The sequence below is a fragment of the Kitasatospora sp. NBC_00240 genome (assembly GCF_026342405.1).
In the GTDB taxonomy this organism is placed as follows: Bacteria; Actinomycetota; Actinomycetes; order Streptomycetales; family Streptomycetaceae; genus Kitasatospora.
This window is the reverse complement of sequence record NZ_JAPEMU010000001.1, coordinates 1,203,233-1,260,146: the sequence shown is the minus strand read 5'-3', so window position 1 is coordinate 1,260,146 and position 56,914 is coordinate 1,203,233. Positions and strand designations below refer to the sequence as shown.

General features: G+C 74.2%; 50 protein-coding genes and 1 pseudogene (1 of these 51 only partly in view). 25 read left to right on the top strand and 26 right to left on the bottom strand.

The features are described 5' to 3' along the window. Positions 1–363 carry the 3' portion of a VanZ family protein gene (locus OG689_RS05275; RefSeq protein ID WP_266318174.1) on the top strand. 360 nt of this gene lie to the left of the window's left edge, so 363 of the gene's 723 nt are visible here — the last part of the coding sequence; its start codon lies off the left edge, out of view; it ends in the stop codon at positions 361–363. A gap of 59 nt (positions 364–422) precedes the next feature. On the opposite strand, the pseudogene OG689_RS05270 reads toward OG689_RS05275, so the two are convergent. The 3 genes and pseudogenes from OG689_RS05270 to OG689_RS05260 form a co-directional block, all read right to left on the bottom strand. Further along, positions 423–635: pseudogene (locus OG689_RS05270) on the bottom strand (EstA family serine hydrolase); the annotation flags it as partial. A gap of 117 nt (positions 636–752) precedes the next feature. Beyond that, positions 753–1,445: an SDR family oxidoreductase gene (locus OG689_RS05265; RefSeq protein ID WP_266318173.1), complete on the bottom strand. Its 693-nt coding sequence runs from the start codon at positions 1,443–1,445 to the stop codon at positions 753–755. A 458-nt stretch (positions 1,446–1,903) separates the two neighbouring features. Further along, positions 1,904–2,488, bottom strand: coding sequence for an XRE family transcriptional regulator (locus OG689_RS05260; protein WP_266318171.1), 585 nt, complete (start codon positions 2,486–2,488; stop codon positions 1,904–1,906). A gap of 77 nt (positions 2,489–2,565) precedes the next feature. Between OG689_RS05260 and OG689_RS05255 the strand changes: the two genes are divergently transcribed. Together OG689_RS05255 and OG689_RS05250 are read left to right on the top strand one after the other, a co-directional pair. Beyond that, positions 2,566–3,573 (top strand): class I SAM-dependent methyltransferase, encoded by a 1,008-nt coding sequence (locus OG689_RS05255; protein WP_266318170.1) that lies wholly within the window; start codon positions 2,566–2,568, stop codon positions 3,571–3,573. 160 nt (positions 3,574–3,733) lie between these two features. Continuing rightward, on the top strand, positions 3,734–5,221 hold the full coding sequence (locus OG689_RS05250) for an MFS transporter (RefSeq protein WP_266318168.1): 1,488 nt from the start codon (positions 3,734–3,736) through the stop codon (positions 5,219–5,221). A gap of 21 nt (positions 5,222–5,242) precedes the next feature. Here OG689_RS05250 and OG689_RS05245 read toward each other — a convergent pair whose 3' ends face one another. Then, a complete protein-coding gene (locus tag OG689_RS05245; RefSeq protein WP_266318166.1) occupies positions 5,243–5,518 on the bottom strand; it encodes a helix-turn-helix transcriptional regulator in 276 nt (91 codons plus the stop codon). 60 nt (positions 5,519–5,578) lie between these two features. On the opposite strand from OG689_RS05245, the gene map reads away from it, so the two are divergent. Further along, positions 5,579–6,346 carry a type I methionyl aminopeptidase gene (gene map / locus OG689_RS05240; RefSeq protein WP_266318164.1) on the top strand — a complete coding sequence of 256 codons (768 nt, stop codon included), beginning with the start codon at positions 5,579–5,581 and terminating at the stop codon, positions 6,344–6,346. 49 nt (positions 6,347–6,395) lie between these two features. Here the strand turns inward: map and OG689_RS05235 are convergent, their stop codons facing one another. From OG689_RS05235 to OG689_RS05195, 9 genes are all read right to left on the bottom strand, one after another. Continuing rightward, positions 6,396–7,793, bottom strand: a complete 1,398-nt coding sequence (locus OG689_RS05235; RefSeq protein ID WP_266318163.1) for an MFS transporter — start codon at positions 7,791–7,793, stop codon at positions 6,396–6,398. Continuing rightward, entirely contained in the window at positions 7,777–8,754 is a 978-nt protein-coding gene (locus tag OG689_RS05230; RefSeq protein WP_266318162.1) for a glycosyltransferase, read from the bottom strand. Before OG689_RS05230 ends, OG689_RS05235 begins: the two co-directional genes overlap by 17 nt. Before the next feature lie 9 nt (positions 8,755–8,763). Further along, entirely contained in the window at positions 8,764–9,738 is a 975-nt protein-coding gene (locus OG689_RS05225) for an arginine deiminase family protein (RefSeq protein ID WP_266318161.1), read from the bottom strand. Further along, positions 9,729–11,054, bottom strand: coding sequence for a sulfotransferase (locus OG689_RS05220; protein ID WP_266318160.1), 1,326 nt, complete (start codon positions 11,052–11,054; stop codon positions 9,729–9,731). The genes OG689_RS05225 and OG689_RS05220 overlap by 10 nt, the downstream gene beginning before the upstream one ends. After that, complete coding sequence (locus tag OG689_RS05215) at positions 11,051–12,946, bottom strand: alpha-galactosidase (protein WP_266318159.1); 1,896 nt, start codon at positions 12,944–12,946, stop codon at positions 11,051–11,053. The genes OG689_RS05220 and OG689_RS05215 overlap by 4 nt, the downstream gene beginning before the upstream one ends. 144 nt (positions 12,947–13,090) lie before the next feature. Continuing rightward, positions 13,091–14,323: a galactokinase gene (gene galK / locus OG689_RS05210; protein WP_266318158.1), complete on the bottom strand. Its 1,233-nt coding sequence runs from the start codon at positions 14,321–14,323 to the stop codon at positions 13,091–13,093. A gap of 1,010 nt (positions 14,324–15,333) precedes the next feature. Continuing rightward, on the bottom strand, positions 15,334–15,894 hold the full coding sequence (locus OG689_RS05205) for a DinB family protein (protein WP_266318157.1): 561 nt from the start codon (positions 15,892–15,894) through the stop codon (positions 15,334–15,336). 130 nt (positions 15,895–16,024) lie between these two features. Then, positions 16,025–16,498, bottom strand: a complete 474-nt coding sequence (locus OG689_RS05200; protein ID WP_266318156.1) for a hypothetical protein — start codon at positions 16,496–16,498, stop codon at positions 16,025–16,027. After that, the gene (locus OG689_RS05195; RefSeq protein WP_266326877.1) at positions 16,447–16,716 is read right to left on the bottom strand and encodes a YciI family protein; all 270 of its coding nucleotides are present in this window, start codon (positions 16,714–16,716) and stop codon (positions 16,447–16,449) included. The genes OG689_RS05200 and OG689_RS05195 overlap by 52 nt, the downstream gene beginning before the upstream one ends. A gap of 326 nt (positions 16,717–17,042) precedes the next feature. On the opposite strand from OG689_RS05195, the gene OG689_RS05190 reads away from it, so the two are divergent. From OG689_RS05190 to OG689_RS05170, 5 genes are all read left to right on the top strand, one after another. Continuing rightward, complete coding sequence (locus OG689_RS05190; RefSeq protein WP_266318154.1) at positions 17,043–17,573, top strand: YrhB domain-containing protein; 531 nt, start codon at positions 17,043–17,045, stop codon at positions 17,571–17,573. A gap of 361 nt (positions 17,574–17,934) precedes the next feature. Then, positions 17,935–19,623 (top strand): acyclic terpene utilization AtuA family protein, encoded by a 1,689-nt coding sequence (locus OG689_RS05185; protein ID WP_266326875.1) that lies wholly within the window; start codon positions 17,935–17,937, stop codon positions 19,621–19,623. After that, positions 19,620–21,218 (top strand): carboxyl transferase domain-containing protein, encoded by a 1,599-nt coding sequence (locus OG689_RS05180; RefSeq protein ID WP_266318152.1) that lies wholly within the window; start codon positions 19,620–19,622, stop codon positions 21,216–21,218. The genes OG689_RS05185 and OG689_RS05180 overlap by 4 nt, the downstream gene beginning before the upstream one ends. A gap of 14 nt (positions 21,219–21,232) precedes the next feature. After that, on the top strand, positions 21,233–23,179 hold the full coding sequence (locus OG689_RS05175; protein WP_266318150.1) for a biotin carboxylase N-terminal domain-containing protein: 1,947 nt from the start codon (positions 21,233–21,235) through the stop codon (positions 23,177–23,179). A gap of 83 nt (positions 23,180–23,262) precedes the next feature. Continuing rightward, positions 23,263–24,447: an acyl-CoA dehydrogenase family protein gene (locus OG689_RS05170; RefSeq protein WP_266318148.1), complete on the top strand. Its 1,185-nt coding sequence runs from the start codon at positions 23,263–23,265 to the stop codon at positions 24,445–24,447. A 101-nt stretch (positions 24,448–24,548) separates the two neighbouring features. Here the strand turns inward: OG689_RS05170 and OG689_RS05165 are convergent, their stop codons facing one another. Further along, entirely contained in the window at positions 24,549–25,247 is a 699-nt protein-coding gene (locus OG689_RS05165) for a class F sortase (protein ID WP_266318146.1), read from the bottom strand. Then, positions 25,234–25,998: a hypothetical protein gene (locus tag OG689_RS05160; protein WP_266318145.1), complete on the bottom strand. Its 765-nt coding sequence runs from the start codon at positions 25,996–25,998 to the stop codon at positions 25,234–25,236. Before OG689_RS05160 ends, OG689_RS05165 begins: the two co-directional genes overlap by 14 nt. Before the next feature lie 193 nt (positions 25,999–26,191). Here OG689_RS05160 and OG689_RS05155 point away from each other — a divergent pair, with 193 nt between their 5' ends. The 5 genes from OG689_RS05155 to galK (OG689_RS05135) all read left to right on the top strand — a co-directional run bounded on the left by OG689_RS05155 (position 26,192) and on the right by galK (OG689_RS05135) (position 31,511). Next, entirely contained in the window at positions 26,192–27,793 is a 1,602-nt protein-coding gene (locus OG689_RS05155) for an AMP-binding protein (RefSeq protein WP_266318143.1), read from the top strand. 73 nt (positions 27,794–27,866) lie between these two features. Beyond that, positions 27,867–28,514, top strand: coding sequence for a TetR/AcrR family transcriptional regulator (locus OG689_RS05150; RefSeq protein WP_266318142.1), 648 nt, complete (start codon positions 27,867–27,869; stop codon positions 28,512–28,514). Between the two features lie 148 nt (positions 28,515–28,662). Then, positions 28,663–29,061: a hypothetical protein gene (locus tag OG689_RS05145; RefSeq protein ID WP_266318141.1), complete on the top strand. Its 399-nt coding sequence runs from the start codon at positions 28,663–28,665 to the stop codon at positions 29,059–29,061. Positions 29,062–29,220: 159 nt separating this feature from the next. Continuing rightward, positions 29,221–30,363 (top strand): galactose-1-phosphate uridylyltransferase, encoded by a 1,143-nt coding sequence (gene galT, locus OG689_RS05140; protein WP_266318139.1) that lies wholly within the window; start codon positions 29,221–29,223, stop codon positions 30,361–30,363. Then, complete coding sequence (gene galK, locus OG689_RS05135) at positions 30,360–31,511, top strand: galactokinase (RefSeq protein ID WP_266318137.1); 1,152 nt, start codon at positions 30,360–30,362, stop codon at positions 31,509–31,511. The genes galT and galK (OG689_RS05135) overlap by 4 nt, the downstream gene beginning before the upstream one ends. A gap of 70 nt (positions 31,512–31,581) precedes the next feature. Here the strand turns inward: galK (OG689_RS05135) and pgm are convergent, their stop codons facing one another. Then, positions 31,582–33,222, bottom strand: a complete 1,641-nt coding sequence (gene pgm / locus OG689_RS05130; protein ID WP_266318135.1) for a phosphoglucomutase (alpha-D-glucose-1,6-bisphosphate-dependent) — start codon at positions 33,220–33,222, stop codon at positions 31,582–31,584. Between the two features lie 199 nt (positions 33,223–33,421). Here pgm and OG689_RS05125 point away from each other — a divergent pair, with 199 nt between their 5' ends. After that, positions 33,422–33,622, top strand: a complete 201-nt coding sequence (locus OG689_RS05125; RefSeq protein ID WP_073928652.1) for a DUF6011 domain-containing protein — start codon at positions 33,422–33,424, stop codon at positions 33,620–33,622. A gap of 128 nt (positions 33,623–33,750) precedes the next feature. Beyond that, complete coding sequence (locus OG689_RS05120; protein WP_266318133.1) at positions 33,751–36,222, top strand: SpoIIE family protein phosphatase; 2,472 nt, start codon at positions 33,751–33,753, stop codon at positions 36,220–36,222. Between the two features lie 147 nt (positions 36,223–36,369). Here the strand turns inward: OG689_RS05120 and OG689_RS05115 are convergent, their stop codons facing one another. The 6 genes from OG689_RS05115 to OG689_RS05090 form a co-directional block, all read right to left on the bottom strand. Continuing rightward, positions 36,370–37,998: an MFS transporter gene (locus OG689_RS05115; protein ID WP_266318131.1), complete on the bottom strand. Its 1,629-nt coding sequence runs from the start codon at positions 37,996–37,998 to the stop codon at positions 36,370–36,372. Then, positions 37,995–38,549, bottom strand: a complete 555-nt coding sequence (locus OG689_RS05110; RefSeq protein ID WP_266318130.1) for a TetR/AcrR family transcriptional regulator — start codon at positions 38,547–38,549, stop codon at positions 37,995–37,997. The genes OG689_RS05115 and OG689_RS05110 overlap by 4 nt, the downstream gene beginning before the upstream one ends. A gap of 359 nt (positions 38,550–38,908) precedes the next feature. Next, positions 38,909–39,301 (bottom strand): cell division protein SepF, encoded by a 393-nt coding sequence (locus OG689_RS05105; protein WP_266318128.1) that lies wholly within the window; start codon positions 39,299–39,301, stop codon positions 38,909–38,911. Positions 39,302–39,571: 270 nt separating this feature from the next. Further along, positions 39,572–40,096 carry a DinB family protein gene (locus OG689_RS05100; protein WP_266318126.1) on the bottom strand — a complete coding sequence of 175 codons (525 nt, stop codon included), beginning with the start codon at positions 40,094–40,096 and terminating at the stop codon, positions 39,572–39,574. Positions 40,097–40,271: 175 nt separating this feature from the next. Beyond that, entirely contained in the window at positions 40,272–40,979 is a 708-nt protein-coding gene (locus OG689_RS05095; RefSeq protein ID WP_266318124.1) for a VTT domain-containing protein, read from the bottom strand. 79 nt (positions 40,980–41,058) lie between these two features. Beyond that, positions 41,059–42,285, bottom strand: a complete 1,227-nt coding sequence (locus OG689_RS05090; protein WP_266318122.1) for an MFS transporter — start codon at positions 42,283–42,285, stop codon at positions 41,059–41,061. Positions 42,286–42,430: 145 nt separating this feature from the next. Here OG689_RS05090 and OG689_RS05085 point away from each other — a divergent pair, with 145 nt between their 5' ends. Further along, positions 42,431–43,624, top strand: coding sequence for an ROK family transcriptional regulator (locus OG689_RS05085; protein WP_266318120.1), 1,194 nt, complete (start codon positions 42,431–42,433; stop codon positions 43,622–43,624). A 102-nt stretch (positions 43,625–43,726) separates the two neighbouring features. On the opposite strand, the gene OG689_RS05080 is transcribed toward OG689_RS05085, so the two are convergent. Next, on the bottom strand, positions 43,727–43,912 hold the full coding sequence (locus tag OG689_RS05080) for a hypothetical protein (protein WP_266318118.1): 186 nt from the start codon (positions 43,910–43,912) through the stop codon (positions 43,727–43,729). 430 nt (positions 43,913–44,342) lie between these two features. Between OG689_RS05080 and OG689_RS05075 the strand changes: the two genes are divergently transcribed. The 6 genes from OG689_RS05075 to pip all read left to right on the top strand — a co-directional run bounded on the left by OG689_RS05075 (position 44,343) and on the right by pip (position 49,829). Next, positions 44,343–44,756, top strand: coding sequence for a molybdopterin-binding protein (locus tag OG689_RS05075; protein ID WP_191292143.1), 414 nt, complete (start codon positions 44,343–44,345; stop codon positions 44,754–44,756). 187 nt (positions 44,757–44,943) lie between these two features. Next, complete coding sequence (locus OG689_RS05070; RefSeq protein ID WP_266318116.1) at positions 44,944–45,237, top strand: hypothetical protein; 294 nt, start codon at positions 44,944–44,946, stop codon at positions 45,235–45,237. Then, positions 45,234–45,956, top strand: a complete 723-nt coding sequence (locus OG689_RS05065) for a glycerophosphodiester phosphodiesterase (protein WP_266318114.1) — start codon at positions 45,234–45,236, stop codon at positions 45,954–45,956. The genes OG689_RS05070 and OG689_RS05065 overlap by 4 nt, the downstream gene beginning before the upstream one ends. Further along, positions 45,953–47,152, top strand: a complete 1,200-nt coding sequence (locus OG689_RS05060) for a winged helix DNA-binding domain-containing protein (protein WP_266318113.1) — start codon at positions 45,953–45,955, stop codon at positions 47,150–47,152. Before OG689_RS05065 ends, OG689_RS05060 begins: the two co-directional genes overlap by 4 nt. Before the next feature lie 175 nt (positions 47,153–47,327). Continuing rightward, entirely contained in the window at positions 47,328–48,680 is a 1,353-nt protein-coding gene (locus tag OG689_RS05055) for an AI-2E family transporter (protein ID WP_266318112.1), read from the top strand. A 183-nt stretch (positions 48,681–48,863) separates the two neighbouring features. Next, positions 48,864–49,829, top strand: coding sequence for a prolyl aminopeptidase (gene pip / locus OG689_RS05050; protein ID WP_266326872.1), 966 nt, complete (start codon positions 48,864–48,866; stop codon positions 49,827–49,829). 148 nt (positions 49,830–49,977) lie between these two features. On the opposite strand, the gene OG689_RS05045 is transcribed toward pip, so the two are convergent. From OG689_RS05045 to OG689_RS05035, 3 genes are all read right to left on the bottom strand, one after another. After that, positions 49,978–50,277 carry a hypothetical protein gene (locus OG689_RS05045; protein WP_266318110.1) on the bottom strand — a complete coding sequence of 100 codons (300 nt, stop codon included), beginning with the start codon at positions 50,275–50,277 and terminating at the stop codon, positions 49,978–49,980. A 430-nt stretch (positions 50,278–50,707) separates the two neighbouring features. Further along, on the bottom strand, positions 50,708–51,982 hold the full coding sequence (locus OG689_RS05040) for a M23 family metallopeptidase (RefSeq protein WP_266318108.1): 1,275 nt from the start codon (positions 51,980–51,982) through the stop codon (positions 50,708–50,710). Between the two features lie 1,055 nt (positions 51,983–53,037). Then, positions 53,038–53,949: a DUF2199 domain-containing protein gene (locus OG689_RS05035; RefSeq protein ID WP_266318106.1), complete on the bottom strand. Its 912-nt coding sequence runs from the start codon at positions 53,947–53,949 to the stop codon at positions 53,038–53,040. A 568-nt stretch (positions 53,950–54,517) separates the two neighbouring features. Here OG689_RS05035 and OG689_RS05030 point away from each other — a divergent pair. Beyond that, entirely contained in the window at positions 54,518–55,234 is a 717-nt protein-coding gene (locus OG689_RS05030; protein WP_266318105.1) for a flavodoxin family protein, read from the top strand. A 1,098-nt stretch (positions 55,235–56,332) separates the two neighbouring features. Then, positions 56,333–56,803 (top strand): hypothetical protein, encoded by a 471-nt coding sequence (locus OG689_RS05025; RefSeq protein WP_266318104.1) that lies wholly within the window; start codon positions 56,333–56,335, stop codon positions 56,801–56,803. The last annotated feature ends 111 nt before the right edge of the window (positions 56,804–56,914 follow it).

The window sequence follows — 56,914 nt, the reverse complement described above, 5'->3', positions numbered from 1 at the left end:
GTCCGGCCCGGCGACTCGCTGCGCCACTACCTGCTGCACGCCACCACCGTGGACGCGGCCCGGCAGGTCGGTGGCAACATCCTGCTCGGCCTGCCGTTCGGGCTGCTGCTGCCGGTGCTGGTGCCCAAGGCGCGCGGGCTGCTCGGGGTGCTGCTCCGGACGGCCGCGGTGATGCTGCTGGTCGAACTGGTCCAGGGCGCGCTGATCACCGGCCGGGCTTTCGACATCGACGACGTCATCCTGAACACCACCGGCGCGCTGATCGGCTACCTGCTGCTCGGCCGGCGGGCGGGCCGCGCGGTGCACCGGCGACCGGCGCCGGCCGCCACCCCGCCGGAGGGGGCGGTGGCCGGTCCGGTCTGAGGGCAGGCCCGCGGTCGGGCCACGCCGCCGGGGCCCGGCTCGGGCCCGGGGCCCGGCCGCTACCGGCCGGCGGTGGCCCGCAACACCGCCGCCGGCCGGACGTTCTCGACGGCCACCCCGCCGGGCAAGGCGAAGCGCCGCCGGGTGCAGCCGTAGGAGCCGCCGCCGCGCGGGTCGGCGAAGGCCTCGGAGCCGGCCGCGCCGCAGTGCCCGAAGCCGTCCGGCCCCAGGAAGGGGTAGCGCGTGCTCTCCGCCTCGAAGCCGAGCCCGAAGTGGTGGGCCTCGCCGGTCAGCAGGTCGGGGCCCGGGGGGTGCGGACCCGGCCCCCGGGCGTGAAGTGATCCGGTTCGGCCGGCGTCGGCGACCGAGGGCCGACAGGCGGGATCGCGTCAGCCGAGCTGCCCGGTCGGCCGCATGGTGATCTGATTGATGTCCACGCCCGCAGGCTGGTTGAGCGCGAAGGCGATCGTGGCCGCGATCTGCTCGGGGGTCATCGCCTCCTCAGGGGTGCCGCCGCGCTCGGCCCAGAACGCGGTGTCCACCACTCCGGGGGCGACGACGGTCACGCCGACCCGGTCCTTGCCGACCAGCAGCCGGGTGTTCTCGGCCAGCGCGTGCGCAGCCCACTTGGTGACCGAGTACAGGTTGCCGGGCGTGTTGCGCACCCCGGCGACGGAACCGATGAACACGATCCGGCCCCTGGACGCCCTCAACTGCGGCAGGGTCTCGCGCACCAGCAGGGCCGGGCCCAGGACGTTGGTGAGGACCATGGCGCGCATGTCCTCGGGGGCGTGGCTCTCCAGGTTGCCGGGAAGCGAGAAACCGGCGTTGGCAATGACGTTGTCCAGTCGGCCCCACGTCTGAACCACGCGGCGCACGGCGGCGGCGACGTCCTCCGCCTCGGCGGCGTCGCCGGTGATCGTCAGCAGCTGCTCACCCGCTCCGGCCGAAGCGGCGAAGGCGGCCAGCTTGCCCGCGTCACGTCCGGTGACCGCCACACGGTGGCCCTGCTCGAGGAGGGTGCGGGCGGTGGCGGCACCGATTCCGGTCGATCCACCGGTGATCAGCGTGACGGGCTCCATGCAGCGGCCTCCTCGGCGACGTGGTCATCAGTTCCCCAAAACGCCTGCACTATACGTGGGGTGAGCTGCTGCCAGGGGTGTCACGCCGTGGCGCAGCCCAGGCCCGCTCGACCGCCGCCGGTGGGAGCTCCCACGGGTACTGGGTCCGGCCGCTCTCCTGCCCGCCGCCGGGACGACATGATCTCCGCCTACGAAGATCTTGCCAGAGCCCACCTGCCGTCCGTCCAGGTACGCCAGGAGCTGCGCCCCCGCTCGTTCGGTTTCTCCGCCACGGTGGCGGCGAACTCCTCGCGCACCGCTTCGAAACCCGGTGCGACCGTCCCCCGGATGCTGGTCCCGCCCCCGTCGCGTCCCCCTCCTGATCAATGCTTCGCAGGCGCCGACCACCGGCCCGTCGCGGGAAACTCCCGCCGTCCGGCTTCGGTGGGAGGAACCGGCGCCGCCGAGCCGCCGCACCGTCAGGAGCGGGGCTTCGCCCGGACGTGCATCCGCTCGCCCTGCCGCCCGAACAGGCTCAGCACCTCGACCGGCCGGCCCTCCGCGCCGCTGAACCAGTGCGGCACCCGGGTGTCGAACTCGGCGACCTCGCCCGGGCCGAGGACGATGTCGTGCTCGCCGAGGACGAGCCTCAGCCGCCCCTCCAGCACGTACAGCCACTCGTACCCCTCGTGGCTGCGGAGGTTGGGCTCGGTCCCCCGGTCGGCGATGACCATCTTGTACGCCTGGAGCGGCCCCGGCCCCCGGGACAGCGGGACGAAGGAACCGCCGTGCGCCAGCGGACGGGGCGTCAGCCGCACCCGGGGATCCCCCACCTCGGGGGCGCCGACCAGGTCGTCCAGCGGCACGTTGTAGGCGCCGGCGAGCGGCAGCAGCAGCTCCAGGCTGGGCCGGCGCTGCCCGGACTCCAAACGGGACAGGGTGCTCTTGGAGATGCCGGTCGTCTCGGCGAGCGCGGCCAGGGTGAGACCGCGTTTCGCCCGCAGCCGCCTCAGCCGCGGGCCGACCTCGTCGAGGACCGCCTGGTACGTCGGTGCGTCTTCCATGCGGCCCATTTCAACCCGCTGTCCCGGTATTGGCAACAATAATTGCCGCCCCCACAACCCGGCGGCACGCTTCCCCCATGAGCGCACACCAGAACCCCGCACACCAGAACCCCGCACCTGGTCACGGCACCAGCCACGGTCACGGAAACGGCCACGGTCACGCCCACGGCACCAGCCACGGTCACGGAAACGGCCACGGTCACGCCCACGGCAGCACCGACATCGACTGGGAGGTGATGGCCACCCACCTGGAGAACAACGGCGAGATCCAATTCCCGGCGCTGCGCCGGGCAGCCGCCCACCTGAAGGACCTGCTCGGCCCGGAGCGCGAGGTTCGCCGCATCCTCGACGTCGGCAGCGGACCGGGCGTGATGGCCTGCCTGCTGGCCGAGACCTTCCCGGCGGCCGAGGCCGTCGCCGTGGACGGCGCGCCCGGGCTGCTGGACCGGGCCCTGGCCCGCGCCGAGCGGCTCGGCCTGGCCGGCCGGGTGGCCGTCCGGCACGCCGAGCTGCCCGAGGGTCTGACCGGCCGGGCCGAGGAGGGCGGTCCCGGCACCGCCGACCTGGTCTGGAGCAGCCGGGCCGTGCACGACCTCGGCGACCAGCAGGGCGCGCTGGACGCGCTCGCCGCCGTCCTCAGGCCCGGCGGTCTGCTCGCCGTCGCGGAGGGCGGGCTGCCGATGCGCTTCCTCCCGCGTGACATCGGCGTCGGCCGGCCGGGTCTGCAGGCCCGGCTCGACGCCGTCCAGGAGGACTGGTTCGAGGCCATGCGGGCCGAACTGCCCGGCAGTACCGCCGTCGTGGAGGACTGGCGCGGCATGTTCGGCCGCGCGGGCCTCGCCGGGGCCGGCAGCTTCACCGTCCTCCTCGACCTGCCGGCCCCGCTGGACGGGACGGCCCGGGACTTCCTGCACGCCCATCTCACCCGGCTGCGGGAGGTGATGGGCGAGTTCCTGGACGAGGAGGACCGCGGGACCGTCGACCTGCTGCTCGACCCGTCCTCCCCGGCGGGCATCCTCCGCCGGCCGGACGCCTTCGTGCTCGCCGCCACCACGGTCTTCACCGGCGTACGCCCGGCCGCCTGACCGGTCGCGGGAGCGCTGACGGCGGGGGCGTGTCCGTCCAGCCCCTGGCCCCGCTCCGTCCAGCGGCGCACCTGCCGGGACCACCCCGTGCAGCGCCCGCCCGCCCCGCCGCCGACCGGCGGCCGGGCTCCAGGAGCCGCCACAAAAATCGGAGTTCACCGTGACCCAGGTTCACCCGGGGCGGCACGAGGCAACGGCCCCAGGGGCCGGACGGACACCGTCCGTCCGGTGGGTGCTCGCCGGCCTCTCGCTGTCCGTGCTGCTCCCCTCGCTCGGCACCAGCATCGCCAACGTCGGCCTGCCGACCATGGCGCACGCGTTCGGCGCCCCGTTCCAGGCGGTCCAGTGGATCGTCCTCGCCTACCTGCTCGCCATCACCACCCTGATCGTCAGCGTCGGACGGCTCGGTGACCTCACCGGCCGCCGCCGGCTGCTGCTGGCCGGCATCGCCCTCTTCACCGCCGCTTCGGTGCTCTGCGGCCTCGCCCCCGCGCTCTGGCTGCTGATCGCGGCCCGCGCCGCGCAGGGCGTCGGGGCGGCCGTCATGATGGCCCTCACCATGGCCTTCGTCGGGGAGACCGTCCCCAAGGAGCGGACCGGCAGCGCGATGGGGCTGCTCGGGACGATGTCGGCGATCGGCACCGCCCTCGGCCCCTCGCTCGGCGGCGTGCTGATCTCCGGCCTCGGCTGGCGGGCGATCTTCCTGGTCAACGCGCCGCTGGGCATCCTGGCCCTGCTGCTCACCCGGCGCCACCTGCCTGCCGACCGGCCGCGGCCGACGACCGGCCGGGCGCGCTTCGACCACCTGGGTACGGTGCTGCTCGCCCTGACCCTCGGCGCGTACGCACTCGCCATGACGCTGGGGCGCGGCAGTCTCGGCGCGCTCACCGTCGCTCTGCTGCTGGCCGCCGCCCTCGGCGCCGGTCTCTTCCTGCGGGTCGAGGCGAGAGCGGCATCGCCGCTGATCCGGCCCGCCATGTTCCGTGACCCGGGCCTGAGTTCCAGCCTCGCCATGAGCGCGCTGGTCTCCACGGTGATGATGGCGACGCTGGTGGTCGGGCCGTTCTACCTGTCCCGCGGGCTCGGCCTCGGCGAGGCGCCGGTCGGCCTGGTGCTGTCCGTCGGACCGCTGGTCGCCGCCCTGACCGGCGTGCCGGCCGGGCGGGTCGCGGACCGCTTCGGTCCGGCCCGGATGACCGCCCTCGGGCTGGCCGCCGTCGCGGCCGGGTGCCTGGCGCTCGCCCTGCTGCCGGCACGGCTCGGCGTCGCCGGCTACCTCGCGCCCATCGTCGTCGTCACGGTCGGCTACGCGGTGTTCCAGACGGCCAACAACACCGCCGTGATGGCGGACGTCGGCCCCGACCGGCGGGGTGTCGTCTCCGGCATGCTCAACCTGTCGCGCAACCTCGGGCTGGTCACCGGTGCGTCCGTGCTGGGCGCGGTGTTCTCCCTCGCCTCGGCGACGGCCGACGTCACGACGGCGCGTCCGGACGCCGTGGCCACCGGCATGCGGGTCACCTTCGCGGTGGCGACGGCCCTGATCGTCGTGGCGCTCGCCGTCGCACTCGCCGTCCGCCCCCTTCCCCGCCGGGGGCGCCCGGTCACGGCGGAGGGTGCGGGTCGGTCGGAGCCGGCCCGCCGGGCCTGAGCGTGCGGCGGCCGGCGCCCGTCACGCGGACAGGGCCTCCCCGCCCTGGTCGGCGTCCTCCGCGCAGGCCGCCGCCAGGACGTCCAGCGACAGGCCCAGTGCGTGGGCCAGCGCGGCGACGGTGAAGAAGGCCGGGGTCGGGGCCCGGCCGGTCTCGATCTTGCGGAGGGTCTCCGCGGACACCCCGGCCGCGGCCGCCACGTCCACCATGCTGCGTTCGCCGCGGGCCTGCCGGAGCAGGGCTCCGAAGCGCTCGCCGCGTTGCCGCTCCTGCGGACTCAAAGGAACTCTCACCATGTCCGTGATACTAATACCGGTATAAGTATTGGTTCGCATCGCAGGGGAGTGTCAGCACACATGGTGGAGATCAAGACCGACAGGGCGCTGGAGGCGATGCGCGAAGCCGGACGCGTCGTGGCCCGCGCACTCGCGACCGTCCGCGAAGCGGCCGCCGTGGGAGTCCGCCTGCGGGAGCTGGACGAAGCGGCCCGCACCGTCCTGGACGAGGCCGGGGCACGCTCCCCCTTCCTGGGCTACCAGCCGTCCTTCGCCCCCGTCCCCTTCCCCGCGGTGATCTGCGCCTCCGTCAACGACGCCGTCGTGCACGGCATCCCCGACGACTACCGCCTGGGCGACGGGGACCTCGTCAGCATCGACTGCGGGGCCGAGCTGGACGGCTGGACGGGCGACGCCGCGATCAGCTTCACCGTCGGCACCCCGCGCCCCGCCGACCTGGCGCTGATCGCCGCCACCCAGCAGGCCCTGGACGCCGGCATCGCCGCCGCCACGGTCGGCCGTCGTATCGGCGACATCTCGCACGCCGTCGGCGCGGTCGCCCGCAAGGCGGACTACGGCCTGCTCGACGGCTTCGGCGGCCACGGCATCGGCCGCCGGATGCACGAGGACCCGCACGTCCCCAACCGGGGGCGGCCCGGCCGCGGTTATCCGCTGCGCCACGGTCTCGCCCTCGCGATCGAACCCATGCTGACGGCCGGCGGGCGCGACGAATACCGCACCGACCCCGACGGTTGGACCTTGCGGACGGTCGACGGCAGCCGGGCCGCCCACATCGAGCACACCGTCGCCATCACCGAGGACGGCCCCCGCATCCTCACCCTGCTCTGACCCCTGACCCCTGACCCCCGCGCGTGGGGCCGGGCGGCGGCCGCGCCCGTCACGGCTCGCCCGCCGCCCCCGCCGTGCCGGCCACGGCCGTCCCGCGTCGTTCCGTCCCGCGTCGTTCCGGCCCGCGTCGGGCCGGCCCGTGCCGCCCCGGCCCGCGCAGCGCGCCCGAGCGGGCCCACCAGAGCGCGCTGTACCCCAGCACGGCGCCGCTGAGGCAGAGCACCGCGGTCGACGGCTCCAGCACACTGCTCAGGCCGGCAGCCGCCAGCTGGCTGGCGCCCAGGGCGAGTGAGAACAGCATGAAGTCGATGCTGAACACCCGGCCGCGGACCGCGTCCGTGGTCACCGACTGCAGCCCGTACGACGACAGGCTCGCGTTCATGCTGCCGCCGACATGGGCGGTCACCACCAGCAGCACCGCCAGCGGGAACCACGAGGTGACGGCGAACAGCGCGTAGCCGCCCGCGAAGGTGAGGGCCGCCGACAGGACGGCCCCGCGCAGGCGCTCGGGGTGGCCGGCGAGCAGGGCCCGGCCCGCCAGCGGGCCGAGCAGCGCGCCCGCGCCGCGGGCCGCGAACAGCAGGCTGACCCCGGTGGGCCCGACGTGGAGGACGGCCGGCCCCAGGACGGGGAAGAGCGCCAGCACGCCGTTGCCCAGCCCGGTCGCGGGCTTGCAGGCGAGGAGGGCGGGGATCCGCCGCTCCCGGCGGGCGAAGGCGAGCGTCTCCCGGAGGTCCGCCCGGACACCCCCGCCGGGCCGGCCGCCCCCGCCCCCGCAGTCGCCGCGGATCCGGTGGGCCAGGGCTGCCGAGCCGAGGTAGGAGAGGACGTCGATCGCGAAGCAGCCGCCGGTGCCCACCAGCGCGGCGGCGAGCGCGCCGAGCGACGCGCCGACCGCCAGCATCACGCCCCACACCGCGCCGCTCAGGGCGTTGGCGGTCAGCAGGTCCCCGGCCGGGACGAGGTTCGGGGTGGCCGCGTTCACCGCCGGGCCGTAGAAGGCCTTCACCGCGGCGACCCCGCCCAGCGCGACCACCGCGATCCAGGCCGTCGACCCTGACCGGACCAGGAACAGCAGCGCCACGAACCCGGCCGACACCAGGTCGCAGACGATCATCAGGCGGCGGCGGTCCACCCGGTCGACCAGCACGCCCGCCCAAGGGGACAGTGCGGCTATCAGCAGGGTGTCGGCGGCCAGCACCAAGGCGCCCCACAGCGCGTCACCGGTCAGCCGTTCCAGCAGGGTCAGCAGCGGGATCATCGCGAACCAGTCGCCGCCGAGGCTGATCAGCTGGGAGAGGTAGACCCGCCGGAAGTCCGCCTCCCGGCGCAGCAGGGCGACTCCCCGCCAGCGGGACGGGCCGGCCCCCGCCCCCGCCGCGGCGCTCCGCACCTCACGTCCGCTCCGCACCTCACGTCCGCTCGGCACGTCACTTCTGTTCGGCACGCAGGACCTTGCGCAGCTCGTCGGTCCGTCCCCGGGCCAGCAGGTCGAGGTGCAGGCGGTCGCGCTCCGGCAGCACGGCGAGGATGCGGGGGTCGACGCCGGCGAGGAAGCCCACGCCGAGGCCCAGCGCGGCGGCCAGCGCCTGGTCGCTGTTCCACCGCAGGGAGGTGATGGCGACCCGCAGGTCGCCCATGCACATGTCCCGCTCGTAGGCGTCCAGCAGGTCGGGGGCGAGCCGGCGGACGATCCGCCCGGTCTCCACCATCATCCGCATCCGGGCCTCCAGGTTGGCGGGCTCGTGCAGGCGCTGCGTGATGGAGGGCTCGCCGGTGTCCCGGATCCGCCAGTGGTAGACCACCTCGGCGAGGACGTCGACGGCCTCGGCCAGGATGTGGGCGGTGACGGTGACGGGCGCGTCCTCGTACTCGGCCAGCGAGAAGGCGAAGCCGTGGTCGTCCCAGAACGAGCGGCGGAACACCTTGTTCCAGATCATCCGGTCGAGGATCAGCCGGTGGTCGCGGGTGATGTGGGTCCTGGTCCGCGGGGTGTCGAAGACGTCGGTGTAGCGCGGGTGGCGGTGGACGCCGGCCGAGGTCAGGCGGCGGACGTCGCCGGAGGCGAAGTCCGAGCCGGAGCGCTCCAGGCAGTTCACCAGCGACCGGTAGGCGGTGGCGGGGACGACGTCGTCCGCGTCGGCGAAGGCCAGGTACCTGCCGGTGGTGACGGCGGTACCGGCGTTGCGGGCGGCGCTCAGCCCGCGCCGGCGCTGGGTGACGACCGTGAACCGGGGGTCCTTGTCGGCCCGGACCTGGGCGATCAGCGGTCCGTCGTCCGTGGAGCCGTCGTCGACGAGCACGAACTCGGCGTCGCCCAGTTCCTGTTCGGCGAGTGAGGCCAGGCAGGCCTCGAAGTACGGTGCGACGTTGTGGAACGGCACGACGACGCTGAGAAGAGGAGACATCGGGGAGGTTCAGTCCTTCGCTAGACGGCGGAGAATTCCGGTCGCGCAGCCGATCCCGCCGGCGCCCCCGAAGAGCTCCGGCACCGGTACGCGGGCCACGCACTCCACCCCGTGCCGGCCCAGCAGGGCGGCCGTCCGGGCGGAGCCTTCGGACATCAGCACGGCGCGGGGGGCCACGGTGACGAAGTTGAAGGCGAAGCCGCGCACCACCTCCTCGTCCTCGGGCACCTCGACCACGTCGAAGCCCAGCTCGCGCAGCCGGCGGACCTCCGCCGATTCCAGCCGCGAGGTCCGGGCGGCCAGCAGGTCGGTGTCCAGCACCTGCAGGACGCCCAGCAGGTGCTGCACGTCGCGGGGAACGGTGAGGGTCAGCACGCTCGCGCCCTGCCGCTCGGCCTCCTCGGCCACCTGACGGGCGCCCGAGCTGTCGGTACGCACCCCGATCCCGACGGCGACCAGCCCCGGCCGCAGCCAGAGGGCGTCGGCGCCCTCGAACCGGCCGTCGGCGCCGACGGAGCGGGCCACCGGGATGCCCAGCCGGGCGCACAGCCCGAGGGTCTGGTGCTCCTCGCCGGCCCGCACCGCGCTGGCCATCCGGGGGATCACCGCGCCGGCGCCGGTCATCCACAGCAGGTCCCGGGCGTACATGGCGTTGGCCCCGCAGTACGGGTTGGCGGGCCGCGGGGCGGGGGCCGCGAACTCGTGGACGGTGATCCCGAGCCGGCCGTACGCGGCGGCGAGCGCGTCGAGGTCGCGGCGCAGCCGGGCGTACCGCAGGGGCCGCAGGTGCTGCAGCTGGTCCGGCCGGCCGCTGGTCAGGCGTTCGGCGGGCGGGCAGTGCAGGACGACGTCGCGCAGCCGGTCGGCGTCGCAGCGCACCGACATCGGGGCCCAGAGGCCGCCGTCGGCGATCTCCTCGGCCAGGCTGCCCGCGCGGGGCCGCCAGCCGGGGCCGTGGTACGCGGCGGAGGCGGTCAGGTCCACCGGGCGTTCTCCTTCCACCGGTAGCCGAGCTCCGCCGCGACCTCGGCCACCGCGGGCTGCCTGACGGCGGGCGCGAGCAGGTCGACCCGCCGCCGCCACCGGGCCGGCCCCGGCCGGGCCGTCGCCATCACCACGGGCAGCTGCTGCCGGTGGGGCAGGCTCCGCAGGCCGGCGAACGCGAAGACGGCGTCGAGGGTCCGGTTCCGGGTCGCCGGGTCGATCAGCCGCTCGAAGGGCAGGCGCATGACCGCTTCGGCGCCCGCCAGGTCGAGCCCCTCCAGGATCGCCCGGTGCGCGCCCGCCCACTGCGCCGCGCAGACGGCCTCCAGCGGGCTGTCCGCCAGCGCGCGCCAGCCGGGCGGGAGGTCGAAGTTCCACCAGCGCCGGGCGGCCGGGCCGAGTTCGCGGTAGCCGGCGATCGACAGCTCCACCTCGTCGGAGACGTCGTAGGAGAAGAAGCCGCGGTCCCGCCAGCCGTCGTAGAGGCCGTTCACGGCGGCGGCCGGGTTGCGGGTCAGGTGGATGATCCGCAGCCGCGCGCCGGGCATCAGCCGGCGCAGCAGGGGCAGCCGGTAGGCGTCCACCGAGGACTTGACCACCACCACCCGGCGGCCGAGGTCCGCCGCGTCGGGCAGGGCGCGCGGCCGGGGGACGACGAACGGCGGCTCCTCGATGCAGTACCCGTCGGTGGGCGGCCCGAAGGCGGCCGGCGACGGCCGGCGGCGCAGCGCGGCGGGGAGGTCGTAGACGTCCGGGTCCAGGCGCGGGTGCCGGTGCCGCAGCCGTCCGAGCAGGCGGCCGAAGACCGCGGCCGGGTCGGTGGGATCGGCGCAGCCGGCGAGGGCGTACGCGGTGGCCTCCCGGACGGCGGAGTACTCGATCGCCTCCAGCGGCCACTGCAGGGCCAGCCGGCGCGCCACCGCGACGGCGTACGCCTCGACGCCGGCCGGGCCGGGGTGCGGGTCGTCGGGGCGGGAGCCGCGCAGCAGTCCGAGGAAGTCGGCGGCGAACTGCGCGTGGTCGAAGCCGACGTCGGCCGGCAGGACGTCCGATCCGTCCGGCCCCCGGTCGAGGCGGTTGAGCCGGTACAGGGCGGTGTGCTCGCCCGCGACGGACAGCGCGTCGGGGTGATCCGCGAGCAGCTGGTGGAGCAGGCTGCTGCCGCCGCGCGAGGAGGCGACCACCGCCACCAGGCGGGAGATCCGGGAGAGGTCCCCGGCGGGCGCCGGCCCGGCGGCGTCGGCCTGGCGCAGCAGCCGCCGGGCCCCGGCGATCGAGGCCTCCCGGGCGGACGTGGTGACCTGGCCGGCCGTCACCTGGACTCCTCGGGGGCGCCGCCCGGCCGGGTGAGGACGATGCTTCCGCCCGGTGGTACCGCGAGGCTCAGCGGGCCCCCGGGGTGCTCGCCGTGCCCGACGGGAGCGCCGGCCGGGTCGAAGGTCCGGAACCGCATCGGGCCCGCCGCCGCGTCCACGGTCAGCCGGGTGGCGTAGCCGGCGTTGAGCACGACGGCGGGGCGGTCGATCCGGCAGGCGGTGGCCGGTGCCAGCAGGAAGACGAGGTCCCGTTCGTCGGCGCGGGCGCGCAGCACACGGTGCGCGTTGTCGTCGCCGGTGCGGTGCCGGCGGAAGCCGCTCAGGTTCTCCGCGTACAGGGCGTGGAGGTGGCGCAGCACCTGCCGGCTCGGCTCCGGCAGCCGGACCAGGTCGGCGCCGTAGGCGGGGATACCGACGGCGAGCATGGTGAGCACCGCGACGGCGACGTCCTCGGGCGTGTCGCCGGGGGCGAAGGTCTGGTAGTCGTTGAGCGCGAACGGGGTGTACGCCTGGATGTGCAGCGTGCGCAGGAAGTTGCTGCGCGGGTCGAACGGGGCGTCACCCGCCCGCATGCAGCTCCCGTACGGCGTGAGCAGCGCGGTGCCGTAGTTCTGCTTCAGCTCGACGATGTGGTCGGGCGCGATCTCCCGGGTGCGGCGGTCGATCTCGGCCAGCAGCAGCTCCAGACCGTTGATCATGGAGGTCACGTCGTGCTCGTGGAACGGACTCCGGCACCGGATGTCCGGCACCCAGTTGAACAGGTCGTACTTGGCGCCGTGGAACCCGTACTCCCGGGCCAGCCGGACGCAGACGCCGGCCATCACCTCCCGTGCCTCGGGCGACATGAAGCACAGCGAGTAGAACTGCGTCTCGCTGCGCACGGGTTCGCCGGAGGCCGGGGCGATCAGCAGCGGGCGGCGTTCGGCGAAGCACGCGGCGGCCGGGCCGACGGCGTGCGGGGCGCACCAGATCAGGGCCCGGCCGCCGAGGTCGCCGACGGCGCGGACCAGGGCGGGCAGGTCCGGGAACCTGGCCCGGTCCGGGGTCCAGTCGCCGATGTTCAGCGGGGTGCCGTAGGGGGAGTCCAGGCCGGGGCCGAACCAGCCGTCGTCGATGATGAAGTTGCGGATGCCCGCGTCCAGGCCGGCCCGCACGTTCCGCAGTACCAGGTCCTCGTCGAGTTCGTCGCTGGACCAGTCCGTCCAGCTGCACCAGTAGGGCTCCAGAGCGCCGGGGGTGATCTGGTCGGGCCTGCCGTGCAGGCGGCGGGTGTGGTCGGAGAAGTCCCGCAGGACGTCCGCCCAGGACTGCCCGGCCTCCTGCCGCCCACGGGTGAGCAGGTAGAGGTGCTCGGTCACCGAGCCGTCCACGGCGGCGTTCAGCGGATCGAGCGGATAGTCGGCCGTCCCGCGCCGGATCGCCACCTCGACCCCGCCGGTGTGGACGTTCAGGGCGCGGTTGGACACCGGTTCGAGCAGGCGCAGGTCGGTCTCCGCCAGCGGCCCGACGATGCCGGCCGCCAGCTCCACACCACGGTCACGGCCGGTGAACAGGTAGAGCGGCACCTTGATGTCGTCGATCCGCGAGCGGGCCTCCCGGCCGTACTTCCAGAAGGCGGTGACGTGCTGCAGGTTCATGAACCACCGGCCGCTGTCCGGCCCGATCACCTCCTCGAAGTTGCCCAGCGGCGCGCGGACCGCGTACTCGACCGAGGCGATCGCGGTGCCCGGCGGGGGAGTGACGGTGATCCGATGGGGCGAGGTCGGGCCGACGAGCACCGACATGCCCGCCTCGGCCACCCGGGCCTCGGCGCCGAGCGGCAGCGGGCCGATCACCGCCGTCTCGCCGGAGTGCAGTTCCACGCGCAGCCGCAGCTGGACCGAGTCGTCCATGGTTCTCCTTCTGGTTCGGCGGTGTGGGCCTTCACGTTCTGGGAGTACGTCAGCTGTGGTCCGGCCCTGGTGCGGTGGACCAGCCGTGGAGTGGTGGACCGGCTGTGGAGCTGCGGACCTGCCGCGGAGTGGTGGGCGCCGGCGTCAGAGCAGGCGGCGGGCCCCGGCGGACGGTACGACCGGGAAGATCCCCGGCGCCGCGTACCCGGCGCTCCGGAAGGCCGTGGTCACGGCCTCGGTGACCGGCGCCACCCGCCCGTCGGGGACCAGGGCGATCACGGAGCCGCCGAAGCCGCCGCCGGTCATCCGCGCACCCAGAGCGCCGGCCCCGAGGGCGGTGTCGACCGCCAGGTCCGTCTCGGGGCAGGAGATCCGGTAGTCGTCGCGCAGCGAGGCGTGGCCGGCGGTGAGGACCGGCCCGAGACCGGCGAGGTCCCCGCTGTTCAGAAGGGCCACGGCCGCCCCGACCCGGGCGTTCTCGGTCACCACGTGCCGGACCAGCCGCCCGAGGTCATCCGGCAGCGACCGCACGGCCGCGGACAACCGGCCCGCCGGCAGGTCGCGCAGGGCGCCGAGCCCCAGGAGATCGGCGGCCTGCTCGCACCCCAGCCGCAGCGCGGCGTACGCGCCGTCACCCAGATCGTGTTTGACCCGGGTGTCGACGACCAGCAGGCGCAGACCGGCCTGCTCCGGGTCGAACGGGATGCTGGTGGCGGTCATCGTGCGGGTGTCGAGGTGCAGCGCCCTGCCGGCGGTGGAGCAGGCCGAGGCCAGTTGGTCCATCGCCCCGCACGGGACGCCCGCGAAGGCGTTCTCGGCGTGCTGGGCGACCAGGGCCAGCTCCACCGGGCCCAGGCCCAGGTCGTACAGGTCGTTGTAGGCCGTGGCCACGACGCACTCGAGCGCGGCGGAGGAGGACAGCCCGGCACCGGCCGGCACGTGGCTGTCGAAGTACAGGTCCGCGCCGCCGACCGGGTACCCGGACTCGTTCAGCGCCCAGACCACCCCGGCCGGGTAGGCGGCCCAGGTGGTGACCGCCCCGGGCTTCAGCTCCTCCGTCCGAAGCACGGTGGTCCGGCCGTCGCCCTGGGTGCTGTGCAGGCGCAGCAGGCCGTCGTCGCGGGCGGCGGCCGCCAGAAAGGTGGCCTGCGGGATCGCGATCGGCAGGGCGAACCCCTCGCTGTAGTCGGTGTGTTCGCCGATCAGGTTGACCCGGCCGGGCGCCGCCCACACCCCGTCGGGGGCGCCGCCGAAGGCTTCGGCGAAGCCGCCCTGCACCGAGCGGACGGCGGGCTCACGAGAGCTCGGCCCGTCGCCGGCCGGTGACAGGTCGAACGGGCTGTCGTGCGGCCGACCCGGGCCCGGGTGGATGTGCATGGGGTTCACCTCTCGAAGTGGCGGTGCTGAGGTTCGGGGACGCGTGGGGGACGCGTGGGGGACCACGCGGACGTCGGTGGAACGGGTGGTCGGCGCGAACGGGGATGCCACGGACAGCCCGGCGGGCGGCAGGGGTCGTGGCGTGGCGTGGCGTGGCGTGGCGCCGGAGCCGCGTCGGTGCGGGAACGGGCTCACGGGGTGCTCCGACGGGCCGTCCGGTCTGAACAGGGCTGGGGGGAACCTGCACAAGGGGGTCGGGGGAAGGGCAGGGGAGGGCAGTGCAGCCACGAAGCCGACAGGAAACAACATGTGATATTGAGCTACCGAACGGGATGGAACAAATCTCATCGCCGGTACGGCATCATGTCAAGTGGTTACGCGAACATCGGAAGTTGGCAATCTGAAGGATCATCAACTGAGTGTTCGTCATCCGGCGCCGAGCGGCGTCGTCCTGGAGCAGTGCCCCGCCCGCGGTTTGTCCGGCCCGCCGGCGAGACTCCCGAGTCGTCCCGCCGTGGCCTCCGCCCTCGGTGAACGCCCAGCATGTACGCGCCCCCGGGCATCGCCGGTGGCCTGCCCGGCGCGGCCGCCCACCCGTCGTCGGGGCGTTCGGACGGCCGTCGATCCAGCGGTCCGGTCACGCCGGGGGCGCTCGGGCGGCCGGGGATCGCCGGGTGGCCCGACCAGAACCGTCACCCTCCGCATGTTCGCGTGAACACGCACATGCGGTCCCTGTCGCCGGACCGGCGCGGGGCGCGGGAGGCCGCCGGACCGGATCCGGCCGCCGGGCGGGGTCCGGGGCCGGACGGGGGCGGGGCCGGACGGGGGCCGCGCTGCGCGCCGCGGGATCAGGCGGACGACCTGACCCCGGCCCGGCCTACGTGCCGGCACGCAAACGGCACCATTGGCGACCGTCGCCGAGCGCCGTGCCGGTCGTCAATGGTGCCGTTTCCGCTACGGGAGTGCCGCGCGGACCTCGCCGTCAGCGGGCCGAGGACGGGCCGAGGGCGCTATTGCCCCACCCGGCCGTCGACGCACTCGCGGAGCAGATCGGCGTGCCCGCAGTGGCGCGCGTACTCCTCGATCCGGTGGACCAGCAGCCCCCGGACGGAGTCGCCGTGGCGCCCCACCCGCACGGCCGGATCCGGGTACTCGGCCAGCACCGCGTCGGTGGCCGCCTGTTCGCGGACGAGGTCGGCGAACGCGTCGTCGACCAGCCCCTGCTCCGCGGCGGCTCCCTCGAAGTCGCCGTCCCGTGCTCCGTACAGCTTGGGCTCCGGGTCACCGGGCGTGATCCAGTTGCGCCAGTCCCGCTCCACCTCGGCGAGATGACGGACCAGCCCCAGCAGGGACATGGTCGACGGCGGCACCGACCGCCGCGCGAGTTGCTCCGGCGTCAGCCCCTCGCACTTCATCCGCAGGGTCAGCCGATAGCTCGTCAGGTAGTCCTGCAGCGTGGCCAACTCGCCGTCCGGGCTGGGTCCTTCGTTGTTGCGAGGGTCCTTGTCCGGGTCCGCCCACATGTCGGGGTAGACGCTTGCCTGGCTCCAACGCTCGGGTAGGTCGCTCATCCTGCGCATGATTCTGAGCGGCGGCCCGGCAGGCAAGTGATTAATTCCAGGGTGACCAGGGTGACCCGGCGACCCCGGCGAGCGGCACGGACCGGTGCGGGGGACGGGGCATCGGTGGGGGTCGCGTGGTTCATCCGCCGGCCGGTTGGTCGCGCCGGCGCTCCAGGTACGCCGCCTCTGCGGTGTTGCCGGCCAGGGCGACGGCCCGGTCGTACGCCGCCCGCGATTCCTCGCTCCGGCCCAGTCTGCGCAGCAGTTCGGCGCGGGTGGCGTGGAAGGGGCGGTAGCCCTCCGGCGGCAGGCCGTCCAGCTGGGCCAGCGCGACCTGCGGGCCGTCGAGTTCGGCGACGGCGACCGCCCGGTTGAGCCGGACGATCGGCGAGGGGTCGAGGCGGACCAGCTGGTCGTAGAGCGCGAGGACCTGTGACCGGTCGGTGCCGCGGACGTCGGGGGCGTCGGTGTGCACGGCGTTGATCGCGGCCAGGATCTGGTCGCGCCCCGGGGCCTGGCCGGAGGCCGGCCGGGCGCGGACCAGGGCGTGGCCCTCGGCGATCAGCGTGCGGTCCCAGGCGCCGCGGTCCTGCTCGCCGAGGGCGACGAGCATCGTCGACATCGTTCATGCGCCCAGGACCGGCCGGACCTCGACCCTCCGGTCGCAGTGCTTCGACCCGGGCGGGCGAGCCGCAGCGCCACGTCGAGGTCGGCGGCCTCGATGATCCAGAAGCCGATGATGTACTCCTTCGACTCAAGGAAGGGGCCGTCGGTGAACGGCGCCGCCCCGTCCCGGCCGTCGACGACGGTGGCCGCGTCGGGGCCGGCCAGGCCGGCGGCGAAGACCCAGTGACCATCGGCCTTGAGCTACCGGTGAACACCCCGATCGCGGCCATCGCCTGCTCGGTGGCGAGTCGGGACGAGTCGGCGAGAGTGGAAAACCAGGTACTGCGCCATCGGGACCATCTCCCTCCTGTCGTTTCTGCGACCGCCCTCGGGCCGCCCTTCACCCCTACTACGAACGCCGCCGCCCCGATCCGACACCGCCGCCGGGTCTCGGCAGCGATGGTTGGCCTCCCTGCGCCGTGCGCCGGGCGGCACCGGATCGACGACCGGTTGCGCCGAAATCCGGTTGATCCGGGGTGAAGGATGGGACCGTGATCTCCGAGGAACGAGCGGTCGAGCTGGTCGAATCCCTGCTGGCGCGGGAGCGGCCGACCTGGGGATGGGCCAGGTTGATTCCTGAGCTGGCCGTCTACGCCGTCGAGGAGCGGTCGGTCGGTTGGCTCTGCCACTGGACCTCGGCGGAGGGGGCCCGTAACCCGGCTCTGCGCGGGAACCTCCTCGGTGGCCCTCTCCTGGTCGACCGAGAGGACGGGAGCATCCACTTCGTTCCCGGCAGCCGCTGGACCGATGACTGGGAGGAGGACTACCTCTGGCAGGTCAAGAGCATCAGGGTGCCCGACCCCCTCGCCGCAGCCGTCCGGCACCTCGCGAACTCCGTCGGGACGGCTGCCGCCATGCAGCACCTGCGCAGGCAGGCCCCGCGGATGAGCGTGCAGGAGGCCAAGGGCTACGTGACGATCGTCAGGGACGGGAGTGAACCGCCCGAGGAGCTGGCGAGCCTCACCCGCAAGCCCGATCCGGACCTGGGCCCGATCGAGATGCTGGCCGGACCGGTCCAGTAGCAGTCCGGCTGCCGGTGTGTATCGAGATCGGCGCAGTGGGTGGCTGTCCCGAAGGAGCGGCGTACGGCGTCCGTGATCGCAGAACACCGGCCGGCAGCTGTGACTTGGAGCCGTAGTCGGCGGGCTTGTCTGCAGGTCGTGCGGGTGCCTGCGTCAGCTGGATTGCCACATCGGCCACCCGCAACGGACACAGCTTCGACCGGCAGGCCCTGGCCCTGCTCTTCCAGCACCGCCTGGTCGCAGCAGCTGACCGTTGCCGAACGATCATCGACGACGAAACAAGCATGCATGCTTGCTTTTTCCGAGGGCCGGTGCCACGCTGCTGCCCGAAGGCAACCGGCACGGCAGGGGAGGCGTCACGGTGCTGCGGATCGGCAATGCTTCGGGCTTCTACGGCGACCGCTTCGAGGCCGTCCACGAGATGCTCGGCGACGGCCCGTTGGACGTCCTGACCGGCGACTACCTCGCCGAGCTCACCATGCTGATCCTGGCCCGCGACCGCGCCAAGGATCCGGCTCTGGGGTACGCCAAGACCTTCCTGCGGCAGATGGAGAAGTCCCTCGCGCTGGCCCTCGACCGGGGTGTGAAGATCGTGGTCAACGCCGGCGGACTCAATCCCGCCCGGCTCGCCGGGGCGCTGCGCGAACTCGCCGCCGACCAGGGGCTCACCGTCCGGGTCGGGCACGTCGAGGGGGACGATCTGCTGCCCAGGGCGGCGGAATTGGGCCTCCCCGGAGGGCTGCTCGCGGCCAACGCCTACCTCGGCGCCTTCGGCATCGCCGAGTGCCTGCGGGCCGGTGCCGACGTGGTGGTCACCGGCCGGGTCACCGACGCCGCGCTGGTCGCCGGCCCGGCGGCCGCCCACTTCGGCTGGGGGCCGGGAGACTTGGACGCGCTCGCCGGGGCGGTGGTGGCCGGCCATGTGCTGGAGTGCGGGGCGCAGGCGACCGGTGGCAACTACGCCTTCTTCCTCGAGCACGACCTGCGCCGGCCGGGCTTCCCGATCGCCGAGCTGGAGGCCGACGGCAGCAGCGTGATCACCAAGCACCCCGGCACCGGCGGCGCCGTCACCACCGGGACGGTCACCGCGCAGCTGCTGTACGAGACGGCCGGCGCCCGCTACGCCGGCCCCGACGTGACGGCCAGGCTGGACACCCTGCGGCTCACCGGGGACGGGCCGGACCGGGTCCGGATCAGCGGGGTCCGCGGAGAGGCCCCGCCGCCCACCCTGAAGGCCGGCCTGAACCGGCTCGGCGGCTGGCGCAACGAGGTGGTGTTCGTCCTCACCGGGTTGGACATCGAGGCCAAGGCCGCCCTCACCCGGAGCCAGTTGGAGCAGGAGTTGGAAGCGGCCCGGCCGACCGAACTGCGCTGGACCCTCGCCCGCACCGACCACCCGGACGCCCCGGGCGAGGAGGAGGCGAGCGCCCTGCTACGGCTGACCGTCCGGGACCGTGACCGGGAGAAGGTCGGCCGCCGGGTCGGCTCCGCCGCCGTCGGACTCGCGCTGGCCGGCTACCCGGGCTTCCACCTCACGGCGCCGCCCGGCCCGGGCGCCCCCTACGGCGTCTTCGAGGCCGCGTACGTCGACCCTGCCACCGTCGAGCACACGGCCGTGCACCCCGACGGCACCCGCGCCGTCGTCCCGCCCGCGCCGGTGACCCGTGCCCTGGAGCCGCTCGCCGTACCGCCGTTGCCGCCGCCGCCCGCGGCCGGCCCGACCCGCCGCGCGCCGCTCGGCCGGGTGGCCGGCGCCCGCAGCGGCGACAAGGGCGGGGACGCCAACCTCGGCGTCTGGGCCCGGGACGAGGAGGGCTGGCGCTGGCTCGCGCACACCCTCACCGTCCAGCGGCTGCGCGAACTGCTGCCGGAGGTGGCCGAGTTGCCGGTCACCCGGCACCTGCTGCCGAACCTGTGGGCGGTCAACTTCACCGTCCGGGGACTGCTCGGCGAGGGCGTGGCCGCGCAGGTGCGCTTCGACCCGCAGGCCAAGGCCCTGGGGGAGTGGCTCCGCTCCCGCCACCTCGACATCCCGGAGGCGCTGCTGTGACCGTCCTGCCCACCCGTCTCGACCCGGCGGGCCCCGAGTTCGCCGAGCACCGCGACGCGATGCGGGAGCGGCTCGACGCGCTGGCCGCCGAGCACACCAAGGCCCTGGCCGGCGGCGGCCCCAAGTACGTCGAGCGCCACCGCGCCCGGGGCAAGCTGCTGCCCCGCGAACGCATCGAACTGCTCATGGACCCGGACTCGCCGTTCCTCGAACTGTCCCCGCTCGCCGCCTGGGGCAGCGACTACCCGGTCGGCGCCGCGCTGGTCACCGGCATCGGTGTGATCGAGGGCGTGGAGTGCGTGATCACCGCGAACGACCCGACCGTACGCGGCGGCGCCAGCAACCCCTGGACGCTGCGCAAGGCCCTGCGGGCCAACGCGATCGCGCTGGAGAACCGGCTGCCGCTGGTCAACCTGGTCGAGTCCGGGGGCGCCGACCTGCCCAGCCAGAAGGAGATCTTCATCCCGGGCGGCGCGCTCTTCCGGGACCTCACCCGGCTCTCCGCCGCGGGCGTTCCCACGGTGGCCGTGGTGTTCGGCAACTCGACCGCCGGCGGGGCGTACGTCCCCGGCATGTCCGACCACACCGTGATGGTGAAGGAGCGCGCCAAGGTCTTTCTCGGCGGGCCTCCGCTCGTGAAGATGGCCACCGGTGAGGAGTCCGACGACGAGTCGCTCGGCGGCGCGGGGATGCACGCGAGGGTCTCGGGCCTGGCGGACCACTTCGCCCTCGACGAGCCCGACGCGCTGCGCCTCGCCCGGCGGATCGTCGCCCGGCTGAACCACCGCAAGGCCGGCCCAGGACCGGACCGGCTCGCCGCCCCGCCGAAGTTCGACGAGGAGGAGCTGCTCGGCATCGTCCCGGGCGACCTCAAGGTGCCCTTCGACCCGCGCGAGGTGATCGCCCGGGTGGTGGACGGCTCCGACTTCGACGAGTTCAAGCCGCTGTACGGCGCCAGCCTGGCCACCGGCTGGGCGAGCGTGCACGGCTACCCGGTCGGGATCCTGGCCAACGCCCAGGGCGTGCTGTTCAGCCCGGAGTCGCAGAAGGCCGCCCAGTTCATCCAGCTCGCCAACCAGCGCGACATCCCGCTGATCTTCCTGCACAACACCACCGGCTACATGGTCGGCAAGGACTACGAGCAGGGCGGCATCATCAAGCACGGCGCGATGATGATCAACGCGGTCGCCAACTCCAAGGTCCCGCACATCTCGGTGCTGATGGGCGCCTCCTACGGCGCCGGGCACTACGGGATGTGCGGCCGGGCCTACGACCCGCGCTTCCTGTTCGCCTGGCCCAGCGCCAAGTCCGCCGTGATGGGCCCGCAGCAGCTCGCGGGCGTGCTGTCGATCGTCGCCCGGCAGTCGGCCGCCGCCAAGGGGCAGCCCTACGACGAGGACGCGGACACCGCGATCCGCGCGATGGTCGAGCAGCAGATCGAGGCCGAGTCGCTGCCGGTCTTCCTTTCCGGACGCCTCTACGACGACGGCGTCATCGACCCGCGCGACACCCGAACCGTGCTCGGCCTCTGCCTCTCCGCGATCCACAACGCGCCCGTCGAGGGCGCGCGCGGCTACGGCGTCTTCCGGATGTGAGGGACTCACCGAACATGATCACGTCTCTGCTGGTCGCCAACCGCGGCGAGATCGCCCGTCGGGTCTTCCGCACCTGCCGCGACCTGGGCATCGCCACCGTCGCCGTGCACTCCGACCCCGACGCCGACGCCCCGCACACCCGCGAGGCCGACACCGCCGTCCGGCTGCCCGGAGCCACCGCCGCCGACACCTACCTGCGCGCCGACCTGATCGTCCGGGCCGCCCTGGACGCGGGCGCCGACGCAGTCCACCCCGGCTACGGCTTCCTCTCCGAGAACGCCGACTTCGCCCGGGCCGTCCTGGACGCCGGCCTGGTCTGGGTCGGCCCGCCGCCCGCCGCGATCGCCGCGATGGGCTCCAAGACCGAGGCCAAGCGGCTGATGGCGGCCGCCGGTGTGCCGGTCCTCGGCGCGGTCGAGGATCCCTCCCCCTCGGACTACCCGTTGTTGGTCAAGGCGGCGGCCGGCGGCGGCGGACGCGGCATGCGGGTGGTGCGTTCGCCGGACGAGTTGGCCGCTCAACTCGCTGCCGCCCGGGCCGAGTCGGCGAAGGCCTTCGGCTCGGACGAGGTGTTCTGCGAGCCGTACCTGCCCACCGGCCGGCACATCGAGGTCCAGCTGATGGCGGACGCCCACGGCACCGTCTGGACGGTCGGCGAGCGGGACTGCTCGCTGCAGCGCCGCCACCAGAAGGTGATCGAGGAGGCGCCGGCCCCCGGCCTGGCCGAGGCGGACCGCGCCGAACTGTACGCCGCGGCCACCGCCGCCGCCCGCGCCATCGGCTACACCGGCGCCGGCACCGCCGAGTTCCTGCTCGGCCCCGACGGCCGGTTCTGGTTCCTGGAGATGAACACCCGCCTGCAGGTCGAGCACCCGGTCACCGAATGCGTCACCGGCCTCGACCTGGTCGCCCTCCAACTCCGCGTCGCCGAGGGCGAAGCACTGCCCGCCGAGCCCCCGCCGACCCGGGGCCACGCGATCGAGGCCCGGCTCTACGCCGAGGACCCGGCGGCCGGCTGGGCCCCGCAGACCGGCACCCTGCACGCGCTCGAACTGCCGTCCGTCCAGGTCGCCTTCGGCACCGCGCCGGGCGACACCGGCCTGCGGCTGGACGCCGGCGCCGAAGCCGGCAGCACCGTCGGCATCCACTACGACCCGATGCTCGCCAAGGTCATCGCCTGGGCCCCCACCCGGGCCGCCGCCGCCCGCCGGCTCGCCACCGCCCTGGCCCGCGCCCGGGTCCACGGACTCACCACCAACCGGGAGTTGCTGGTCACGGCGCTGCGCCACCCGGCATTCCTGGAGGGGCGGGTGCACACCGCCTTCCTCACCGAGCACGCCGCCGCGCTGCTGCCCGCCGACCCGAAGAGCGACCCGCTGCGGGCGCTGGCCGCCGCCCTCGCGGACGCCGCCGCCCGCCGCACCGCACTGCCCTCCGGCTGGCGCAACCTGCCGTCCCAGCCGCAGGTCAAGCGCTACCTGGCGCCGGACGGCAGCGAACACCAGGTGCGCTACCGGCTTGGCCGCGGCGGCGAGTTGGACGCCGAGGCGTATCCCGGCACCACCCTGGTCTCGGCCACCTCCGAGCAGGTCGTGCTCGCCGTCGCCGGGCTGCGCCGCAGCTTCGACGTCGCCCGGTACGGGGACCGCGTCCACGTCGACGAGCCGGCCGGATCCACCGCCTTCACCGCCCTCGACCGCTTCCCCGCCCCCGCCGTCCACACCGATCCCGGCGCCCTGCTCGCGCCGATGCCGGGCATCGTGGTGCGCGTCACCGCCGGCCCGGGGGACACCGTGACGGCGGGCCAGCCCCTGCTCTGGCTGGAGGCGATGAAGATGGAGCACCGCGTCACCGCCCCCGCCGACGGCATCCTCACCGAACTGCACGCCGCCCCCGGCCGACAGGTCGAACTCGGCGCGCTGCTGGCCGTGGTGAAGCCCGCCGCCGACCCGGCACCCTGACCGTCCCACCCGGCACCCTGACCATCGCACCCGGCACCCGCTCCGCCGCCCGGCACCCGCCACCCGCCCGGAAGGACCCCAGGATGTCCGCACCGCACACCACGACCACCAGCCCGCTGATCGAGACCCCCGAACGCCAGGCCCTGCGCCGCGCGGTGGGCGACCTCGGCCGCCGCTACGGCTCCGCCTACTACCTCGACAAGGCCCGCCAGGGCCTGCCTGCCGACGAACTCTGGGCGGAAGCAGGCAAGGCGGGATACCTCGGCGTCAACCTGCCCACCGAGTACGGCGGCGGGGGCGGCGGGATCACCGACCTGGCCGTCGTGCTGGAGGAACTCGGCACCGCCGGCTGCCCGTTGCTGCTGCTGATCGTCTCGCCCGCGATCTGCGGCACGGTCATCGCCCGCTACGGCACCGACCAGCAGAAGCAGCGCTGGCTGCCCGGGCTGGCCGACGGCACCAGCCGGATGGCCTTCGGCATCACCGAGCCCGACGCCGGCTCCAACTCCCACCGGATCTCGACGATCGCCCGCCGCGACGGCGAGGACTGGCTGCTGACCGGCCGCAAGGTCTTCGTCTCCGGTATCGACCACGCCGACGCGGTGCTGTTCGTCGCCCGCACCGAGGACGCCCGGACGGGCAAGCTCAGGCCCGCCCTGTTCGTCGTCCCGCGCGACACCCCCGGCTTCGAGTACCGGCCGATCCCGATGGAACTGGTCGCCCCGGAGAAGCAGTTCCAGGTGTTCCTGGACGACGTCCGGCTGCCGGCCGACGCCCTGGTGGGCGACGAGAACGCCGGTCTGCTCCAGCTGTTCGCCGGGCTCAACCCCGAGCGGATCATGACGGCCGCCTTCTCGCTGGGCCTGGCCCGCCAGGCGCTGGCCAAGGCCGTCGACTACGCCAGGTCCCGTACCGTCTGGGACACTCCGATCGGCGCGCACCAGGGCCTGGCCCACCCGCTGGCGGTCTGTGCGATCGAGATCGAACTCGCCCGGCTGATGACCCAGAAGGCCGGCCATCTCTACGACGCCGGGGACGACCTGGCCGCAGGCGAGGCCGCCAACATGGCCAAGTACGCGGCGGGCGAGGCCGCCGCCCGGACCGTCGACCAGGCCGTGCAGACCCTCGGCGGCAACGGCCTGACCCAGGAGTACGGGCTCGGTGCGCTGCTGGCGGCGACCCGGGTGGGCCGGGTGGCGCCGGTGAGCCGCGAGATGATCCTCAACTACGTGGCGCAGCACACCCTGGGCCTGCCCCGATCGTACTGAGGCACCGTCCGGCGCGAGCCGCGCGACTCGGAGCGACTCGCGCCGGACGGCCTGCGCCGGGCGGCCCGCGGAGGCGGCCCGTCACGGGAGGCCCGGGCCGTTCAGCGGGTCGCGGTCAGGTGGGCGAAGACCACCACGTTGTCCGAGTAGCCGGCCTTCTTGTCGTACCTGCCCCCGCAGGTGATCAGGCGCAGTTCGGGTCGCCCGGTGGGGCCGTAGACGGTGGTGTCCGGCACGGCCGTGCGGGGGTAGGTCCGGACGGCGTCGATGCTGAAGACGGCCGTCCGGCGGTCCTGCCGGGTGATCTCCACCGTGTCGCCCGGGCGCAGCAGTCCCAGCCGGTAGAAGACGGCCGGCCCGGAGCGGGTGTCCGCGTGGCCCGCGACGATCGCGTTGCCGGGTGCGCCGGGGGAGGGGCCGTCCCGGTACCAGCCGGCCTGGCCGGGGGCGGTCAGCGGAGGTGTTTCCAGGTGCCCGGCGCCGTCCAGGCCCAGCCCGAGGAGGGGAGCGGTGACCTTGATCGAGGGGATTCTGACGACGGTCGGCGCCGAGGGCGGCAGCGGCGCGGGCGGCGGTTTGCCCGGCTGGGCGCCCGCCCCGGGAGAGGAGGCGCCGACCGGCGTGCCGGCAAGGTCCGGGCCCGGGGCGGCGGCCGGCCCGGGAGCGGGCGGGCCGCTCCCGGCCGCGCCGTCGTGCACCAGCCAGATGCCGAGGGCCAGGGCGAGCGCGACGACCGCGGCGGTCAGCCGCGCCCGGGCACGGCGCCCCGGCTCCTGGTTCCTGGCGTCAGGATGCGGCATTGCGGCCGGAGCGGCGGCGGACGGCCCGGATGCCCAGCACCGCCACGAGCGCCAGCAGCGCCGACCCGGCGCCGACCTCGACCGCGTGCGGGCCGTGCGCCGTGCCGCCGCCGCCGGCTTCGAGGCCGCCGTGCGGTCCGCCGGTGCCCGGCGGCCGGCCGCCGCCGCTGGAGGGACTGGCGGACGGGCGGGGCGACGTACCGGGAGCCGCGATGTTGCTCGGGCCGCCGGGCACCGGCGAGGTGCTGGGGGCGGCGACGGCGCTGGGCCCGCCGGGGCCGGGCGGCGGTACGGGGGCGGCGGTGCCGCTGGGGGTGCCGGCCGGCGGGCAGGAGACCATGAACACCTTGTGCTTGGCGGTGCCGTTCTGGCCGACGAAGGTCCAGTTGACCCGGTAGTGGCCGTCCGGGAGGGACATGATCTGGGTCTGGCCGGTGCCGTTGAGCAGGGCCAGCACCCCGGAGCTCACCTGCGTGTTGCCGGTCGGCGGCTGCTGCTCGATCGTCCAGTTGACCAGCTGCAGGTCGTCGAAGTTGAACGCGTCCAGGTAGAACCGGCAGACCTGCGGCTCGTCGCGCTGGTCCGTGACGGGCGTGGTGCTCTCGTGCACCTTGATGTCGCCGTTGTCGCCGGGCGCGGCGAAGGCCACGGGGGCGGCGCCGAGAGCGAGGAGGGCGGCGACCGCGCCCACGGTGAGGGCGCGTCCGGCGGCGGGGCCGGCTGGGGTTTCCGGGCGGTGGCAGGGTGTCACGTCGGGAGCTCCTGGGGTGCGGTGGGACGGGCGCGGGGAGCTCTCACCGTCAGTCGCGCTCCGTGGCCGGGCAAGCGCGCCGCGCGTACCGCCCCGATATTTCGTCAGTTCGGATCATCGGCGGGCGTCTGTCCCCCGGGCCGGATCGACGCCACCCTGTGAGCAGTCGTCAGGATCCATCCAGGAGGCATGCATGGTGTTCCGCAGCGAGTACCCCGACGTCGAGCCCGTCGACCTGCCCGTCCACCTGGCCGTGCTCGGCACGGCCGACGACCACCCGGACGTGCCGGCCCTGATCGACGGCGTCACGGGCGAGTCGGTGAGCTACGGCCGACTGGCCGCGGCCGTCCGGCGGGCGAGCGCGGGGCTGGCGGAGGCGGGCGTGCGGCCCGGCGACGTGGTGGCCCTGTACAGCCCCAACACGATCGTGTACCCGGTGGTCTACTACGGCGCGACGGCCGCCGGGGCGACCGTCACCACGGTCAGCTCGCTCACCACGGCGGGGGAGCTCGCCACCCAGCTCCGCGACAGCCGGGCCCGCTGGATCATCACCGTCTCACCGTTCCTGCCGGTCGCCCGGGCCGCCGCCGACGCGCTGGCCGCCGAGGACGAGCCGATCGCCGAGATCATCGTCTGCGACGGCGCCGAGGGGCACCGTTCGCTGGCCGACCTGCTGGCCTCCACCGCGCCCGCGCCCACGCCGGTGATAGACCCGGCCGCCGACATCGCGGTGCTGCCCTATTCCAGCGGCACCACCGGCCTGCCCAAGGGCGTGATGCTCACCCACCGCTCGATCGCCACCAACCTGGCCCAGACCGACGCGCTCTACCGCCCGGCGGTCGGCGAGCGCGTGCTGGCGGTGCTGCCGTTCTTCCACATCTACGGGCTGGCGGCGCTGCTCAACCAGCCGCTGCGCTGCGGCGCGACCGTGGTCGTGCTGCCCCGCTTCGACCTCGAGCAGTTCCTGCGGACCATCCAGGAGCAGCGGGTGGAGGCGCTGATCGTCGCTCCGCCGATGGTCCTGGCGCTGGCCAAGCACCCGCTGGTCGGCCGGTACGACCTGTCCTCGCTGCGCTACGTGCTGAGCGCCGCCGCACCGCTGGACGCCGACCTCGCCGAGGCCTGCGCCCGCCGGCTCGGCCTGCCCCGCATCCTCCAGGGTTACGGCATGACCGAGCTGTCGCCCGCCACCCATCTGGTCTCCCCGCACGACCCGGATCCGGCGCGCGGCTCGGTGGGCCGGCTGGTGCCCTCCACGGAGCTGCGGATAGCCGCGCTGGACGGCGAGGACGGGAGCGGCGCGGATCTGGGGGCGGGCGAGCCGGGTGAGATCCTGGTCCGTGGTCCGCAGGTGATGAAGGGCTACTTCGCCCGCCCCTCCGACACGGCCGCCACCATCGACGCGGACGGCTGGCTGCACACCGGTGACGTCGGGTACGTGGACGAGCGCGGCTACCTGTTCGTGGTGGACCGGGTGAAGGAACTGATCAAGTACAAGGGCTACCAGGTGGCGCCCGCCGAGCTGGAGGCGCTGCTGCTGACCCACCCGCAGATCGCCGACGCGGCGGTGATCGGCGTCCAGGGCACGGACGGGGTGGAGCGGCCGAAGGCCTTCGTGGTGCGCGCGCCCGGCAGCGGGCTGACCGAGCAGCAGGTCTCGGACTTCGTCGCCGGGCAGGTGGCGCCCTACAAGAAGGTCCGGGCGGTGGAGTTCCTGGAGGCGGTGCCGAAGTCGGCGAGCGGCAAGATCCTCCGGCGCGAACTGCGGGACCGCGAACGGGCGGCGGCCGGGTGATCTGAAAGGATCGGGGCGCCCGCCCGGGACCCGCCCGTACTTCCGCCCGCACCCACAGGGACGCCGACTGCCGATGACCACCCCGCCGACCACCACCCCGCCGCAGGTAGGCCAGGCCGCCGCCCGCGCGCCCCAGCAGGACCGCAGCCGTGCCACCCGCCGCAGGCTGCTGGAGGCGGCCGTGGAGTGCCTGGCCGAGCTGGGGTGGAACGGCAGCACGGTCTCGGTGGTGGCGGAGCGGGCCGGCGTCTCCCGGGGGGCGGCGCAGCACCACTTCCCGACCCGGGAGGACCTGTTCACCGCGGCCGTCGAGCACGTCACGGCCGAGCGCCTGGCAGCCGTCCGCGCCCATGCGGACGAGCTGCCGGCGCCCGGCCCGCGGCGGACCGAGGCCGTGGTCGACATGATCGTGCGGCTCTACACCGGCCCGCTGTTCCGGGCCGCGTTGCACCTGTGGGTGGCCGCCGCCACCGAGGAGCCGTTGCGGGAGCGGATCGTGGCGCTGGAGAACCACGTCGGCCGGGAGTCGCACCGGGCGGCGGTCGACTTCCTGGGCGCCGACGAGAGCACACCGGGCGTCCGCGAGACGGTGCAGGCCACCCTGGACATGGCCCGGGGCCTGGGCCTGGCCAACCTGCTCACCGACGACAGCGCCCGGCGCGGCGGTGTGGTCCGCCAGTGGGCCCGGGTCCTGGACGCCACCCTCGGCGCCGCCGAATAGGGCTCGCGCCACCGGCCCGGGCCCAGCAGCTCTGCCCCGCGGCCCGGGCCGGCAGCCTGTCCGGCGGCGGCCGGGCCTCGGGCGTCGGCCCTCGACCCGGGTGGACATTCCGCCGGCCGCCGCCGCGCGCCTCCGGAAGACTGTCCGGATGCTGCTTCCCACCACCTCCGCCATGACCGGGCTCGTCGAGGCCGTCCGCATCACCGACCCGTCCGCCTGGCGCACCGAGGCCGGCACCGTGGCCGGCGAGACCGTCGACCGCTGGGACGACGCCCAGGAGGTGCTCGCCCTGGTCTCCGCCCTGCCCGGGGGCAGCGCGATGCGCTGCTTCCTCCCTGGCTTCGGGATCCGGGCGCACGCCGCGTCCGGGGGGCTCTTCGCGGGCCAGGTCCTGTTCGAGATCGCCTTCTGCTTCAGCTGCCGGTGGGCCCGCTTCCTCGGTGCGGCCGTCACCCCGGGCGTCGCCGGCCAGCCCTTCGACCCCACCAGCGCGCCCGCCCGTGAGCTGCTCCGCCGCTTCCGGGAGAGCGCGGCGGCCGCCGGCTGACCGGCCTGCGGCCGGCCGGGGAGGCCTTCGGAGGGCGTCATTCGGTGGCTGGGAAAACATATATCCCCTCGATGTTGACTTTTGTCGCATCGGGTTCGATTATGTTGGCAACGCTCGCCCCTACGGGCCGAGATGGAGCGCAGCCAGAAAGCGGAAGCCGTGAACAAGACCATCACCAAGCTGGCGGACGGCCGCGAGCTGATCTACTACGATGCGCGGCCCGGTACGGTGCGCACCGCCGTCGACTCCCGCGCGCTGGAGCCGGTCGCCAGCCTCTCCGAGGTCCGCCGTGACCCGGTGACCGGTGACTGGGTGACCGTCGCCGCCCACCGCCAGGGCCGCACCTACCACCCGCCGGCCGACCAGTGCCCGCTCTGCCCCTCCCGGGGCGGGCGCACCAGCGAGGTCCCGGACACCGACTACGAGGTCGTGGTCTTCGAGAACCGGTTCCCCTCCCTCGGCGCGGACGCCCCCGGCGGCCAGGCCGAGGACCCGCTGCGCACCGCCGCCGCCGGCACCGGACGCTGCGAGGTGGTCTGCTTCACCCCGGACCACGAGGCCTCCTTCGCCGACCTCGGCCCCGAGCGGGTCGCCCTCGTCCTGGACGCCTGGACGGACCGCACCGCCGAGCTCGCCAAGCTGCCGGACGTCCGCCAGGTCTACTGCTTCGAGAACCGCGGCGCGGAGATCGGCGTCACCCTGGCCCACTCGCACGGCCAGATCTACGCCCTGCCCTTCGTCACCCCGCGCACCGCCCGGATGGCCCGGCAGGCCGCCGCCCACCGCGAGAGCACCGGCCGCAACCTCTTCGAGGACCTGCTGGCCGCCGAGCTCGACCAGCACGCCCAGGCGGTCGAGGCCGGCGACCTGGACCACGACCGGGTGGTGCTGGCCGGCGAGTACTGGACGGCCTTCGTCCCGTTCGCCGCCCGCTGGCCGTACGAGGTGCACCTCTACCCCAACCGCCGGGTGCCCGACCTGACCGCCCTCACCGAGGCCGAACGCGCCGAGTTCCCCAGCCTCTACCTGGACCTGCTGGGCCGCTTCGACCGCCTGTTCGTCGAGCCCGGACAGACCGCCCAGGCGTCGCCCACCCCGTACATCGCGGCCTGGCACCAGGCCCCGTCCGGCGACGACCGCCCCGGGCTGGACGAGCTGGCCCTGCACCTGGAGCTCTTCACCGTCCGCCGGACGGCGGGCAAACTGAAGTACCTGGCCGGCGTCGAGTCCGGCATGGACGCGTTCGTCAACGATGTTTCGCCCGAGGCCGCGGCCCGGCGCCTGCGGGAGGTGGCCCGATGACCGACAACCAGCTGACCGATGCCTTCACCGCCGTCCACGGCGGCGTCGCCGACGGGATCTGGGCCGCGCCCGGCCGGGTGAACCTGATCGGCGAGCACACCGACTACAACGACGGCTTCGTGCTCCCCATCGCCCTGCCGCACGCCGCCCGGGCGGCCGTCCGCCGCCGCGAGGACGACCTGCTGCGCCTGCACAGCGCCCAGGCCGACGGCGCGGTGGTCGAGCTGACCGCCGAGGAGCTGCGGCCCGGCACGGTACCCGGCTGGGCCCGGTACGCGGCGGGAGTCGTCTGGGCCCTGCGGGACGCCGGCCACCCGGTCGGCGGCGCCGACATCCACCTGGACAGCGACGTGCCCACCGGCGCCGGTCTCTCCTCCTCGGCCGCGCTGGAGTGCGTGGTCGCCGTCGCCTACAACGACCTCTGGGACCTCGGTCTCGGCCCGGTGGAGCTGGGCCTGCTGGCCCAGCGCGCCGAGAACGTCTTCGTCGGCGTGCCCTGCGGTGCGATGGACCAGCTGGCCTCCACCTGCTGCGAGGCGGGCCGGGCCCTGTTCCTGGACACCCGGACGCTGACGGCCCGCCAGCTGCCGGTCGACCTGGCCGCCGCCGGGCTGCGCCTGCTGGTGATCGACACCCAGGTCAAGCACGACCTGGCGGACGGCGCCTACGCCGAGCGCCGCTCCGGCTGCGAGAAGGCCGCCGGACTGCTCGGCCTGGCCGCCCTGCGCGACCTCGACCCGGCCGGCCTGCCCGCCGCCCTCGAGACCCTCCCCGACGAGGGGCTGCGCTCCCTGACCCGGCACGTGGTGACCGAGAACGCCCGGGTCGAGGCCGCCGTCGAGGCCCTGCTCGCCGGCGAGCCGGCCGCGCTCGGCCCGATCCTCACGGCCGGCCACGCCTCACTGCGGGACGACTTCCTGGTCTCCTGCGCCGAGACCGACCTGGTCGTCGCGACGGCGAACGCGGCCGGGGCGCTGGGCGCCCGGATGACCGGCGGCGGCTTCGGCGGCTCGGTGATCGCCCTGGTCGCCGACGCCGACGCGGACCGGGTCGCCGGGGCCGTCACCGCGGCCTTCGCCGCGGCCGGGTACACCGCCCCGCGGGTCTTCACCGCCCTCGCCGCCCAGGGCGCCCGCCGGCTGGCCTGACCCGCTCGCCGCCGTACGACAAGGCCGCCGCCCGCCCCGGACACCGGGGCGGGCGGCGGCCTTGTGCCCGTCAGGAGCCGAGCACCTCGCCCACCAGTGCGCGGGCCTCCTCCTGCACCTGCGCGAGGTGCTCGGGCCCCTGGAAGCTCTCGGCGTAGATCTTGTAGACGTCCTCGGTGCCGGACGGCCGGGCGGCGAACCAGGCGTTGTCGGTGCAGACCTTGAGCCCGCCGATCGCCGCGCCGTTGCCCGGCGCCTCGGTGAGGATCCGGGTGATCGGCTCCCCGGCCAGACGGTCGGCCTTGACCTGCTCGGCGCTGAGCCGCCCCAGCAGGGCCTTCTGCTCGCGGTCGGCGGGGGCGTCCACCCGCGCGTACGCCGGGTCGCCGAAACGGGCGGTGAGGTCCGCGTACCGCTCGGAGGGGCTGCGGCCGGTGACGGCGGTGATCTCGGCCGCGAGCAGGGCGAGCAGGATGCCGTCCTTGTCCGTGGTCCACACCCCGCCGTCGCGGCGCAGGAACGAGGCCCCGGCGGACTCCTCGCCGCCGAACGCGACCGAGCCGTCGGTCAGCCCGTCGACGAACCACTTGAAGCCCACCGGCACCTCGACCAGGGTGCGCTTCAGTTCCTCCGCCACCCGGTCGATCATCGAGGACGACACCAGCGTCTTGCCGATCCCGGCGGTGAGGGACCAGTCCAGGCGGTGCCGGTAGAGGTAGTCGATCGCCACCGCGAGGTAGTGGTTGGGGTTCATCAGCCCGCCGTCGGGCGTGACGATGCCGTGCCGGTCGGCGTCCGCGTCGTTCCCGGTGGCGACGTTGTACTCGTCGCGGCGCCCGATGAGCGAGGCCATCGCGTACGGCGAGGAGCAGTCCATCCGGATCCTGCCGTCCCAGTCCAGGGTCATGAACCGCCAGGCCGGGTCGGTGAGCGGGTTCACCACCGTGAGGTCGAGGCGGTGGGTCTCGGCGATCCGGCCCCAGTAGGCGACCGAGGCGCCGCCCAGCGGGTCCGCGCCGATCCGCACGCCCGCCGCGCGGACGGCGTCGAGGTCCAGGACGGCGGGGAGGTCGTCGACGTAGCGGGTGAGGAAGTCGTACCGGCCGGTCGTGGCGGCCGCCAGCGCCCGCGCGTACGGGATCCGGCGCACCCCGGCGAGCCCGCCGCGGATCAGCTCGTTGGCACGGTCCTGGATCCACCCGGTGGCGTCCGAGCCGGCCGGCCCGCCGTGCGGCGGGTTGTACTTGAACCCGCCGTCGCGCGGCGGGTTGTGCGAGGGGGTCACCACGATCCCGTCCGCACCGCCGTGCGGGTGGGCCCGGTTGTGCGTGACGATCGCGTGCGAGACGGCGGGCGTCGGGGTCCAGCCGCCGTCGCTGTCGACGAGCACGGCGACCCCGTTGGCGGCCAGCACCTCCAGGGCCGTCGCGGTGGCCGGCTCGGACAGGGCGTGGGTGTCCGCCCCGAGGAACAGCGGCCCGTCGGTGCCCTGGACGGCGCGGTACTCGCAGATCGCCTGGGTGGTCGCCGCGATGTGGTCCTCGTTGAAGGCCGTGTCCAGGGAGGACCCGCGGTGGCCCGAGGTGCCGAACGCGACCCGCTGGCCCGGCTCGGCCGGGTCCGGGTGCAACGTGTAGTACGCCGTGACCAGCTTGGCCACGTCCACCAGGTCCCCGGGCTCCGCCGGGGAACCGGCTCGTGCGTGCACCATCGCGATCTCCTTCACCGATCGTCACAGATCCTGCCCGCAGGGTAGGCCCCGGTCCGGGCCCGCGCACCACCGCCTGCGCCGGGCGTCCGTCGAACCGGCCACCCGCCCGGCGCCTACCCGGCCGGGCCGTCCGGCACGCCTCGCCGGCCGACCGGGCACCCGCCCGGCCCGCGCGGACGGCGCCCGGCAGACTGGACGGATGGCAGCGCCCGAGCAGGACCCACCGGCCCTCACCCCACCCGTCCCCCGGCTGCTGCCGCCGACGGTGCGCTGCCGCCGCTGCGGCCGGCCCCTGCACGATCCGGAGGCCAGGATGCTGCGACTGGGCCGGGAGTGCCGCGGCCCGGCCGATCCGGTCCAGGTGGTCGCGGGCGAGCAGGACGCCCTGCCGGGTCTGTAGCGCCCTCGGGGCACGCCGATGGCGCCGAAGGGGTCGCCACCGGGCCGATCACCGTGCACCCTTGAGAGAAACCCGGACGGGCGTGCCACACCCGTCCCGGGCACATGCCGACTGGGTGGTTCCTGACATTGCGCGGATTCGAGTGGGACACGCCTGACGACGCCCGCCGGGAACGCCCGGGCGGCGATCCGGCGCGTCTGGACGGCCACCGGCTCGTTCCCCTCGCCACCGCGCTGCTGCAGGGCGACGGCCTGATCCTGCACTGGAGCGAGGACGCCGAGGCCCTGCTGGGCTACAGCGCCGAGGAGGCCGTCGGCAGCTACGCCGCCCGGCTGCTGGTCGGCGAGGAGGAATGGCCCCGGGTGGCGGAGCTGTTCGGCCAGATCATGGAGAGCCGCGGGTGGTCCGGGGTGTTCCCGCTGCGCCACCGTGACGGCCATGTGGTCGAGCTGGAGTTCCGCACCTACCCGATCGTCGGCCCCGGCGGTTCGCTGCTGCTGCTCGCCACCGCCTCCGACGTCAGCTCCCTGCGCGAGGTGGAGTCGGACCTGGCGATCCTGAACGGCTTCTTCAGCCAGTCCCCGATCGGGATGGCCGTCTACGACCCCGACCTGCGCTTCGTACGGCTGAACGCGGCGCTCGCCCGGATCAACGGGATGCCCGTCGAGGACCACCTCGGCCGCCGGATCAGCGGCATCCTGCCCGGGATAAACAGCGCCGAGATCGAGCAGGTGATGCGCCGGGTGCTCACCACCGGCCGTCCGGTGGTGGACGCCCGCTCGCACGGCCGCACCCCGGGCGACCCGCGCCGGGACCGCGCCTGGTCGGCCTCGTACTTCCGGCTCGAGGACTCCACCGGGCGGGTGCTCGGCGTCAGCTCCTCCATCATCGACGTCACCGAGCGCTTCCAGGCCGAGGCCCGGGCCGCCCGGGCCCAGGAGCGGCTCGCGATGATCGCCGAGGCCACCGCCCGGATCGGCACCACCCTCGACCTCCAGCGCACCGCCGAGGAGCTGGTGGAAGCGGTCGTCCCGCGGTTCGCGGACTTCGCCACCGTCGACCTGCTGGAGCCCGTCCTGCTGGGGGAGGAGCCCGTCCACCTCGCCCCGGACCGCACCGTGCGGCTGAACGCGGTGGCCGTCGGCGAGGCCTACGAGTCCGGGATGGCGCACGCCGTGGACACCGTCGGGGAGACCTCCGAGTACGACGCCCAGCGGGTCTACACCCAGTGCCTGCGCAGCGGCCGGCCGCTGCTGCGCTCCCACGTGGACGAGGCGGTGCTGGCCAGCCTGGTGGCCTCGCCCGACCGGGTGGGGCCGGGCATGGAGGCGGGCATCCACTCGTACCTGATGGTGCCGCTGCTGGCCCGGGGCATGGTGCTGGGCGGCTCGGAGTTCATCCGGATGCGCAACCCCGAGCCGTTCACCCCGGCGGACGTCGCGCTCGCCGAGGAGCTGGTCGCCCGGGCCGCCATCGCGATCGACAACGCGCGGCTGTACCGGCGCGAGCGGGAGACCGCGCTGACCCTGCAGCGCAGCCTGCTGCCGCAGGAGATCCACCGCACCCTCGGTCTGGAGATCGCCTACCGCTACCTGCCGAGCAGCGTGGTCAGCGAGGTCGGCGGCGACTGGTTCGACGTGGTGCCGCTGTCCTGCGGACGGGTCGCGCTGGTGGTGGGCGACGTGATGGGCCACGGCATCAGGGCCGCCGCCACCATGGGCCAGCTGCGCACGGTGGCCCGGACCCTGGCGACCCTGGACATGCCGCCGGAGCAGGTCCTCACCCGCTTGGACGAAACCGCGACGGGAATCGGCGACGGCCAGTTCGCCACCTGCATCTGCGCGGTCTTCGACCCGGTGGACCGCACGGTCAAGGTGGCCTCGGCCGGTCACCTGCCACCGGTCTGGGTGGCGCCGGACGGCAGCGCGCGCCGGATCGACCTGCCGCCCGGGGTGCCGCTGGGCGTCGGCGGGGTGGCCTTCGAGAGCACCGAGTTCACGGTCGCCGAGGGCGGCGTCGTCGCGCTCTACACGGACGGCCTGGTCGAGCGGCGGGGGGAGGATCTCGACGTCGGCATCGAGCGGCTGGCCCGGACCTTGGCCCAGCAGGGCCGGACGCTGGAGGAGAGCTGCGACGCGGTGCTGGCCGCACTGGTGACCGACGGCACCGAGGACGACATCGCGATGATCATGGGCCGGGTGCTGCCCGTCCCCGCCGACCGGATCGCCACCCTGCACCTGAACGGCAACGGCCGGCTGCCCGGGCACGCCCGCCGGTTCACCCGCGACACCCTCCGCCGGTGGGGCCTGTCGGCGCTGTCCGACTACGCCGAACTGCTGGTCAGCGAGCTGGTCACGAACGCCCTGCTGCACGCGGACGCCCCGCGCCGGCTCCGGCTGTTCCGCGACCGGGTGCTGACCGTCGAGGTCGCCGACGCCGGCGGCCAGACCCCGCGGCTGCGGGACTTCGGCGAGCAGGACGAGGGCGGGCGCGGGATGTACCTGGTGGGCGAGCTGGCCCACCGCTGGGGGAGCCGGCTGACCAAGGAGGGCAAGGTGGTGTGGGCCGAGCTGGAGCTGCCGCTCGGCAGCGGGGGCTGAGCCCCTGGCGCCTCGCGGCCGTACCTGCCGCGGTGCCCGCTCGTGCCGGTGCCCGCCTGCCGCGGTGCCCGCTCGTGCCGGTTCCCGCTCGTGCCGGTGCCCGCCCGCCCCGGTGCGGCGCGGGCGGGCACGGTCGGGCGGGCCGGGTCAGGCCGCGGTGTGCACCTCGGCCGGGGTGCCGCCGTCCGCCACCGGCTCGTCCGGTGCCCCCGTGACCTGGTGCTCCGCAGCGTGGCCGCCGGCGCTCCGGCGGTTCGCCGCGACGCCCCGCAGCAGGACCCAGGTCAGCCCGGCGGAGGCCAGCAGCAGTCCGGCCCCGAGCAGGGCGGCCAGGTTCAGGCCCTGGACGAAGGCGCCGTTCGCGCCGGCCAGCAGCGGCCCGCCGAGCTGCGCGGGCAGGTGCCCGGCGGCCTCCACCGCGCCACCGAGCGACTCGCTCGCCTGCGCGGCCGTGGCCGCGTCGGTGCCGGCCGGGACGACCAGCGCCCCGGCGTAGACGGCGCCGACCACCGAGCCGACCAGCGCGATGCCGAGCGCCGTGCCCAGCTCGTAGGCGGTCTCGGAGACCGCGGAGGCGGCGCCGGACTTCTCGGCCGGTGCGGCACCGAGCGCCATGTCGGCGGAGAGGGCGTAGACCACGCCCTCGGCGACGCCGACGATCAGGAAGGCGACGGCGATGACCAGGTATGTGCTGTCCTCGCTCACCCAGCCGAGCATGGCCAGACCGGTCCCCATCGCGAGCAGTCCGCCGGTCAGGGCGGTCCGGACCCCGGCACGCCTGGCCAGCCGGGCGGTCAGCAGCCCGCCCGCCACCGCGCCGGCGAAGGCCGGCAGCTCGGCCAGCCCGGCCCGCAGCGGCTCGTACCCGCGCACCAGCTGCAGGTACTGCGACATCACGAACACCACACCGGACAGCCCGACCAGTGCGGTCAGCGAGGCCAGCACGGCGGCGGTGAACCGGCGGTCGGTGAAGAGCCGGACGTCCAGCAGCGGGGTCCTCAGCCGCAGCTGGCGGCGCACGAAGCCGGTCAGCGCCGCCGCGCCGAGGATCGCCGTCAGCGGTACGTCCCAGCGGAGCAGGCCGTGCGCGGCGGCCTCCTTGACGGCGTAGACGACGCCGATCACCCCGGTCATCGAGAGCAGCACGCTGGAGACGTCCCAGCGGCCCGGGTTCGGGTCCTTGGACTCCGGCAGCAGCCAGCTGCCCAGGACCAGCAGGAGGACCACGACGGGGATGTTGAGCAGGAAGACCGAGCCCCACCAGAAGTGCTCCAGCAGCACCCCGCCGACCACCGGGCCGAGCGCGGCGCCGGCCGCGGCGCCCGCCCCCCAGATGCCGATCGCCCTGGCCCGCTCGCGGGCGTCCGGGAACAGCGCGCGGATCAGCGAGAGGGTGGCGGGCATGATGGTCGCGCCCGCCACGCCGAGCAGGGCGCGGGCCAGGATCAGCCAGCCCGGGCCGGGCGCGTAGGCGGCCAGCAGGGAGGCCACGCCGAACGCGGCGGAGCCGGTCAGCAGCAGCTTCTTGCGCCCGACGCGGTCGCCGAGCGCGCCCATGCTGACCAGCAGGCCGGCCAGGACGAAGGAGTAGGCGTCGCCGATCCAGAGCAGCTGGGTGCCGCTGGGCCGCAGGGTCTCGCTGATCGAGGGGATGGCCAGCGACAGCACGGTGGCGTCGACCGCGACCAGGGTGACGGCCACGACGAGGACGGCCAGGCCGACCCAGCGCTGCCTGGGGTTCGTGGACGGGGCGGTGAGGAGCATGGTGGTGCTCATGGTGTTTCAGTTCTCCTGAGTGCGCCGCCGAGGAAGAGCTCGGCGAGCGAGAATGCGCTGTCGCGGGGGGCCAGGCGTCCGTCCTGGACGGCCCAGCCGACGCCGGCCACAAGATCGAAGAAGGCTTCGCTGAGCCAGCCGGCCGAGAGCTCGATCCGGAAGACGCCCTCCTGCTGCCCGCGCAGGAACAGCGCGCGGACCCGGGCGTCCTGGATCTCCCAGAGCTCGTTGATCTCGGGATCGTCGTAGAGCTGGCTCTCACCGGCGATGAAGGCGCAGAGCGCCGCGTCCGGGACGACCGCGTCGACCAGGCGGCGCAGTGCGGACTGCGCGTCGCCCTGCTCGACGGCGGCGGTGTCCAGCGCGGTGGCGACCTTGCGCAGGCTGTGCGCGCCCACCTCGCGGATCAGTGCCTCCCGGCCCGGGAAGATCCGGTGCAGGGTGGCGCGGCTGATGCCGGCCGCGCGGGCGATCTCGTCCAGGTGCGCGGTGGGGCGGCGGGAGAGCACGCCGACGGCGGCTTCGAGCACGGAGTCACGGTCGGTGGCCATGGGACAAGTGTAGATCAGATGAGACATTCATGTCTCAAGTTATGGCCGAGTGCCTCACTCGAGCGCTTGGCGCCGAGTGCGGGGTGCCCGGACCGGGTCGATTGCCGGGGCCGGGCCAGGCCGACCCCGGGGCAGTGCCGGGCGGGCGGGCGGGGCTGTGCCGGGCGGGCGGGGCGGTGCCGGGCCGCCCGGCAGAGGGATCTCTTGTGGCGGACCTGGCCCGGTATTGAGGTTGCGGCCGGCGGATCGCGCCAGGTCGGCGGTCTGCGGGGCGCCCGGAGCGCAAGAACCGGGGACGGCTCCCGCTCTGCCGTCCCCGGTGGGGTGTCCTGCCTCGTGCGATCGCCGAGAAGCGTCGCTCAGCTCTGGTTGTAGAAGCCGGTCTCGTCCAGCGGCCGGTCGATCACCATGACCTCGACATCGGCCGGCGTGAGCAGGAAGACCCGGCGGGCGATCCGCTCGATCCCGCCGCCGGTGCCGAAGATCAGGCCGGAGGCGAAGTCGACCATGCGCTTGGCCTCGGCGTCGTCCATCTCGGTCAGGTCCATCACCACGGGCGTGCTGGCCCGGATGTGCTCGCCGACCGTGCGGGCCGCCTCGAATCCGGTGGGCCGCAGGGAGACGATCTTCGTGGGAGCCGGGGCGGCCGGCATCGTCTCCTGGTCCGCCCACGAATCGTCGTACGCCGCGGCGGGGTAGTTTCCGGAGGGCATCAGCCACCCGTTGTGGTGCTCGTCGCGAAGTGCTCCCATGCCGCGCCTCCCTGTCTCGTCCCGAACGCGTCCCCCCGGGTGCGCGTGCCCTTTTGACACGTCATCCACTCGTCGGAACTGTCCGAGTATCGCACTGATCACCGGTCCGGTGCCCGCTCGCGACCGCTGTAAGGGTCGTGGCGCGCCGCCGATCCGGGCCGACCCGGACAACAGATGCGACGCCCCAGCTCGCCGTATGGTTGCGCGCGTGGACCATACCGGTACGGGTCAGCCCCGAATTGACCGTCCGTCAACCTCGGTGAAGGGGATTCATTCCCCCGTGGTGCCGTCCACAAGCTCCCGGAGCAGATCCGCGTGCCCGTTGTGCCGTGCGTACTCCTCGATCATGTGCACCTGGATCCAGCGCAGGGTCACGTCCGCGCCCCGGCGCTTGCGCCGGCCGACCGTCTCCGGCGGCAGCCCTTCGGAGGCCCGGCGGGCGAGTTCGATCTGTGCCTGCCAGGTGGCGAAGGCCTCGGCGGCGTCCGCGGTGTCCACACCGTTGAAGTCGCCGTCCTCGTCCTCGGCCGTCCAGTAGAGCCCCTCGCCCAGCTCCTCGCCGAGCAGGATGCCCTGGTACCAGTGCCGCTCGACCTCGGCCATGTGCCGGACCAGCCCGAGCAGCGACAGTGTGGACGGCGGGACGGAGCGCAGTCGCAGCTGCTCGTCCGTCAGACCCTCGCACTTCACGGCGAGGGTGGCCCGGTGGAAGTCGAGCCAAGAGGCCAGCATGGCGCTCTCGTCGGCGGCGAACGGGGGCTCGATGCGGTCGGTGCCGCTCGTGGTGGTGGTCATGGCGGCCATCCTGGCGCAGAGCACCGACAGAGGCGACCGAATAGTCGGACGGCGCGCCCGGGTACCGGCAGGGCGGCCGGCGCCCGGCGGGATCATGCGCGGGTGGGGTCGTGCGCGGTGGGGTGCGCTCGGGCCGGATGCTCCCGGGGCCGGCGCCGTCGGACCGGGCGCGCTCTCAGGCGGCCTCGGCGCGCGGCCGGCGCCGGGCGGCCCGCCACACCGAGGCCAGGCTGATCAGCACCATCAGCGCGATGGCCCCGGCCGAGACCACGAAGGCCGCCGAGCCCGGCGTCCGCGCGCTCGCGGCGGCGACCACGTACGCGGCGGTGGCCGGGACCACGCCGATCGCGGTGGCGGCCAGGAAGGGGGCGAACCGTACCCCGGAGAACGCGGCGGCGAAGTTGCCGGCCTGGAACGGCAGCCCCGGGAACAGTCGCAGCAGCAGCACGCTGCGGAACCCCTGCTCGGTGAAGCGGCGGTCGAGCGCGGTGAGCGCCCGGCCCCGCAGCAGCGGGCGCAGCGCGTCCCGGCCGAGCAGCCGGCCGAGCCCGAAGGCCAGCGCGGCGCCCAGCGTGGTGCCGAGGACGGCGAGCAGCAGCCCCTGCTCGATGCCGAGCAGCAGACCGGCGGCGGCGTTCAGGGCGGGTCGCGGGACGAAGGCCAAGGTGCCCACCGCGTACACCGCGAGGAAGGCGGGCGCCTGCCAGATCCCCGGCACGGTCGAGGCCAGACCGCCGGACAGCAGGGCGGACGGGTCCCAGAGGAGCAGCGAGCCGGCGGCCGCGCCGAGGATCACGACCAGCAGGGCGAGCCTGGTCCAGGGCGACAGTGCCACCCGGTGCGGCCAGGGCCGGGCCGGCGGGGAGGGCGGGGGAGCGAGCACCGGGCGAGCTTAGCCGCCGCCACCGGCCGGGCGGAAAGCCGGCCGGAGGCGGCGGCCGAGCGCGCCGCAGGGGAGCAGGTCAGCGCCGGGCGTCGCTGGGAACGCTGCCGACGGAGTCCACCGGGCCGGCCGCCGGCGGCTGCACGGGGTCGGCGGCCGCGGTCGGGCGGCGCAGGGCCCCGGCGCTGAGGATGAGCGCCGCGGCGAGCAGGGTGACCAGGGCGAAGGACACGCTGAGCGAGGTCGCCTCGGCGAGGACGCCGATCACGGCGGGTGCGATCAGGCTGGAGGTGTAGGTGACGGTCGCGACGCCGGCGATCGCCTGGCTGGGGTTGCCCCCGGTCCGCCCGGCCGCCGCGAAGGCGAGCGGCACCACGACCGCGATCCCGATCCCGATCAGGGCGAAGCCGGGAATCGCCAGGTAGGGCGTGTCGGCGAACACCACCAGCAGGCCGCCCACGGTGGCGATCGCGCCGCTGATCCGGGTCGCGGGCACCGCCCCGAGCCGGTGGATCGCCGCGTCGCCGGCCAGCCGGCTGACCGCCATGGTGAGCGCGAAGGCGGTGTACGCGGCGGCCGCGACGGTGGCCGAGGCCCCGGTGACGTCCCGCAGGTAGACACCGCTCCAGTCCATCGAGGCGCCCTCGGCGAAGACCGCGCAGAAGCCGACCAGTCCGATCGCCAGCGCGCTGCGCGGCGGCAGGGCGAAGTGCGGCGGCGCCTCCTCGCCGGGCTTGGACCGGATGTCCGGCAGCTGCCGGGAGACCAGCTGGGCGAGGACGGCGAGCACGCCGGCGGTGATCGCGAGCTGGAGCCGGGCGTCCAGGTTCTGGTGGGCGGCCAGGACGCCGACGGCGGAGGCGAGCAGGGTGCCGACGCTCCACATGCCGTGCAGGCCGGACATGATCGAGCGACCGAGCCGCTCCTCGATCTCCACGCCCTGGGCGTTCATCGCCACGTCGGCCATGCCGGCGGTGGCGCCGTAGACCAGCAGCGACAGGCAGAGGAAGAGCAGTGAGGGGGCCAGCGCCGGCAGGGCCAGCGACAGGCACCACAGGGTGATCAGCGCGCCGGTGGCGGCCCGGCCGCCGAACCGGTGGACGATCCGCCCGGCCAGCGGCATGGCCAGCGAGGAGCCGATCGCCGGCATCACCAGGGCCAGGCCGAGCTGGCCGGGCCCGAGGTCGAGGTGGTGCTGGATCCAGGGGATCCGGGTGGCGAAGGTGCCGGTGACCGAGCCGTGCAGGGCGAACACCAGGGCGATGCTCACCCGGGCCCGGCGTGGGTCCTTGAGGATCTCGGGCATTCCAGGGTCCCTCCGAGTCGCGGGGCAGGCGCGACGGTGCCGTCCATGGTCGGGGAACCCGGATGGGCGCCCGGTCCGATAAATTATCAGGAAGGGACCCTGATAGAAACAGTTGCAGCTACGCAGTCTGGAAGGATGCAGCCTCATGACCACCGTTCGAACGGCGACACCGAGCACCGCCCGGGCCATCAACGACCGGCTGGCGCTCAACCTGCTGCTCGAACAGGGCCCGCTCACCGCGACCGAGCTGCGGGAACTCACCGGCCTCTCCCGGCCGACCGTCTCCGATCTGCTGGACCGGCTGCAACGCAGCGGCCTGGTCGCGCTGGCCGGCGAGCGCGGCGAGCAGCGCCGCGGCCCGAACGCCCGGCTCTACGCCCTGGTCGCCTCCCGCGCGCACATCGCGGCCATCGACGTCCGCTCCGTCGGCGTCAGCCTCGTCATCGCCGACCTGGCCGGCCACACGCTCGCCACCGCCGAGATCCCGGCCGGCCCCGAGCCGGCTGACGGCACCGAAGGACTCGCCGAGCGGACGGTCAGCACCCTGCTGGACACCGCCCACCAGGCCGGCGTCGAGCAACTGCACACCGTGGCCGTCGGCATCCCGGGCCTGGTCGACCCCGCCACCGGGCGGCTCGACAACACCGGCGGCCTCCCGGGCTGGCACACCGATCTGATCGCCGAACTGCGGGAACTTCCCGGCACCGGGCTGATCCTGGAGAACGAGGTCAACCTGGCCGCCATCACCGAGCACCGCACCGGCGCCGCCCGCGACCGCGACACCTTCGTGCTGCTCTGGCTCGGCCACGGCACCGGCGCCGGCGTGGTGCTGGACGGCAGGCTGCGGCGCGGCGCCTCCGGCGGCACCGGCGAGATCGGCTTCCTGCCCGTCCCCGGGACGGACCGGCTGCCCACCGCCTCCGACTGCGAGGGCGGCTTCCACACCCTGGTCGGCAGCGGCGCCGTCTGTGCGATGGCCCGCGCTCTCGGCCTGCCCGCCGACGAGGCCGGCGACGCGGCCGCCGCCGAAGCGGTGGTCCACGCGGCGGTCGCGGCGGGCCCCGCCGGCGCGCCCTTCCTGGACGCCTTCGCCGATCGGGTGGCCGTCGGCGCCGCCGCGCTCTGCGTGGTGCTCGACCCCGGCTGCGTGGTGCTCGGCGGGGAGGTCGGCCGGGCCGGCGGCGCCGAGCTGGCCGGCCGGGTCGGCCGGAAGCTGGCCGAACTCTCGCCGCTGCGCACCGAGGTGCGGGTCGGCGCGGTCGGCGGCGGCGGGGTGCTCGGCGGCGCCGTCCTCCTCGCCTGCGACGCCGCCCGCCGGGACCTCTTCGGCGGGCCCTGAGCCTTCGGCGGCCTCCTGGGCGTGGCCGGCCGTACTGCTGCGCCGCCTCGGGGGTGCGGTAGTACCGCTGCCGGGCGTGCGGCCGCTCCTGGGCCCGGGATCTCAGTGGTGGCCGCGGGCCGGTGCGGGCTGCGCGCCGGGAGGGGCAGCCGGGCCGGTGCCCGGGGCCGACAGGGCGGGGGTGCCCAGGATCACCGCCGCCACCAGGCCCGCCACCAGCAGCAGGCCGACCGCCGCCCGTCCGCAGGCCGTCCGCAGGGACACCCGCTCGGGGGCCGGTGGTGCCACGTTGCTCGCGTACCCCCGGTCGGGCCCGTCGTGTTGCCGCGCCTGGGCGGCGAACGCGAACGGCACCGGTCCGGCGGCCCGGGCGCCCGACCGACCGCCGGGCGCGCGTACTCGTCCGATCCCTCCGGCGCCGCTCCCTCCGGGGCCGATCCGGGCCCGGCCGATCCGTGCGGTGCCGCGATCCGGTAAGCCGCGCCTCGATGACCCGTACATCGCTGCCTTTTGTCCGGGGCCGACAGTCGATCCGACCATGAGCGGGCGGAAACATCTGTCCGATTGGTGCAGTTTACGGGCGAATCGTGGCTGAATATCCACCACCGGCCGGGCCCGAGCGCGGCGGACGGGCGGCGCTCCGCTTCGCGATCGGCCGGTGCCGTACGGCAGGATGGCGGCGACAGTGGATCTGCCGACACACCGCCAGGAGTCGCACATGGGCCTGCCCGCGCCGGTCAACCCGTACCGCATCGGCGAGGCCGCCGCGATGCTCGGCGTCAGTGCCGACACCATGCGGCGGTGGGTGGACGCCGGGCGGGTCGCCGCCGAGCGGGACGAGCACGGCCACCGGATCATCCCCGGCGCCCAGCTCGCGGCCTTCGCGCGCGAACTGGCCCGGAGCGACAACCCCGAGGCCGAGGGGCGCCCCTCCTCGGCCCGCAACCGCTTCCCCGGGATCGTCACGCACGTGGTGCTGGGGGACGTGGCGGCGCAGGTGGAGATCCAGGCCGGCCCGTTCCGGGTGGTCTCGCTGATCAGCCGGGAGTCGGCCGAGGAGCTGGGCCTGGTACCCGGCGCCGCCGCGACCGCCGTCATCAAGTCGACCAATGTGATGGTCGAGCGCGGCTGACCCGGCCGAGAAGGGGTAGGCGTCCAGCTGTCCGCCGGCCGGACGAGCCGGACCGGCCGCCCGTCCGGCGACCCGCCCCGAGATGGGGCCCCGGCAGCGCCCCGGACCGCACAGCGCCCGGGAGCCTCCGCCCAGGAAGAACCGCCCAGGAACGTCCGCCCAGGAACCGGAAGAGGTCGCCGCACCCATGCCCGCCCACCCGTCCCTGCCCTCCACGCGGAGCGCGGTGTCCGCCGTGGAGGCCCTCGCCGCCCGGTACGGCCGCGCCGTGCACACCGTCCACGACATCGGTCGGGACCGGACCTTCGCAGGCCTGGCCGACCCGCAGCCCGCGACCGACGACCTGTCGGGCGCGGAGGTCCGCCGGCGGACCTTCCCGCCGTCGTGCACCCTGGTGGTCGCCGTCCCCGGCGAGGCGGAGTACCGCGAGGCGGTCGGCGCGGCCGACCTGACCCCCCGGCTCGCCGAGCTGGTCCGATGAGCGCCGCCGGCTCCGCCGGGGCCGGGCCGCGGGTGCTCGCCGTGGCCCACCGCGGCGACCCGTACCGCCACCGCGAGAACACCCTGCGCTCGGTCGCCTCGGCGCTCGCCGCAGGCGCCGACGCGGTCGAGGTGGACGTCCGGCTGACCCGCGACGGGGTGCCCGTCCTGCTGCACGACGCCACTCTGGAACGCCTCTGGGGCGACCCGCGGCGGGTCGGCTCGGTCACCCTCGACCAGCTGGACGCCGTCGGCGCCGGCGACCTCCGGGTGCCGACCCTGACCGCCGCCCTCAAGGCGGTGGCCGACACCCCGGCCGCCCGGCTGCTGATCGACCTGGACGACGCCGCTCCGGCGGCCGCCGCCCGCGCCGCCGTGGTCGGCCTCGGTCTGGCGGACCGGGTGGCCTGGTGCGGGCCCGTGGCCGCCATGCTCGCCGTCCGTGAGCTGGACCCGGGAGCCGAGATCGCCCTGACCTGGACCCAGCCCCGGCTGCCCGCCGCCGCCCTGCTGGCCGACCTGCGGCCGCACTACGTGAACCCGCCGTTCGGCCTGGTCGACCCGGAGTTCGTGGCGGGCGCCCACGAGGCCGGACTGGCCGTCAGCACCTGGACGGCCGACCTGCGCCGCACCATGCGCAGGCTGCGGAGGGCCGGCGTCGACTCGATCACCAGCAACCGGATCGCGGTGCTCAGGTCGGTCCTGGGCGGCGCCCGGTGACCGCCCGGAACGCGGCCGCCGCGACCCTCGGCACCCGGGAGCTGGGCCGCGCCCTGCTGGCCCGTCAGCACCTGCTGGAGCGTTCCTCGACGACGCCCGCCGAGATGGTCGGGCACCTGCTCGGTCTGCAGGCGCAGGCCGTCTCGCAGCCGCCGTACCTGGGGCTCTGGTCCCGCCTGGACGGCTTCACCCCGGGGCAGCTGACCGAGCTGATGGAGCGCCGCGAGGTGGTCCGGATCGCCCTGCAGCGCGGGACCATCCACCTGGTCACCGCCGACGACTGCCTGACGCTGCGCCCACTGCTGCAGCCCGTCCTCGACCAAGGCCTGCGCAACACCTACGGCAAGCGGCTGACCGGCGTCGACCTCGAGAAGCTCGCCGAGGCGGGCCGGGCGCTGGTCGAGCAGGAGCCCCGGACCTTCCAGCAGCTCGGCGTCCTGCTCGCGGAGGGCCTGCCCGGCCACGACCCGACCGCGCTGGCCCAGGCCGTCCGCTGCCGGCTGCCGCTGGTGCAGGTCCCGCCGCGCGGGATCTGGGGCCGTAGCGGCCCGGCCGCGCACACCACGGCCGAGCACTGGCTCGGCCGCCTGCCGGACGCGAAACCGTCGCTGGACGTGATGGTGCTGCGCTACCTCGCGGCCTTCGGCCCGGCGACCGCCACCGACGTGCAGAAGTGGTGCGGCCTGACCCGGCTCGGCAAGGTGCTGGCCGCGCTGGCCCCGCAGCTGACGACCTTCCGGGACGAGCAGGGCCGGATCCTGTACGACCTGCCCGACGCCCCGCGCCCGGACGGCGCCACCCCGGCGCCCGTCCGGCTGGTCGCCCCCTTCGACAACCTGCTGCTCGCGCACGCCGACCGCAGCCGGATCCTGCCGGAGGAGTACCGCTCCCGGGTGATGACCGTGAACGGCCTGATCCCCGGCAGCCTGCTGGTGGACGGCCTGGTGGCGGGCAGCTGGGAGCTGTCGGAGGCCCGTTCCGAGCGGTCCCGGCGCTCCGGTCGGGCCGAGGCCGAGACCGGTGCGGCCGCGGCCGGTCAGGGTGCCGCGGCTGCCGGCACCTGGGTGGTCCGGGTCCGGCCGTTCACCGCGCTGAGCCGGCGGGACGCGGCGGCCGTCGAGGAGGAGGCCGGGCGACTGCTGGAGTTCGCCGGCGGTACCGGGGAATTGCGGATCGAGTCGCCGGATCTGTTGTAGCCGTGCCTCCCGGGACGGTGGCGGGCCATCGTCCCGGTCGCCGTTCCTGCCACCGCCCCGCCCCGGCGGCGGGCGGCCACGCCGGGGCGACGTCGGACCGGGCTTTCCGTCAGATTATGTGCTGGTATGTGCCTGTGGGGGCAGCCAGGGCATACCGGACGGCGGCGGAGGCGGGATGGCGGCAGAGGGCACACCGGACCACGGCACGCCGCCCGGGGAAACCCCGGAGCCGGCCCGCGCCGAGGCCGCCGTCCGCCGCTCCGCAGCAGGCACCGACACCCCTGGCGCCGCCCCCGGCGGCACCGGACCGTACGCGCCGGACGACGGCCGCCCCCCGTATGCGCTGCTGCCCCGGTCCGTCCGCACCGCCGCGGCCTGGTCGGCGGCGGTCATCCTCTTCATCACCGTCGCCGTCCTGTTCGTCTTCGCCGTCGTCGAACTGCGCGCCGCGACCGTCCCGCTGATCCTGGCGCTGCTCGGCACCGCGCTGCTGTACCCCGTCATGCCCTGGCTGGCCCGGCGCGGGCTCGGCCGCAGCGGGGCCGCCGCCCTGACCTGCGTGGTGCTCGTGCTGGCGGTCGGCGCAGCGCTGGCGCTGCTGGTCAACTCGCTGTCCCACAGCGCCGCGCAGATCGGCGCGGCGCTGCAGGACGCCGGCAGCCGGCTCGCGGACTGGCTGGGCCCGAGCGGTCAGAAGATCGAGCAGGCCCTGAAGAGCGCCCCGGGCGAGGGCAGCTCGCTGGTGAGTTCGCTGGCCGGCGGGCTGCTCTCCGGGCTCGGGGTCGCCGTCCAGCTGCTGACCGGCGCGATCCTCTCACTGGCGCTGGTCTTCTTCTTCCTCCGGGACGGCCACCGCGCCGGCGACAGCATCCGGTCCTTCCTGCCCGCGGACCGCGCCGAGACCGTCATCGCCTGCGGACAGGAGGCGTTCGCCGCGACGGCGGGCTTCATGCGCGGCACCACCGTGATCGCGCTGATCGACGCCTTCTTCATCACCGTCGGCCTGGTGATCCTGGGGGTACCGGGCGCTCCGGGCCTCGGGGCCCTGGTCTTCATGGGCGCCTACATCCCCTACGTCGGCGCCTTCCTGTCGGGCACCGTCGCCGTGCTGGTCGCCCTGGCGGACGGCGGGGTGGCCACGGCGCTCTGGGCGCTCGGCGTGGTGCTGGCCGTACAGGCCCTCGAGGGGTACATCCTGCAGCCGCTGATCCAGAGCCGGACCGTCCAGCTGCACCCGGCCACCATCATGGTCGTGGTGATCGCGGGCGGAGGTGTCGCGGGGGTGATCGGGGCCCTGCTGGCCGTCCCGATCAGCGCCGCGGTGCTGGGCATCATCTCCGTGCTCCGGGGGACGGGAGGCCCGGCGACCGGCCGCCTCGCCACCGGCGGGCCCGGCACCGGCGGGCCCGGCAACGGCGGGCCCGGCAACGGCAGGGCCGACGCCGGCGGGCGGGACAACGGTGGTGTCGGCTCCGGGGGGTCAGGTTCCGGCCGGTCCGGAGAGTCCGGGACGGGCGACCGCGCCTGACCGTCCGTCCGCCGACTCCGGCTCCGACTCCCACTCCGCCTCTGCCGCCGCCTCCGGCACGACCGGGACGCCCGGGAAAGCCCGCGCGGGCCGTGGCCACCCGGGGGTAGCCTCGCGAGACCGTCCCCACCGATCCGGAGGTCCACCGCCGTGGCCCAGCACCCGCCCGCCCCCGCCCGCGCGCTGCCCACCGAGCCCTTCCCCCCGATCGAGCCCTACGCGCACGGGCTGCTGGCGGCCGGCGACGGCCAGCAGGTCTACTGGGAGGCGTGCGGCAACCCGGACGGCAAGCCCGCCCTGGTGGTGCACGGCGGCCCGGGTTCCGGCTGCCACCCGGGGAGCCGCCGGCTCTTCGACCCGGCGCGCTACCGGACGGTCCTGTTCGACCAGCGCGGCTGCGGCCGCAGTCTGCCGCACGCCTCCGACCCGGCCACCGGCCTGGAGCACAACACCACCGAGCACCTGATCGCCGACATGGAACTCCTGCGCGAGCACCTCGGCATCGACCGGTGGCTGCTGTTCGGCGGCTCCTGGGGCTCCACCCTGATCCTCGCCTACGCCGAGCGCCACCCCGATCGGGTCTCCGAGATCGTCATCAACGGTGTCACCATGACCCGCCCGGAGGAGACCGACTGGCTCTACCACGGTGTGGGCCGATTCCTGCCCGGCCCCTGGGAGGCCTTCCGGGACGCCCTGCCCGAACCGGAGCGCCACGGCAACCTGGTGGCCGCCTACAGCCGCCGGCTGAACAGCCCGGACGCCGCGACGCGGAGCGCGGCGGCCCGCGACTGGTGCGCCTGGGAGGACGCCGTCATCGCCCACGAGGTGCTCGGCAAGCCCGGTCAGTACAGCGACCGTCCGAGCGACGCGCTCCAGGCCTTCGCCCGGATCACCGCCCACTACTTCGCCCACGACGCCTGGCTGGAGGACGGCCGGCTGCTCCGCGACGCACCCCGGCTGGCCGGTATCCCCGGCACCCTGATCCACGGCCGCCTCGACCTGGGCTCCCCGCTGCGGACCGCGTGGGAGCTGGCCCAGGCCTGGCCGGACGCCCGACTCCAGGTGATCGACGACTCCGGCCACACCGGCAGCCCCGCGCTGCGCCGGGCCGTGCTGGCCGCGATCGCCGGCTACGCGGAACGCCCCTGACCGCTCGTCGGCGGCTTCGCCCGCCGTAGGTCTCGACGTACGTCCCGGCGTCCGTACATCCCGGCGCCCGGGCTCGCGCGCCGGGACGTACAGCGGGCGGGGGCCGACCCGTTGCGGCCGGCCTCCGCCCGTGGGGCGTGGGCCCCGCTCAGCCGCCGGCGGGCGACGGGATGGTGGCTCCGGCGGTGCCGCGCGGCGCCAACCGGATGCGCAGCGCCTGGGTCGGCTCGGCCTGCTGGCGCTCCCAGCCGACGTCCACCACATCGTGCGGGTCGTCCGCCAGCCAGTCGGCGGCGGCCTGGAACAGGGCCCGGGCGTCGTTCCCGGCCAGGACCAGGGTGGCATCGGGCTCCACCCCGACCCAGAGGTCGACATGGCTGTTGACGAAAGCCCCGGCCCGGTCCTTCAGTGCCTGTGCGAGCGTTCTGCCGTCCTGATCCGTCTTCACCGGCTTCTCCTCGTCTCGTCACACGCTGTGTGACGCTCCGTACCCCGCCCGGTGGCGATCACACCCGGCCGCCGCGGGTAACCCGGCCGTCCGCCGGTCCGTATGTCCTGTTGTGCGACAGTCCGGCCTTCGACGTGCGGCTTCGGCGGGTCAGCGGCGCCTCCGGACGGACCGGGCCGGGACCGGGCCCCGGGCGGCCGGCCACCGGCGGACGAGCAGCACGAGTACCGAAGCCGTCAGGGTGACCGCGCCACCGGTGCGCAGCACGGCGTCGTACACAGCCTCCGGCCCGTGGCGGGGCGTCAGGGAACCGACGGCGGACTCCGGCCCGGTGGCCCAGGGGATCGCACCCCTGGGCCCCCTCGGATCGGAGTGTGAGAGCCCGACGCTGCAGTGGGCCGGCGGTGGGCCGGGCCCGGCCGGAGTCCGGTCAGAAGTCCAGCACCTCGCGGTCGAGCGGATACTGCGCACGGTGCGGGCCCTGGTACGGCGAGGGTGTGATCGGCAGGACGCCGGTCGGCTGCAGGCCCAGGTTGTCGTCCCAGAGCCGGGGGTCGACGTGTCCGACGACGCGGAACCTCTGGAAGGTGAACGGCGGGCTGTCGGTCGGGAAGAACTCGGCCGTGGTCATCACCTGGAAGTGCAGGTGCGGGGTGGTGGAGTTGCCGCTGTTGCCGATCAGCCCGAGGACCTGGCCGGGTTCGACGCATTCGCCCTCCCGGACGTTGAGCGAGCCGGGTTCCAGGTGGGCGTAGAGCAGGTAGCGGCCCGGCGCGACCTCCAGGGTGATGTGGTTGCCGACCGTGTCCTGGATCGGCGGGACGGGCGGAGTGACGGGCGGCTGGTTGTCCGGGACGCCGTCCTGGACCTCCACCACCCTGCCGCCGGCCGCGGCCACGACCGGCTGACGGTAGCTCAGGTAGCTGGTGAGCTGGGTGGGATCGCCCTCCCAGGTCTGCCCTTGCTCGCCGACCCGGTACCAGTCGATCGCGAAGCGCTGCGGCACGTAGAACCGGCCGTTGATCGGGCCGAGGCCGCGCCGGTGGTGGGTGTTGCCGCAGCACGACTCGCTGGAGTACCAGGTGCCGGGGCGCACCGGCGGGGCCAGGTTCAGCGGTGCGGTGCGGCTGGTCGGGGTGGTCTGCACCGTCTCCTCGAACGGGGAGGGGCCGGAGGGGGTCAGGACGGCACCCACGAGGTGGTGGTCGAGGACTTCGGGCGCCCGCTGGCCCGGGTCGAGGGTCAGGTCGATCCAGATGATCCACTGCTGGGAGCCCTGGATGACGGTCGGTGTCGGCGCCGGGGGCGGCGGGGTGTAGCCGTCCGCGCCCGGCAGGGGGTCGCCCACCGGATTGGCGGCCTCGGCCAGCGCCTGCCCGCTCAGCGAGCCGATGACCTGGTGGCTACGGGCGTCCTGGATGTCCACACGGTCGAGCCGCACCGGCGTGCTGCTGGACAGTGCGCTCGTGGTGAGCAGTTCGTACGAGAGGTGCGTCCTGCCGTCCGTGGCTTCGAACGGCGTGGGTTCGGTCATCACCGCCGCCGTCAACGGCGTGAACTGGGTGCCCGGCGCCAGGGCGGCCGCGCTGGTCCCGTGTCCGGATCCCGCCGAGGCCACCAGCATGGCGGCTGCGAGCGCGGCAGCGGCGAGCCCGCGCAGCAGAGGCCTGCGGCCGGCGGGATGTTGAGGGTCACGCTCTGCCATGGTGCTCTTTCGTTCGTCGGGTCCGGAGCCGCCAAGGACGCCGGCACGCCCCACGCCGAGACGCAGGCCTATGTAACCCGGCGGCGCGCCGCTCCAGGCGGAGGCCGCCGGGGGCGGGTGCTGAACTGCACCCGTCCAGCGCATCGACAGCCGGGTGTCCCCGCCGCGAGGAGAGCCGATCTGTCAGGGTCTCGCGAGTGCGGGGGCGGCGGCCCGCGGGCGGGCGTCCGGTGAGATCCGGGCCCGACCCCACCGCCGGCTGTGTACCGGCCCGAGCACCCGCGCCCGGTTCAGGGCCGGGACCTCCAGGCGCCGGCACTCAAGGAAAGTACGCCGGCGGTCGACAAACCTGGTGACCGGTGCCCGCGGATGCGGGAGGACCGGTGACCTGGGGTCGGGGCGGGGTGAGCCGGCCGCGGGGAGAGGGAACGGGCGACGCACGGGCGTTCGCCGGAAGCCGGCGGCGGAGGAGCAGGCCAGGTATGGGGTGGACGAACGGAACCGGGCATGGCCGAGTCGTGCCCCCGCCGATGCCCTTGTCGGCCGCGGTGCCGCTCCCCGCCCGGCGCCTGCGGCCATCCCGGTCGACGATCCCCCTGGCGGTGCGGGCGTCCCGGTGCCGGCGGCGGGGCCGGTGGTTCAGCCGCTGACCCGCCAGGAGGAGCGCCGCAAGGGCCAGCAGCAGGTACGTCAGACGGACGGCGCGCTTGCCGCGCGGCCGGCCTCCGGGCGGTACGGGCGGGTGTCCAGTGCGAGGCCATCTGGGGATCGACTCCGTGCGGGTGGGGTGCGGTTGTGGTGGTCGGCGGGTCGGCGGGGTCGGGCGTGCACGCGACCTCGCCCGCGGGTGTCAGTTCCTCCGCGACTGCCGCCTGAAGGTAACGGCGTCCACACGGCCATGCTCGGCATCGTCCGCCTGCACAACCTTCTCCAGGCCGCGTAGCCCACCCATGCAGCCCGAACCCGGGCCATCGCGATTCGCGATGGCGCGTCAACCAGGATCTGCGTACCGAACTCGACGCGTACGGGCTCGCCAAGCACGTCGGCGAGGACCGCTAATCGGTCACCGGATCCTCACTGCGGACCGACCGCCAGACGTGCAGAGCCCAGGCGAGGTCGTCCCGCTCGTCCCACATGCAGACGACCCCGGCCGCGGTGCCGCTGTGGTGGACCGTGAAGCCGTACAGCTCGTACTGGGTGCGACCGCCCGGCGTGGAGACGGTCCAGAAGGCGTATCGGATCCCGTCCGGGGTGTCCTCGGTGATCTGCTGCTCCAGCGGCACCATGGGTGCGCCGCTCAACAGGGCAGCCAGGAACTCCTTGGGGCTGCGACGGCTCTGGTCGGCGAACACGTCGGCGTGCACGGTGCGGCCGGGCGCCAGGAAGCGGTGCGTGCCATCGACGACCCGGGCGGACAAGCCGCTGGCGCGTTCGATGGACCAGTGCTCGTTCAGCGGGGTGCGGACAGGTACCGGCAGGGGGTGAGCCAGGCAGCAGAGGACGTCGTCGCGTCCCCATGTGGTGGTAAGGATACGGCGGAGCAGATCGTCATCGCTGTCCTCGACGTACGGGATCTCGTCGGGGTTGCGCACCACGATGGTGGCCGGGGCGTCACGGAGCTCGTCTCCCCAGGGCTTGATCGCGTTGGCCATTGTGCCTCGGAGGACGAGTTCCCGGTAAGCCGGGTCCTCCCAGATCCGGTGGGCGTGGTCCAGGTCGTCATCGCTGATCCGCAGCCAGGTGCCCACCACGAGCTCGGTCCCGCCGGTGAGCCGGACCGGCAGCAGGCAACGGATGAAGCTTCCCACACCGTCGACTCGCAGCAGGGCGCCGACTCCGACCTCGTGTCGGGTCTCCTCCGGGACGTCGAGCGCGGCGTCTGGCAGCCCGAAGCGGGCATCGATCCGCTCCTCGTCGGGCACCGGGGCACCGCAGCACGAGCAGGTGGGGGCAGGGTTCGCGATCACGGAGTTCAGCGTAGAGGAGGCCGATGGCTCCCGGCCGTGCCGGGGGCGGTGGGACCGGCTACGGCGGATCGGACGTATCGAAGATCAAGAGTGGGAGCCCTTGGCGTGCGGTGTGGAGCCTGGCACCTCCACTGCACCACCACACCGGAGGTCTTCGCCATGATCAGCGGCCAAACGACGGGTGCCGGCCCGAAGCCTGACATCAGGATCGTTTCCCGCCTTGCGCATGCTCCCGACGCCGGTCGTTCTACTTTCGCGTCCTCCTCGTGGGCACTGGCTGAGGTCGTCCCCGTGATTGCCAAGGACCTGCGCCAGGCCGATCCGTCGTTCAGGTGCCAGTTGAAGATCGAGCCGGCCAGGTTGCTGACGCCTGACGGCCTCGATGTCAGCTGCCGGTCGATCGTGGTGGGACACGAAGGAGCTGAGGGTCGAGGCATCAGGCGGGTGGCCGAACGTGGCGGGCAGAGCGGCCCATGAGCTGGTGGAGTGGGAGGCGAAAGCAGTGGAACGGCTGCGGCAACTGGTAGCAGGGACCGGTGCGCCCGGCCGCGGTGAAGGAGATGCGCTCATGCCGGAAGCACCGACGTCCTACCGGGATCTCCGCGCAATGGTGATCAACTGCACCCTCAAGCGGTCGCCGGAGCGCAGCCACACCCAGGGGCTCATCGACGTCAGCACCGGCATCCTTGAGCGCCAGGGTGTGGAGGTCGAGGTGTTGCGGGCGGTGGATCTCGACATTGCGACCGGTGTCTGGCCGGACATGACCGAGCACGGGTGGGACACGGACGAGTGGCCGGTCATCTATTCGAAGGTGATGGCTGCTGACATTCTTGTCCTGGCTGGACCGGTCTGGTTGGGAGACAACTCCTCGGTGATGAAGCAGGTGATCGAGCGGCTGTACGCCTGCTCGTCGATCCTCAACTCCGAGGGTCAGTACGCGTACTACGGTCGGACGGGTGGCTGTCTGATCACGGGTAACGAGGACGGTGCGAAGCACTGTGCGATGAACGTGCTGTACAGCCTGCAGCACCTGGGGTACGTGATCCCGCCGCAGGCGGACGCGGGCTGGGTGGGGGAGGCGGGGCCGGGGCCGTCGTACCTGGACGAGGGGTCGGGCGGTCCGGAGAACGACTTCACCAACCGGAACACCACCTTCATGACGTGGAACCTGCTGCACATGGCGCGGATGCTGAAGGACGCCGGCGGTATCCCGGCGCACGGCAACCAGCGCTCGGAGTGGGACGCGGGTTGCCGCTTCGACTTCGAGAACCCCGAGCACCGCTGAGTGCGGCACCGGGGTCGGCGCCCGTTCGGCGGAGGTACCCGTTGTCCACCCGCGCCGAGGAGAAGGTACCTGCCGTGACCTACACCGTGGATTTTGTGACTGTCTCTACCGTCGGTCTGGAGTCTCGCCCGTCGCGGACGCGCTCGCGGGTCTGCGGGCGAACGAGGCGCGTTACTTCAGGAACTAGTACACCTGCCTGTAGCGGGCTGCAAGGCGGTGGGCGTCACGAATGTCTGCCGTTGCGTCAGGTCGGTCACTCTGTGGTCCACCTCTGCTACAGAGCATGATGCCACCAATCCGGTAATCGGATGTTGTAGGGATAGAACGCACGAGTAGAGGGGGACATGTCGCGTGTTGGTGAGAGCGAGTGGACCTCCTTGAGGGGTCCGAACGTGTGCAGGGCGCCAAGGGTTGATTCGTCAGGTACTTGCATGTCTGTGAGGGTGGCCTCGAGTTGATGCTGACTTTTGCTGACCCGATCTGACGAGCAGTCGGTTGTGAGGGGATCGGCGGCAGCAAGGCTCGGCCACCAACACTGCGCGCCCGCTCCGCAGTCGCCGGGAGTGGTCGTCCCTTGTCGCCATGATGAGGGCGAGGCAGACGCCTTCGACGGACTACCGAACGAGCGACTGGTTCCCGGTGCGGGCGATCTTCCAGACCCGAGCGTGCGTCGCAGGAGCGGCAGGGCAAATCTCAGGTGGAGGGCTTGGTCTCCGTTTGCCGGGAGCCTGGTCCGCGGTGGAGCGCTGACCGGTCTTGGGGTGCGGCGATCGTGAAGCGGGCGGAGACGTCTTGCTGGGCTACGACGTCCGCGAGACGGGTTGCGCCGTCGGTCGGGGCAGGCGGGGCGCGCTACCCCAGACGGTCGTCGCATTTCCGGGCGTCGACGCTTGCTCTCCCGTTCAGGCTCACAGCGCTGGTGGCCGTGTCGCAAGTGGTCGCGGCACAGGATCGCTGCACACTTGGCAGCGGTTCCGCATTGGTGCTCGTCGTCGTGGGGGACGAGGCTACGGCCCAGCGCTTTTTGGCCGGGCTCTGGGTGCCCGGCGTGTCGGTGCCAGCCGCTGGCCCGTCCAGGTTCACTAGGAGGAATTGATCGTGTCGTACATCGTGGATTTCAAAACCGTCTCGACCATCGGGCTGGAGTCGTCGCCCGTGGCGGACGCGCTCGCCGGGCTGCGGGCCAATGAGGCCCGTTATTTTAGAACCAAGTACGACCACACCTTCACAGTGGAGCCCGCGGAGGAGGCCGGCGAGGTCGTCGACTGGGTGCACCGGATCCTCCGGGAGGAGCGCGAGATCGTCATCGCGTCCCGGCCGCTCGAAGCCAGCGCCTTCCAGGTCGAGAACATCAGGATGGCCTACGTCTTCTACGAGAGCGGGTTGTCGATCAACGTGATGTACACCCTCGGCGACGGGAAGCGGGCGGTCGGGTTCAAGCTCTCGGACGGGATGGAGGTCCCGGAGGAGCTCGCCGAGCGGTTCAAGTTCGCCCGGCAGAAGTCGAAGCTCGCCGGGACGATCCGCGGTTCGTTCTTCGTCATCAAGAACGAATACGGCACTCCGTAGAGCGTCGGGGTGGGCCTGGGGCGACAGGAGCGGCGAGGAGTAGCTTGAATCGAGCGCCGGTGGATAGGTGCTTGGCGGGCAAGCATCATCGAGTTGCAGGCAGCGGAGGGG

Coding starts and splice junctions, on each gene's coding strand:
- pgm (WP_266318135.1), bottom strand. CDS start 33,222: ATGGTGCACGCACGAGCCGGTTCCCCGGCGGAGCCCGGGGACCTGGTG.
- OG689_RS05040 (WP_266318108.1), bottom strand. CDS start 51,982: ATGGCAGAGCGTGACCCTCAACATCCCGCCGGCCGCAGGCCTCTGCTG.
- OG689_RS05100 (WP_266318126.1), bottom strand. CDS start 40,096: ATGACCACCACCACGAGCGGCACCGACCGCATCGAGCCCCCGTTCGCC.
- OG689_RS05155 (WP_266318143.1), top strand. CDS start 26,192: ATGGTGTTCCGCAGCGAGTACCCCGACGTCGAGCCCGTCGACCTGCCC.
- OG689_RS05075 (WP_191292143.1), top strand. CDS start 44,343: ATGGGCCTGCCCGCGCCGGTCAACCCGTACCGCATCGGCGAGGCCGCC.
- galK (WP_266318158.1), bottom strand. CDS start 14,323: ATGCACATCCACCCGGGCCCGGGTCGGCCGCACGACAGCCCGTTCGAC.
- OG689_RS05030 (WP_266318105.1), top strand. CDS start 54,518: ATGCCGGAAGCACCGACGTCCTACCGGGATCTCCGCGCAATGGTGATC.
- OG689_RS05110 (WP_266318130.1), bottom strand. CDS start 38,549: ATGGCCACCGACCGTGACTCCGTGCTCGAAGCCGCCGTCGGCGTGCTC.
- OG689_RS05170 (WP_266318148.1), top strand. CDS start 23,263: ATGTCCGCACCGCACACCACGACCACCAGCCCGCTGATCGAGACCCCC.
- OG689_RS05255 (WP_266318170.1), top strand. CDS start 2,566: ATGAGCGCACACCAGAACCCCGCACACCAGAACCCCGCACCTGGTCAC.
- galK (WP_266318137.1), top strand. CDS start 30,360: ATGACCGACAACCAGCTGACCGATGCCTTCACCGCCGTCCACGGCGGC.
- OG689_RS05230 (WP_266318162.1), bottom strand. CDS start 8,754: ATGTCTCCTCTTCTCAGCGTCGTCGTGCCGTTCCACAACGTCGCACCG.
- OG689_RS05200 (WP_266318156.1), bottom strand. CDS start 16,498: ATGCTCGTCGCCCTCGGCGAGCAGGACCGCGGCGCCTGGGACCGCACG.
- OG689_RS05145 (WP_266318141.1), top strand. CDS start 28,663: ATGCTGCTTCCCACCACCTCCGCCATGACCGGGCTCGTCGAGGCCGTC.
- OG689_RS05205 (WP_266318157.1), bottom strand. CDS start 15,894: ATGAGCGACCTACCCGAGCGTTGGAGCCAGGCAAGCGTCTACCCCGAC.
- OG689_RS05055 (WP_266318112.1), top strand. CDS start 47,328: ATGGCGGCAGAGGGCACACCGGACCACGGCACGCCGCCCGGGGAAACC.
- OG689_RS05265 (WP_266318173.1), bottom strand. CDS start 1,445: ATGGAGCCCGTCACGCTGATCACCGGTGGATCGACCGGAATCGGTGCC.
- OG689_RS05115 (WP_266318131.1), bottom strand. CDS start 37,998: ATGAGCACCACCATGCTCCTCACCGCCCCGTCCACGAACCCCAGGCAG.
- OG689_RS05260 (WP_266318171.1), bottom strand. CDS start 2,488: ATGGAAGACGCACCGACGTACCAGGCGGTCCTCGACGAGGTCGGCCCG.
- OG689_RS05165 (WP_266318146.1), bottom strand. CDS start 25,247: ATGCCGCATCCTGACGCCAGGAACCAGGAGCCGGGGCGCCGTGCCCGG.
- OG689_RS05175 (WP_266318150.1), top strand. CDS start 21,233: ATGATCACGTCTCTGCTGGTCGCCAACCGCGGCGAGATCGCCCGTCGG.
- OG689_RS05215 (WP_266318159.1), bottom strand. CDS start 12,946: ATGGACGACTCGGTCCAGCTGCGGCTGCGCGTGGAACTGCACTCCGGC.
- OG689_RS05125 (WP_073928652.1), top strand. CDS start 33,422: ATGGCAGCGCCCGAGCAGGACCCACCGGCCCTCACCCCACCCGTCCCC.
- OG689_RS05065 (WP_266318114.1), top strand. CDS start 45,234: ATGAGCGCCGCCGGCTCCGCCGGGGCCGGGCCGCGGGTGCTCGCCGTG.
- OG689_RS05105 (WP_266318128.1), bottom strand. CDS start 39,301: ATGGGAGCACTTCGCGACGAGCACCACAACGGGTGGCTGATGCCCTCC.
- OG689_RS05085 (WP_266318120.1), top strand. CDS start 42,431: ATGACCACCGTTCGAACGGCGACACCGAGCACCGCCCGGGCCATCAAC.
- OG689_RS05090 (WP_266318122.1), bottom strand. CDS start 42,285: ATGCCCGAGATCCTCAAGGACCCACGCCGGGCCCGGGTGAGCATCGCC.
- map (WP_266318164.1), top strand. CDS start 5,579: ATGGTGGAGATCAAGACCGACAGGGCGCTGGAGGCGATGCGCGAAGCC.
- OG689_RS05070 (WP_266318116.1), top strand. CDS start 44,944: ATGCCCGCCCACCCGTCCCTGCCCTCCACGCGGAGCGCGGTGTCCGCC.
- OG689_RS05150 (WP_266318142.1), top strand. CDS start 27,867: ATGACCACCCCGCCGACCACCACCCCGCCGCAGGTAGGCCAGGCCGCC.
- OG689_RS05245 (WP_266318166.1), bottom strand. CDS start 5,518: ATGGTGAGAGTTCCTTTGAGTCCGCAGGAGCGGCAACGCGGCGAGCGC.